Source organism: Slackia faecicanis, from assembly GCF_003725295.1.
Classification (GTDB): Bacteria; Actinomycetota; Coriobacteriia; order Coriobacteriales; family Eggerthellaceae; genus Slackia; species Slackia faecicanis.
In genome coordinates, this window is record NZ_QICB01000003.1 from 230,453 (window position 1) to 275,926 (window position 45,474).

Below are 45,474 nucleotides of genomic sequence, written 5' to 3' on the forward strand. Positions count from 1 at the left end.
GGGCCAGATTCTCGCGCATCGCATCGCGATGCGGGGAAAGCTTGGGAGCCTGCGCAGCCACCACGCTGTCCACGTCGACGATTTCGAAACCGAGCGAACGCACATGCTCGGCCACCTTCGACAGCAGCACGAGCGAATCGGCGCCCGCATAGGCGGGGTCGGTGTCGGGGAACAGCTTGCCGATGTCGCCCGCGCGCGCCGCGCCGAGCAGCGCGTCGGAGATGGCGTGCGCCAGCACATCGGCATCGGAGTGGCCCAGAAGCCCCTGATGATGAGGGATTTCCACGCCGCCCAGAATGAACTTGCGGTCGGGCGCGAACGCGTGGACGTCGAAGCCCAGGCCGATGCGCATAGGAGAAACGTTGGTCACGATGGTCCTCTCTTCGAAGAGCGGGCTATTTGTCGGCGGCGAGGCCGGCCGAATCGACCGCGGCCGAAAGCATCATGTAGTCTTCGGGAACGGTGAGCTTGATGTTGTCGCGCTTGCCCTCCACCACGAGGACCTTGCCGCCCAGGCGCTCGATCAGCGACGAGTCGTCGGTGCCCACGAAGCCGTCGCGCAGCGCGGAGGCATGGGCGCGGCGGTACACGCCGCTGCGGAACACCTGCGGCGTCTGCGCGTTCCAGAACACGCGGCGGTCGGGCGTGCCCACGATGCAGCCGCCTTCGACCACCTTCAGCGTGTCCACCGCCGGCGTGGCCACAATGGCGCCGTCGGCGTCGACCATGCCCTTGAGCGTGTTGATTGTATGCGCGATCAGATCGGGAGACACGAGCGGACGGGCGCCGTCGTGCAAGATCACGTACTCGTATTCTTCGGGCACGAACTCCAGGCCCGAAAACGCGCTTTCCTGGCGCGAGCCGCCGGAGGGCGCCAGCACGAGCGGCGTGACGAACGAGAACGGGTCGATCGCGCGCTCTTTATATTCTTCGGCGCGATCCGAAGGGCACACCACCACGATCAGCCCGATATCTTCCACGGCGTCGAACGCCGCGATCGACCAGGCCAGAATGGGACGGCCCGCGATTTCGACGAGCTGCTTGCCGCCTTCGTGGCCGAAGCGCTCGCCCGAACCGCCCGCCAAGATGATGGCGGCCGTCTTGGGGCTTTTGCCCACCGTGCCCTTATAGCGCGAGGCGGAGGCCTCGGACGCATCGCCGCCGAGCGTCATGGCCGACGCGATATCGACCAGAACGGAAGGCAGAAAGACCGGGTCTTCGGGATATGCCTTGCTATCGTTGAAATCGCCCATGATTCCCCTTCCGTGAAAACACGCGGGGCGTCCGGCAGACAGACGCCCCGCGCACGGGCCCGAAGCCCGTATTGCTATGGTTGACTAGTCGGCTGCTCCGCCGCTCGACACGCCGCCGGAACCGCCGGCGCCGGCATGTCCCAGATCGAACTGCGGAAGCAGCGATTCTGCTTCTCGTGCAATACTATCACGCTTTCGCGGCGCGGGAATCTCTCCCTCGCCGGGCGTGAACACGAGCTCGCCGTCCGCCAGGTCCACGTCGATGACCGAACCCGCGTGCCACTTGCCTTCCAGAATCTGCTCGGCGATCGGATCTTCGAGCAGGCGCTGGATCGCGCGGCGCAGCGGACGGGCGCCCATCGAGGTATCGGTGCCCTCGTCGGCCACGTGCTCGCGCGCGGCGGGCGTCAGGTTGATGGTCATGTCCATGGCGATCAAGCGGTCGCGCAGGTCGGCCACCATAAGCTCGACGATGCGGCCGATCTGCTCGCGCGTCAGGCTCTTGAACACGATGATTTCATCCAGGCGGTTCAAGAACTCGGGGCGGAAGAGCTTCTTCATCTCGCTCATCACGCGACTCTTGATTTCCTTGTCGGACAGGCCGGCCTGGGAATCGGGCGTGAATCCGAGCGGCGCGCTCTGGGCGATTTCACGGGCGCCCACGTTGGACGTCATGATGATCACCGTGTTGCGGAAGTCCACCGAGCGGCCCTGGGCGTCGGTCAAGCGGCCCTCTTCGAGAATCTGCAGCAAGATGTTGAACACATCGGGATGCGCCTTCTCGATTTCGTCGAACAGCACCACCGAATACGGACGCTGGCGAACCGCTTTGGTAAGCTGGCCGCCCTCGTCGAAGCCCACGTATCCCGGAGGCGAACCCACCAGGCGGCTGACGCTGTGCTTCTCCATGTATTCGGACATGTCGAAGGTGATGAGGGCCTCTTCGGAGCTGAACAGGAACTCGGCGAGCGCCTTGGAAAGCTCGGTCTTGCCCACGCCCGAGGGGCCGAGGAAGATGAACGAGCCCGCGGGACGTTTCGGGTCTTTCAGGCCGCTGCGGGAACGGCGAATCGCCTTCGACAGCGCCGTGACGGCTTCCTCCTGGCCGATGATGCGCTCGTGCAAAACGCCTTCCATGCGCAGAAGCTTGTCGGTCTCGGCCTCGGTGAGGTTGCTCACCGGCACGCCCGTGGACATGCTTACCACGTCGGCGATTTCGGCCTCGGTGACTTCGGAGAGCTTGCGGTCGGCCTGCTCGGCGAACTTCTTCTCGGCCTCTTCGCGGCGGGCGACGATGTCTTTCTCCTGGTCGCGCAGAGCGGCGGCGCGCTCGAAGTCCTGGCCGGAGATGGCCTCTTCCTTCTTGGTGCGCACGGAGCGCAGCTCGTCGTCGATATCGCGGATCTCGTCGGGCAGCACGCGGTTGCGGATGCGCATGCGGGCGCCGGCCTCGTCGAGCACGTCGATGGCCTTATCGGGCAGGAAACGGTCCTGGATATAGCGATTCGACAGCGTGACCGCGGCATGCAGCGCCTCGTCGGAGAAGCGCACGTGATGGTGCGCCTCGTAGCGGTCGCGCAGGCCGTCCAGGATGCGCATCGACTGCTCTTCGTTGGGCTCGTTCACCATGATGGTCTGGAAGCGTCGCGCAAGCGCGGAGTCTTTCTCGAGGTGCTTGCGGTACTCCTCCACCGTGGTGGCGCCGATCACCTGGATTTCGCCGCGCGACAGGGGCGGCTTCAGAATGGCGGCCGCGTCGATCGAGCCTTCGGCGGAACCCGCGCCGATGATGGTATGCATCTCGTCGATGAACAGGATGACGTCGCCTTCCTTGACGACCTCCTTGATCACCTTCTTCAGGCGCTCTTCGAATTCGCCGCGGTACTTCGAGCCCGCCACCAGGGCGGACACGTCGAGCGTCACCAGGCGCTTGCCGCGGATGATGTCGGGAACCTGGTCGGCCACGATCAGCTGCGCCAGGCCCTCGGCGACGGCGGTCTTACCGACGCCCGGCTCGCCGATCAGCAGCGGATTGTTCTTCTGGCGGCGCGAAAGCACCTGCATGACGCGCTCGATTTCGGCAGCGCGGCCGATCACGGGATCGAGCTTGCCGTCGCGCGCCTTGGCGGTGAGGTCGGTGCCGAATTCCTCGAGCATGCCGGTATCGGACTGCTGCTGCTCGCCGCCGAAGAACGGCAGGCCGGCGGCGACCGGCGTGGGCTGGCCCACGAGGTCGTTCAGGGCGCCGCGCACCTTGTCGGCGGACACGCCCATCTTCTTCAGCGCGTCGATCGCGCCGCCCTCCTCTTCGCGGATGATGCCGAGCAGCAGATGCTCGGTGGAAATATAGCTCTGCCCCATCTGCATGGCCTCGCGCAGCGAGGTTTCCAGGATGCGCTTGACTCGCGGGCTGAAGGACAGATGCGCCGCAGGCTGCTCCGTCTTCGTGGCCTCGCTCATCGCGCGCACGGCTTCATGCGCGCCTTCGTAGGTCACGCCGACATGCTCGAGCGCCTGGGCGGCCATGCCCTCGGGCTCTTTCGCAAGGCCGAGCAGCAGATGCTCGCTGCCCACGTGGGGCTGGCTCAATGCGCGCGCCTCCTCCTGGGCAAGCACGAGCACGTGGCGCGCCTTGTCGGTGAATTTTTCGAATGCCATAAAAGGTCCCGTTTCTCAAAGGTGACGACGCCCCGCGGCCCGAACGATCGGCCCCGCGCGGACGCGCCGGTCTTACAAACAGTACTCCAACGTATTTTGCGAACAATCCTAGCACTCATGAAAAACGAGTGCCAAGGTGCAAGGCCCCCGGTGCCGTTTCGTTACATCGCATCCACACGCTTCACGCACGGCGCCTATACGAAAAAGGCCCGACTCAAAGAGTCGGACCCTTCGAAAACAGCTCGATGCGCCGCCTGCCTCCACCCTGGTCGCCGCAGCGCAGGCAAGTGCGAATCCGACGGAGCGAATCGTCGCGAACGAGGAGCGCCGCGTACTTCGCTACGCAAGCGACGAGTGAACGGCGAGGCGCCCGTCCGATTCGTCCGCAGCCGGCCGACGCAACTTAATACAGCTTAGCGCCGGCGGGAATCGCGGAATCAAGCATGAGCAGATTCAGGCGCTCCTCGCCCGCTTCCTCATGGATGGCGGAAAGCAGCATGCCGCAAGAATCGATGCCCATCATCTTGCGCGGAGGCAGGTTGGTGATGGCCACGAGCGTCTTGCCCACCAGGTCTTCGGGCTCGTAGTACGGGTGGATGCCGGAGAGGATCGTGCGGTCTTCGCCGGTGCCGTCGTCGAGAGTGAACTGCAGCAGCTTCTTGCTCTTCGGAACGGCGATGCACTCCTTCACCTTCACCGCGCGGAAGTCGGACTTGCTGAACGTCTCGAAGTCGACCTCGTCGGCGAACAGGGGCTCCACGGCCACCTTGGAGAAGTCGATCGTCGGAACCTTGTTGGGCGCGTAGATGCCGGCAGCGGCCTGCTCGTCGGAAGCGGTCTGGCCGCCCTGCTGGGCGCCGAGCTTCTTCTTGCCTTCGGGGCGCATGTGCGGGAACAGCAGCACGTCGCGGATGCTGGCGGAGTTGGTCAGCAGCATGACCACGCGGTCGATGCCGATGCCGATGCCGCCCGCGGGAGGCATGCCGTACTCGAGGGCGCGCACGTAGTCCTCGTCGTATTCCATGGCCTCGTCGTCGCCTTCGGCCTTCTCCTCCATCTGGCGGGCGAAGCGCTCGGCCTGGTCGACCGGGTCGTTGAGCTCGGAGAACGCGTTGGCGTACTCATGGCCGGCGATGACCAGCTCGAAGCGGTGCGTCAGGCGCGGGTCTTCCTCGTTGCGCTTGGCCAGCGGGGAAACCTCCACCGGGTAATCGCAGACGAAGGTGGGGTTCACGATGGAATCCTCGCCGATTTCGTCGTAGATCTCGGCGATGATCTTGCCCGGGCCCCAGTCCTGCTTGACCTCGATGCCATGCTTGGCGGCATGGGCGGCAAGCTCTTCGACCGGCGTGTCCATGGTCACTTCGACACCCAAGACGTCGGAGACGATTTCGGTCATCGGACGGCTCGGCCATGCGCCGAACAGGTCGATTTCCTGGTCCTGGTACAGAATGGTTCCCTCCAGGCCCACGGCGCGCGCGGCGGCCTTGATGACGCCCTCGGCGAGCTCCTTCATGCCCTCGAGGTCGGAGTAGGCGCGATAGGCCTCCATGGTGGTGAACTCGGGGTTGTGCGTGAGGTCCATGCCCTCGTTGCGGAAGATGCGGCCGATTTCGAACACGCGCTCGAAGCCGCCGACCAACAGGCGCTTCAGGTGCAGCTCGGTGGCGATGCGCAGATAGCACTCCTGGTCGAGCGCGTTGAAGTGCGTGATGAACGGCTTCGCGGTGGCGCCGCCCTGAATGGTCTGCAGGATGGGCGTCTCGACCTCCATGTAGCCGTCGTCTTCCATGTAGCGGCGGAAGGCGGACAGGATGGCGGAACGCTTGCGGAAGGTGTCGCGGACGTCTTCGTTGACGATCAGGTCGACGTAGCGCTGGCGATAACGCGTCTCTTTGTCGGACAGGCCGTGGAACTTCTCGGGAAGCGGACGGACCGCCTTGGAGAGCAGCACGATCTCACGCGGAGCGATGGACAGCTGGCCGCGCTGGGTGCGCACCACGATGCCTTCGACGTTGACGATATCGCCCAGGTCGAGACGGCCGAGCAGGTCCCAATCGGACTCGGACATGTCGTTGATGCGGCAGAACAGCTGGATGTCGGCAGAGGGGTCGCGCAGCACCACGAAGACGATCTTGCCCTGGCCGCGCTTCGCGATGACGCGGCCGCCGATCTTCACGACGTCTTCGGTGTTCTCGCCGGCGGCCAGCTCGGCGTATTTCGCCTCGATGTCGGCCGCGTAATGGGTGATTTCGGAATGTTCCGGATACGGATTCGTGCCGGCATCGATGTACGCCACGCGCGTGGCGAGGCGACGGGCGCGCTCGTCGTTAAGCGTGCCGTCGTCCACAATGGCCTGCTCGTTTTCGGGAGTGGTTTCGCTCATCTGGCATCCTTCGTCGACTGGTATAGAAACGGTTCGTTCGAACATCAATGGGATTCTAACGTATAACGCCGCGCTTTCACGACGGGCGCCTCATTATCGCAAATACGGCAAGAGCCAGCCGCCCTTCCGCGCCTTCCCGGGAAGCGGGGGCGCGGAAAAAGCGGCTGGCTCGCTGAGATGCAAAAAGCAGATCGGCTGCTACTGCTCGATCCTGACGATGGTCATCTCGACCTCGCGACCGGTGGGACCGGTGGTGGTGATGACGTCGTCCTTCTTATGGCCGAGAAGCGCAGCGCCCACGGGGCTCTCGTTCGAGATCTTGCCGGAGGCGACGTCGGCCTCGGCGCCGCCCACGATGGTGAAGGTGCGCTCGCGACCGCCCATGTTCACGACCACGGTGCTGCCGACGTTCACGCGGGAAGAGCGCTTGGGAACGGCGACGACGGTGGCCTCGGACAAGATCTGGTTGATCTCGGCAATGCGGGCCTCGACCATGCCCTGCTCGTTTTTCGCGTCGTCGTACTCGGAGTTCTCGGAAATGTCGCCGAACTCGCGCGCGACCTTGATGCGCTCGCCCACCTCGGCGCGCTTTTCGTTCTCGAGATAGTGCAGTTCCTTCTCGAGCTTCTCTTTTCCTTCGGGAGTGAGGATGTACTCGTTCGCCATCGCGCAACACCTGACCTAGAACTCGCGCGCTCTGCGGCGCGCTTTGCTGACTAAATTAAAAAACGGTATGCCGACAACCGCAGGCATACCGTTCGAATGCAAGATTCTTCGAGACTATTCCTCGTCGGAATCGGCCGCGTTCGCGGTGGTCTTCTTGGCAGAAGAAGCAACCTTCTTTTTACGAACGGGCTTCTCTTCGACCTCTTCCTCGTCTTCGTCGTCGAGGTCTTCGATTTCCTTCTTCTTGCCGCCGCCCATGCCGTCACGCAGATTCTTCACCGTGCGGCCAAGCGCGCTACCGAGCTTGGGAAGGTTCTTCGGTCCGAAGATAAGAAGGGCAACAGCAAGGATGATAAGGAGTTCGGGCACGCCGAGTCCAAAAATTTTCATGTGTTCCTCCGTGATATCGCCCGTAGAAACGACCGGGCATTCGATTGCGTTCGCGAAAAAGATGGTCGGGACGACAGGATTTGAACCTGCGGCCTCTGCGTCCCGAACGCAGCGCTCTACCAAGCTGAGCCACGTCCCGACATATCGCAAACAGCGCGCTTTATTCTAGCACACTTCCGAAAAAAGCAAAGAGGTTTTTTCAATCTTCTTGAGGAAAGATCTTTCGTCCGCTTTTCGAGCCGAAAGGCGGACGAAAGCGGGCACGCCGAAGCATGCCCGCCCGAAAATCGATAGACGCTACCAGCGCAGCGCGCAGTAGAACTGGCGGTAGGACGAATAGCACACCACCTGACCCGGCTGCGGCGCGTGAATGTAGCTTCCGCCGCCGGCTGCGGCGCAAATGCCCACGTGGCCGCCCGTATACAGGACGTCGCCAGGCTGCGCCTGGCCGAGCGAAAGCACATAGCGCGCAGAGGCGTACTGGGCGCCCGTGGTGCGGCCGATGCTGTAGCCGGTCGCGCTGTAGCAATAGCTGGTCAGGCCGGAGCAGTCCAAACCGACGCCCGGCGTGGAGCCGCCCCAGACGTAAGGAACGCCGAGCTGGGTCTGAGCCACGCCCAGAGCCGCCGTGTTGGGAACGCCGCCGCCCGAGGACGAGCCGCCGCCGTTGGAGGAAGACCCGCCCGAGGACGAGCCGCCGGACGAAGAGCCTCCGTTGTCGGAAGACCCGCCGTTGCCGCCGTTGGACGACGAACCGCCCGTGCTGCCGCCGTTGGAGGCGGAGCCGCCGGCATTGCCGCTATTGGAGGAGCCTCCGTTGGAAGAAGAGCCGCCGGCATTGCCGCCCGAAGGCCGGGCCGCCTGCTGCTCGGCGCGCTGCTGCTCCTGGAACTTGGCTGCCTCTTCGGCGGCCTTGGCCTCGGCAGCAGCCTCCTGCTCCTGCTTGACCAGGGCTGCGACCTCGGCGTCGAGGGAATCAACCTCGGCCTGGTACTGCGCGACCAGTGCTTCGGCCTCGGTCTTGATGGCCGAAGCCTCGTCCATCTTCGCCTTGGCGGTATCGGCCTGGGAGGCGTATTCGACGCGCTGAGCCTCGTTGTCTTCGCGCAGCGTCTTGGTTTCGGAAACGAGCTTGGCATCGTTGTCGTTCAGCGTCTCGAGCGAATCCCAGTTCTTCAGGAAGTCGTCGAACGACGCCGATCCGAGCAGGATGTCGAGGAACGTGGTCTGGCCGTTGCGGTACATGCTACGTGCGCGGTCGCCGAGGCGACCCTGCAGCTCGCCGATACGAACGTTGTTCTCGTCGATCTTGGTCTGCGCCTCGTCCATCTTCGCCTTGGCGACATCATGCTCTTCGAGAGCGGTATAGTAATCGTCGGAAGCCTTGGAAAGCCTCGACTGCATATCGTCAAGCTTGACACGCACGGCGTCGGCCTCGGCCTGCTTGTCGGCAGACGTGGGCTCGGCGAATGCAATGCTCGGCACGGCCAGGGAAACGGCGCCGAAAGCGGCTGCGCCTCCCACGAACGCGCGCCTCGTCAGATGCATTTTCTGCTCAGCCATACAAGCTCCTTCTGTTGGATCGATCCTTTTCTAAAGGTCTCATAAAGCGTAACCATAGCAAAAAACCCTGCGCTCAATGCCGTGAAAGGCGCTCGTACACATACGGGCATCATAAGGCTTCCACATGAAGAAAGAAACGGCGCGGCCCCGAAACCTCCTACGAAAACGCCATGCAGAACGCGTCCAGCAGCAAGATCGCGTCGTGATGGGCCATGCGGTCGACCTCTTCGGCGACAGCATCGCTGCCGGCGACGCCCGACAGCTCCAGCGCGATGCGCAAAGGCTCGCCTTCGCCCGTCTTCGCGCGGGCCGCGTCCACGGCGGCGGAGATGCGCTTCGCGAGCGCCGAGGCGTCATCGCACAGGACGCGAGGCACCGAAGGATCGGTCTTGTCGTCAGGGCCCACGATATGCGCCAGCAGCATGTCCGCATCGGGCGGCACGAGCAGGGTTTCGGCGCTGACCATCTTGGAACGGGGGTTGGTGGCCATGGCGAGATTCGACATGTACGACGCCACCTTGCGCGTGAAGCCCTCGGTGCCGAACAGGCACACGGCGTGGTGCTCGAGCACGTCGGCCGCGCGCGCGAAGCCCATGTAGGCGCGCTCTTCCACCTGGGGCTTGTCCATCCAGGCATTGTGCAGGTTACGCAGGATGGCGTACGTGTTCACGCCGGCGATGCCGTCGGGAACCAGGCCCATGTTCAGCTGGAACTTGCGCAGCGCGCCTTCGGTGTAGGCGCCGAAGGTTCCGCTGACGCCGCCGCATGCGAACCCGAGGGCCCCCAGGGCCGTCTGCAAAGCCTCGACGTCTTTGCCCGCGAAATTGGGAGTGCGCAGGTACAGCAGGCGCTCGCCCAGCTCGAACTGGTCGCCTTCCTTATCCTGCCTGTGGATGGTCTCAGAAATCATCGTTCGATCACGCTTTCTACTTCAGGCGGTTCACGAAATAGTCCGCCATGGAAATCAGCAGGTCACGAGCGGGGCTGGCCTCGAGCATGTCCATCAGGCGAACCTTGGAGACGCTCGTCAGGCTTTCCGCGTAGCTGCGCGCGTATTCGACCGAGCCGCTTTCGCGCATGATGCCGACCGCCTCGGCCAGAAGGTCTTTGTCGGTCGTCTTGGCGGAAAGAATCTCGATCAGGCGTTCGCGCTTCGGGGAATTCTGCAGCGCATGCACCACCATGAGCGTGCGCTTGCCTTCGGTGATGTCGCTGCAGTAGTCCTTGCCCACCACGTCGGCGTCGCCTTCGATGTTGAGCAGGTCGTCTTGGATCTGGAACGCCAAGCCGGTATCGAGGCCGTAGTTGCGCAGGGCCTCGATTTCGGCCTCGGAGCCGCCGCCGATGATGGCGCCGATCGCCAGAGGCACCGCGCCGGAGTAATGGGCGGTCTTATGCGTGGCCATGACCAGATAGTCTTCGGGGGTGATGTCGTAGCGTTCGTCGCGCGCCCAGCCAAGATCGAGCGCCTGACCCTCCACCGTGCGGCGCGTCATCTCGATCAGCTCGCCCACCACGCGCACCTTCACGGAGTCGCTCAGGACGGGGTCTTTGATGACGCTGCCGTTGACCAGCGACAATGCAAGATCGCCCGCGTTGATGGCGATGCCCAGGCCCTGCGTCAGATGCAGGCAGGGCTCGCCGCGGCGCAGCGTGGCCTCGTCGGCGATGTCGTCGTGGATCAAAGCCGCGGTGTGGAAGTGCTCGATCGCGGATGCGGCGGAAACCGCCAGGCGGACGTCGCCGCCCACGGCGAGGCACGACGCGAAGCAGATCAGCGGACGATGGCGCTTGCCGCCATTCTGGCTATAAGAGAACAGAGGATCGTAGAGATACTTGTCCATGTCGGCATGCGTGCCGCGCGGAATGTAGGTGTTCACCAGCTCGCCGACCACGCCCGCATAGGAATCGAGATATTCCTCGAACGTCGTCGGAGGATTCTCGATCGCCTCGAAAAGCTGCTCCATGCTTGCATTTCTCAATTCGGCTGCCGTCATACCTCGCAACCCTTTCCATCGTCTGTCCTGCTTTCGGCCCGATCCGGCGAACGGGCCTTCGCGCGCCGCATGGCTGCGTTCCTCGCGGAAAGGGCGGACCCTTCCGCGAACAAGCAACGCCGCGGGCGTCGTATGGGCCTTCGCCGTGACGCGAAGGCGCTGGAACCGGTTCCTATACGGCCCGGTCGGCCGTTCTTGGTAGGAGCGGTGGGACTCCCGCGTCCGCTGCGCGAACGCTCTTCCCCTCGGGCTGAAGCCCTCGGGCGAATTCCTGAAAACCGTCCACAGGACGGTTTTCTTGACGGAATTCCACCTTATCGGTTCGAGCCCCTCGCGCCGATGCTCTCCGTCACTCAATTCCCATGCGGCCCGGTCGGCCGTTCTTGGTAGGAGCGGTGGGACTCGAACCCACAAGACCGAAGTCGGAAGATTTTAAGTCTCCTGCGTATGCCATTTCGCCACGCTCCCGCATATGCGGCTGTGCATCCGGACGCACAGCTTTCAATGATAGCAAAAGCGGTTTTAGCTCGCGCGAAGCCATGAAACGAACTTATTCGGCCGATTGGCGGGCGGCGTCGAGCACGATGCCCATCAGGATGTCGCTTTCGCTTGCCGTGAAGCCGTCGACGCCGGCCAGCTCCATGACGACGTCCAAGATGAGCGCGCCCGCGGGAAACACGCCGGCTCGTTTGGGCTGGATGCCCGGCACCTGCATGCGCTCGGCGAGCGGCATGCGGCCGAGACGCTCTTTGACGCCGTCGAACTGTTCCCTGCTCACGCGGGCCTTGTGCACCTTCGACGAATCGTAGGGCACGAGCGCATCGCGCACGGCCACCACCGACGTCGGCGTGCCCGCCACCGCCACCAGGCGGTCGACGTGCAGGTCGGCCTGGGCGAAGAAAGGCGCGAGCGTCTCTGCAGCCCACGCGCGCGCTTCGGCGTATTCGGCCTCGCTCGGCGGATCGCCGTGCAAGAAGCGCTCCGTCATGCGGCGGCATCCCACGTCGAACGAATGAAACGCGCGCATGGACACCTCGGGCACCAAGGCTCCCGCGGGCGCGTCGGCGCGGCCGATCGCGAGCTCGGTCGACCCTCCCCCGATATCGGCGAACAGCAGGTTTTCTCCGCGAAAATCGTTCGATGCGCCGAGAAACGACAGCTCGGCCTCGCGGCGCCCGGGAATGACCGAAAGGTCGATGCCCACGGCATGGAGGCGCTCGACGAATTCATCGGCGTTTTCGGCATCGCGGCTCGCGCTGGTGGCCAGGGCCGTCACGCGGTCGACCGGCGTCTGCGCGCCGCATTCGTCGATGATTTCTTTATAGGAAGCGATTACGTCCACGGTGCGCTCGATCGATTCGACGGCAAGGCGGCCCGTGGCGTCCACGCCCATGCCGAGATCGGTGATCGTGCTGCGCCTCACCGCCGTATGCACGCCCGAAGCGTCCACGTCGGCCACCAGAAGGCGGCTCGTTACCGTTCCGATATCGATAGCGGCGATACGCATGGTGGATTCCTCTCGTTAGGGCCCTACGACGTCTGCGCGCCGTCGGCGGGCTGCTGGCCTGCCGAAACGTCGCTCACATTGGACATGTCGGTGTTTTCGGGCATGACTTTGGCGGGGTCGACATAGCCGAACAGCACGTCGAGCATGGGCGAATACCACGTTTCGGGAGCAGGAACGCTGCCGCTTTTGACCTGGGCGATCAGCTCGTCCTGCGCGGTTCCCTTCTCGTTGCCCAGGCCGCGAACGACACCTGCCACCTGGCCGTCGTAGACCCAGCCGAGCTCTTTGTGCGCGGCGTCTTCGATGCCTTCGTCGGTCTTGAGATATTCGATTTGGCTTTCGATGGCCTCGTTGCGCGCCGAAAGGGCGTCGTATTCGGCCTGCAGGCGCGACTGCTCGCGGGTTTCCAGGTAATAGGTCTGGGCCGCGGGGTACAGCAAGACCAGCGCGAAGATAAAACATGCCGCCGCGCCGGCCAAAACGGCGAGCGGCGGAGCGGATGCGCGCGGAGCCTTGGCGCTGCGCGTGGACGAGCGACGCGGGTCGCCCGAAACGGCGCGGCCCGATTCCAGGTCGGAAAAAGCGCGCTTGTGCGCCCTGCCCATTTCGCCCTTGTACACCGCGGCGCGCGAAGCGTGCGGCGAAGGGGCCGGCTCGTCGGAGCCGAACTGCTTGAAGAACAGGCGGTCGGCCTTCTGCTTGGTCTTGGCACGGCGCTTGTCGTAAGAACGCTGGGCACGCGACGAGCTTTCCTTCGAGCGGTCGGCAGACGGCTCGTATGCCTCGAGCGCCGGGCGCGATTCGTACGAACGATCAGACGCATCGGCACGCACGCGCGACGACGCGAGAGACGCGACACGCTGCGAAGGCTGGGGGTCGCCCGCCAGGCGAAGCTCGCGAGACGGACGCGACAGCGTGGGCAACGATGCCGACGACGTGCGAGCGCCATAGGTGGAAGAAGCATAGCCGCCCATGCCCGCCGAAGAACGCGGGGCCGCGACGTCGAGCGAGGCATAGCGCCCCTGGCCGGGCGCGTAGGGATCGCCTGCCGCGCGGGCCATTTCGTTGACGGCCGGACGGGAATAACGAGACGACGCCATGCGTCGGGCGTCGTCGAACGGGATGATATTGGCGTTGCCGCTTCTTGCCATGAAGAACTGCGCTCCTTGGGGGCAGAGGTGGTGCATTTCGGTGGTGCGTGTGCGATGCGCTGTTAGAGCTGTTGGCATAGTATCACAACGGCCCCGGGCGCTTTCATGCGCAGGCGAACATCACGACGACACCACGCCCGCTCAGACGAACGGCCCCGGTGCGATACCGGGGCCGTTCGTGAAAAACCGCTCTCTTGCTTCGTCCGCGCGTCCCGCTTTCGCGATGCCGCCCGAAGCGGGCCTTCCCGAAAGCCTTGAAACCGCGAACCCTTCGATGCCGAAGCCTTAGATGACGCTGATCTGGCCGGTGAAGATCATGACGAGGCTCACCACGAAGAAGATCACGATGGCGGCCGCAAGCACCTTGTCGGCGACGTTGGGCAGGATGGCCTGGCCGCGCTCCTTCTGGCCGTACAGGTACAGCAGGATGCCGGGCGCAAACAGAATCGTGGTGATCATGAGGCCCGTCAGGCCGCCTGCGTAGATGAGGAACAGGCTGTAGAACAGGCCTACGAAACCGATGACGCGATAGAGCCACACGGTGGCCTTGCTCTCGCCCGCGAAGCCGTCCTTCTTCACGGCGCACACGAACAGGTAGCACGTGCTGAAGAAGTACGGAATCAAGATCATAGAAACCGAAACGCCGTAGAAGAACTGATAGGTCTGCTCCGAGAACAGAATGATGACCAGGAACGCCTGGACGATCAGGCAGGTGATGGTGCAGGTGACGACAGGTGCGCCGTTCTTGTTCTTCTTCGCGAAGATTTTCGGGAACACGCCCTGCTCGGCGGCCTCATGCGGGCACTCGGACGCGATGATCGTGTAGCCCAGCATGGCGCCCAGAAGCGACAGCGCGACGCCCAGGTTCACCAGCGCGGCGCCCCAGGGACCGACGACGGCCTCGAGCACTCCCGCCATGGACGGGTTGGGCAGCGCGGCCAGCTCGGCGCGCGGCATGACGCCCATGGAAAGGATGGACACGATCAGGTAGATGGCGAGGATGCCGCAGAACGCGATGATGGTCGCACGGCCGACGTCTTTGCTGCGCTTGGCGCGGCCGGAAATGGCCACGGCGCCTTCGATGCCCAGGAAGATCCAGATGCTCACGCCGACGGTGCCGACGATCTGGTCCCACAGGGCGGGGCCGTCGGGTTCGCCCCAGAAGTTCTCCATGAAGATGGCGGGATCGAAGTTCATCGAGAAGATGATCGCCACGATGGCCACGAACAGCGGGACCAGCTTGGCGATGGTGGTGATGATGTTGATGCTCGCAGCCTCTTTCACGCCGCGGCAGACCAACGCCCAGCACACCCAGACGATCAGCGAGGCGCCGATCACCGACACGAGGTTATTGCCCTCGCCGAACACGGGGAAGAAAAACGACAGGCTGGCGAACAGCAGCGTGGTGTAGGAGACCGTTGCCAGAAGAGCGCTGATCCAGTAGCCGTACGCCGAGGTGAAGCCCATGAACTCGCCGAATCCCGCGCGGGCGTAGCTGTAGATGCCGCCGGTAAGCTCGGGCTTGAACTTGTTCAGGGCGTAGAAGCACATCATCAGGCAGAACACGCCGATGCCGCACACGAGCCAACCGATGAGCACCGCGCCCGTGTTTGCCCCTGCCGCCGCCATATCGCCCGCCATCGTGAAGACGCCGCCGCCGATGACGGCCGTGATCACCGCTGCGATAAGGTGAGGAAGTGAGAGTCCGTTAGGGTCGTTGACCTGGTCGGTGCGGCCTGATGCGAGGTTCGACATGACAACCTGCTTTCTTCTGGGAACCCGTGATCGCGGAAGACAACCCGCGACGCTCACGAACAGGATACCCCCAAAACGTCTCCAAATGATCAACACAATGTCGGCGCCTGATTCATTTTCGTGCAAACGTGATGATAATTTTCAAAAAATTCCTGCTCAACGATGCCGAATGCGAACAAAAAATAATTTTTTACAAAACGGCACCGAAAGGAAAGGGAGACGCCGACGCACCTCCCTTTCCTTCTCTTACAGCGCGAAACGCGACCGCGACGTCGCCCGCGCGCCCTGCGCATCGTTTTTCCGACGATGCTCTTCCATGAGATACAGCACGCAATCGGCGCGGTTGCACGAGCGCAGAAGCTCGATCTGCTCGTCGAACGATTCGTCGTCGATGAAACCTGCCGCAAGCAATGCCGACACCTCGTCGCGTTCGCCGTCGCGGGCCACGCGCATCCGGGCCTCCGCCGCACGCTCGCGCAGACGCTCGACCAGCGCGTCGCGCACCTGGGCCGACGGAGCATGGGGATCGGCGATGCGGTGGATGATCGCGCCCAGGCGGTCGGGCAGGTTCTTGCCCGAAAGCAGCAGCTCGTCGTACGCGTCGTAATCGAACGGCACGCCGCCGTCTGCGGACGCGTCGATGAAGCAGCTCAGAAGCTGGTCGGCCGACACATGGACCGTGGATCCCGTGCGCTCGAGACGGCATGCCGCGTACTCGAAACACCCTTCGCCGATGCTCGTCACGCTGCGCGGCACGGACACGGGCGCGGAAAACAGGCGCGAGCAGAAGCAATGCGCTCCGATTCTGCGAAGCCCCTCGGAAAGCACGAGGCGCTCGGTGCCGCGGCAGGCGTTGTCGCGCTCGATCGCGCGCACCGTCGCAGGGATCGAAAGCGTGGCGGGCGCATACGGCAAGGCGCGCACCCCGATGCGCACGAGCGGGCGGCCCTCCACTTCGCTCGGAAGGGAGAGCGACCGGCGCACAGGCGGCGCCGGGGCCTTGATGGCCGCAGACGGCGCCAGGTCGGCCATGCCCGCATGGCGCACGGCGGCCGCCTCGGCGAAGCGCTTGGAGATGGACTTCGGAGCGGCAGGGCCCGCCACCAGAACGGCGCCTTCCTCGTCGAAATCGTAGAAGCATTCGTCGTGCTCGACCACGCGCTCGCTCGCCAGGCGCACGCCGCGGGCATGAAGCGGGGCGACCGCCGGGGCCTCGTCGGGAAAGATCCACACGGCATCGTCCCATTCGCGGGCGGCCACGCGCGCAAGCGAAGCGGGGGCATGTACCACGTCGGGCTGCGCGCAGCCCGCGCAAAACGCCGAGGGCCCTATCTCTTCGACGCCCTGCGGCACCGTCATGCGCTCGGCGTAAGGGGGCGCGGCGAACACGAGGCGCGCTCCCCCGTTGTCGAACAGGCTTCCTTCGCGCGCGCAATAGCGCTCGTTGCGCGGGTCCACGGAATAGGCGCGGCTTCCCAGACGCGGCGAAACGCCCGCCAGATCGCACGGCTGCTCGCCCATGTGCTCGAGACCTGCGCCCAGATGGATGCAGCCTGCCGACACCGCCGAGAACGCCGAGGCGTCGATGCGCTTCACCGTGTCGGGAATCGCCAGCAACCGCACGCCCACGCCCTGCACGAAACGGCGCGCGAAGGCCTCGGCGGTCACGCGCACGATCGGCACGCCTTCGACCGATGCCGGCAGCACCGCCGTCACGTGATCGGATCCGAGCGCCTTCGCCAGGCGTTTCAGGTCGAACCCGACCAGGGCGTAGCCGTCGTCTTCGCGACGGACGGCCACGATATCGCTCAGGTCGGACGCGTCGGCGCCGCCCGATACGTGCGGCGCCAGCACGGCGCTGCTTTCGGGGCGGGCCAGGTCGCTTCCCGCCATGGCGCGGTCGAGCACCGCATCGAGCTCGTCGCGTTCGATGCCCATGCTGCGGGCGCCCGAATAGATCAGTCCGATTTCTTGCGCGGGCAGCATCTCGTTGGCGGGAGCGCGGCCGTCCGCGCGGGCCGCCGACACCCATTCCTCATAAGGAAGAAGCTGAGGCGACCACACCTCGCCCTCGCGGGCGCGGGCCGCATCGCGCACGTCGGCCTCGCCCGCGCGCAGGTGGCGCGGATGGGCCGTGGCCGCGGCGATGAGGTCTTCGACAGGGGTATCCTCGTCTTCGAAAACCAGGAAATCGCACGTCATAGAAGCTCCTTCCCCGAGCGGAATACGGCTTGGCCGCATTGTCGGCGACGGTTGTTTACCGGCGTTTCGCCCCATGCTACACTGCGCCCTGGAGTTAGGGCAAGCATGCCTGACGGCCCGGCGTAGCGCGGGAGCAACAGGCGGCATCAAGCCCGCAAACGTCTCTCGATGGGAGCGACCATGGCAACCGAAACCGTCGACGCGCTTGCCGTCCAAGCGCTCGACCTCGCCAAAAACGCGCTGCTCGTGCGCCTGCGTTTCATGAACGCGGCCTTCGCCCGCCTGCGCCCGCTGCCGGTGCCCGGCGCGACGCTCGCCACCGACGGCGCATACATCCGCTTCGATTCCGCCTCGTTCGCGCGCAACTACGCCGCCGAACCCGCGTTCGCCGCGCATGCGTTTCTGCACATGACCCTGCACAACGTGTTCCTCCACCTTTACACCGACGCGCGCGTCGACACGCTACGCTGGGATACGGCCTGCGACATCGCCGTCGAACACGTCATGACGCAGCTGGACATTCCCGCCGCGCGCACGGAGGCGATGGCTCGCCAGCAGGCGACGCTCGCAGAGATAGAAGCTAACTTAAATATCATTACAGCTGAAACTATATATAGGTATCTTGTTGATACCGTTGCTGATGACGAGCGCATCCGCGCCATGCGCGAACCGTTTCTGGTAGACGATCACGCTCCCTGGCACGCCATGGCCGCCGAAGAGTCCGCGAAATCGAAGGACCCGGAAAGCACGCGCACCGAGGAAAGCGACACGCAGCGTACCGACGCCGCCACCCAGGCCGCACAAGACGGCACCGATGCCGAGCTTCCCGAAGACGCCGACAAGCGCGAGAAAAGCCATTCGTCGCGCCGCGGCCTGAAGCAGGAAGACATCGTGCAGAAAGAAGCGCCCGAAAACGCCGCCGAAGCGGTCGGCAAGCGCTTCGCGAACACGGTGAACCTCGACCGTTCGCGCGAGCAATGGAAAAACGCCGCCTACGAGATGGGCGTGCAGCTGGACACCTACGTGCAGCTCTGGGGCGTCGAGGGGTCTAACCTTTCGATGAACCTGCGCTCGGTCACGCGCGAGAAGCAGGACTATCGCGAGTTCCTGCGCAAGTTCGCGCGCATGGGCGAGCACATGCGCATCAACGACGACGAATTCGACTACGTGTACTACTGCTACGGCCTGTCGCGCTACGGCAACCTGCCCCTGATCGAGCCGCTCGAATACAGCGAAGAGAAGCGCGTCCGCGATTTCGTGGTGGCGATTGACACGTCGGCTTCGACCAAAGACGGACTCGTGCGCAAGTTCATCGAGAAGACCTATTCGATCCTCTCCGACGAAACAGGCTTTTTCGCCGACATGAACGTGCTGATCATTCAGTGCGACGCCGAGATAGCCGACGTCACGCGCATCGGCTCGCTGCCCGATCTGGAGCATTACCTCGACGATCTGGAAATCAAAGGCCTCGGCGGCACCGACTTCCGCCCCGTGTTCTCCTACGTCGACGCGGCGCTCGAGCGCGGAGAATTCACCGATCTGGCGGGACTCATCTATTTCACCGACGGCCAGGGAACCTACCCCGCGCGCAAGCCCGACTACGAAGCGGCGTTCGTCTTCGTGGACGACGACGCGGGCGTGACCGTGCCCGTCTGGGCCATGAAGGTGGTCCTGGAGGAAAAGGTGCTCCTCGACGACGACCTCTAAGAAACCTCGCGCGGCCGAGGCGCCTTCGGCCGCTTACCCGAAGCAATCCGAACCGCAGGGACGCGCGCCGCGGCGCCGTCCCGACCTCGCCAAGGAGGGCCCATGAACATCAGCCAAGCGAAAAAGCAGATCGAACGTTCCATGAGGGCGTATTTCGCCAAAGACGAATTCGGCGATTACCGCCTGCCCGTCAACCGCCAGCGCCCGGTGTTTCTGATCGGCGCGCCCGGCATCGGCAAAACCGCGATCATGGAACAGATCGCCCAGGAGCTCGAAGTGGGCTTCGTCTCGTATTCCATGACGCACCACACCCGCCAAAGCGCGCTGGGCCTGCCCTTCATCGCGCGCAAGACCTACGGCGGCGTGGAGTACGACGTGTCCGAATACACCATGAGCGAAATCATCGCGTCGGTCTACGACGCGATGGAGGCCACGGGCAAAAGCGAAGGCATCCTGTTCCTGGACGAAATCAACTGCGTGTCCGAGACGCTGACGCCTGCGATGCTGCAGTTCCTGCAGTACAAGGTGTTCGGCCGCCACCGCGTGCCCGACGGATGGATCGTGGTCACCGCAGGCAACCCGCCCGAGTACAACCGCACCGTGCACGATTTCGACATGGCCACCTGGGACCGCCTCAAGCGCATCGACGTGGAACCCGACTACCAAGCGTGGCGCGACTACGCCGTGCAGACCGGCGTGCATCCCGCGGTGCTCACCTACCTCGATATCGAGCGCGGCAACTTCTACCGCGTGGAAACCACCGTCGACGGCATGTCGTTCGTCACCGCGCGCGGCTGGGACGACCTGTCCTCGATCATCAAGCTCTACGAAGAAGAAGGCCTGCCCGTCGACGACCTGCTCATCGGCCAGTACGTGCAAAACCCCGAGGTGGCCAAGCACTTCTCGGTGTATTACGAGCTGTTCTCCAAATACCGCTCCGACTACCGCGTCGACGACATCGTGGACGGCAAGGCGGACGAATCCATCGTCGAGCGCGCTCGCGAAGCGGCCTTCGACGAGCGCGTATCGCTCATGGGCCTGATCGTGGACGCGCTGATCGCCCGCGTGCGCGAGGCGGCATGCGAAGAGCGCGCGGCGGGCTTCGTGCACGACCAGCTGGCGGCGCTGCGCGACGAGCTGGAAGCGGCGGGCGTCGCCGATGCCGCCGACATGGCGAGCGAGCGCGCCGCGGCCATCCGCGCCAAGCTTGCCGCCGAAAAGGAAGCGGGCCTGCTCACCGAAGAGAAGCGCCTGTCCTACGAGCGCACGGCCACGCTACTCGAAGACGCGGTGCGCGCCGCAGGCGGCGACGCGCTTTCGTTCGACGACGTCAAGGAGCGCTTCGGCTCGCTGCTCGACGCCCTCGACATCCTGATCGACGCCGCAGCCGCGGCGCTCGACGCCGTGTTCCGCTTCGTCGAAGACGCCTTCGGCGACGGCCAGGAAATGCTGCTGCTGATCACCGACCTTTCGGTCAACCGCCACAGCATGGCCTTCATCAACGACCACGGCTGCGAGCGCTACTTCGCGCACAACGAAAAGCTGCTGTTCCACGAGCGCGGCGACGATCTGGCCGAACGCATCGGCAAGCTGAACCTCGACGAAGAATAGGCGCGCGACGCTCTCCCGCAACGAGAAAGGCTCCCGAAGACGGGAGCCTTTCTCGTATCAGCGCACGAACGCGGCGCCGAAGCACGAAGATGCCCGCCGAATGCGACGGGCATCTTCGAAAATCGCGAAGCGTTATGCGCGCTTGATGTTGTAGAACGCGTCCATGCCCGCATAGCGGCCGGACTCGTGCAGCTCTTCCTCGATGCGGATGAGCTGGTTGTACTTGGCGATACGGTCGGAGCGGCAGGGAGCGCCGGTCTTGATCTGACCGGCGTTGCAGGCCACGGACAGGTCGGCGATCGTGGTGTCTTCGGACTCGCCGGAGCGGTGGCTCATGACGCAGGCGTAGCCGGCCTGTTTGGCCATCTGGATGGCCTCCATGGCCTCGGTCAGGCTGCCGATCTGGTTCACCTTCACCAGGATGGCGTTGGCGACGCCCAGCTCGATGCCCTTCTTCAGGCGCTCGGAGTTGGTGACGAACAGATCGTCGCCCACCAGCTGCACGCGGTCGCCGATGCGGTCGGTCAGAAGCTTCCAGCCGTCCCAGTCTTCCTCGGCCATGCCGTCTTCGATGGAGATGATCGGGTACTTGTCGACGAGCTTCTCCCAGTAGTCGACCATTTCCTCGCTCGTGTACTCGACGCCTTCGCCGGCGAGGACGTACACGCCGCGCTCGGCATCGTAGTACTCGGTGGAAGCCGGATCCATGGCGAACATGATGTCGACACCGGGCTTGTAGCCGGCCTTCTCGCACGCCTCGGTGATGTATTTCAGAGGCTCTTCGTTGGTCTTGAGGTTCGGGGCGAAGCCGCCTTCGTCGCCCACGCCGCCGCCGAGGCCCGCATCATGCAGGACCTTCTTGAGCGTATGATAGATTTCGGCGCACCAGCGCAGGCCCTCGGCGAAAGAAGGAGCGCCCACGGGCATGATCATGAACTCCTGGAAGTCGACGTTGTTGTCGGCATGCACGCCGCCGTTGAGGATGTTCATCATGGGCGTGGGAAGCAGGTTCGCGTTCACGCCGCCGACGTAGCGGTACAGCGGCATCTCGACGGATTCGGCTGCGGCGCGGGCCGTGGCCAGAGAAACGCCCAAGATGGCGTTAGCGCCCAGACGGCCCTTGTTCGGGGTGCCGTCGAGGTCGATCATCTCGGCGTCGAGGGCGCGCTGGTCGAGCGCGTTCATGCCGATCACGGCGTCGGCGATTTCCTCGTTGACGTTAGCGACCGCCTTCGTCACGCCTTTGCCGAGGTAGCGGCCGGCGTCGCCGTCGCGCAGCTCCACGGCCTCGAAAGCGCCCGTCGAGGCGCCCGAGGGCACGATAGCGCGGGCGAAGGACCCGTCGTCAAGCGTAACTTCCACTTCCACGGTCGGGTTGCCACGGGAATCCAGGACTTCGCGGCCGTACACGTCGAAGATGATGCTCATGAAGATTGCCTCCTCGGTCGGTTTCACGCGGCGCGATCGATCATGCGCCGCAACGAAGACGGCGCAAACGCGCCGTATAACAGGGAAATTGTACCAGGTTGCGCACACGACGGAGGCGAGCGGCTGGCAAGCGCGGCCAGAGCGGCTTCGACCGGCGCTCGTCGGCCGAGGATTCCTCCTACAAAAGCACCGCCACCGCCATGCAGACGCACGACGCCGCGGCGGCCGCGGCCACGTCCATAGCGTGCAAGCGCTCGTCGCCGTGCAGGCTGCTGCGCTTCGCTCCCCCGCCGTAGCAGCGGGCCTCCATGGCCTGCGCCAAAACGCCGGCGCGGTGGAACAGGCCCACCAAAATGGGAACCAAGACGCTTCCCCAGCATTTCACGCGCTCGACCACGTTTCCCTCGTCGAGCGCGGCGCCGCGGGCGCGCTGGGCGTTCGACACGCGTTGGAATTCGTCGAGGCTCACAGGAATGAACCTGATCGCAATCGAGAACATGGTGGCGATATCGTCCACCGGCACACGAACGGCGCGCAGCGGGCGGAGAAACGAGGCGAACGCGCGCACGAGCTGCGTATCATCATAAGAAAACGCCACGCACAGCGTTGCCATGGCAAGAAGCAGGATGCGCAGCGCGTAATAGAACCCTTCGCCGATTCCCTGCGGAATATGGGCGATCACGGTGAAGGCCAAAATGACGAGCAGCGGCACGATGCCTTTCAGCATGGATGCCACATTCATGCGCGCCAACGCCAAAACAGCCGCGAGGCCTGCGGCCAGAACGCCCATAGCGAGCCACGACTGCGCCACGAAAAGCGCAATCGAATAGAACAGCACCGCCACGATGGACACGCGCGCATCGATACGCGCGCGGCGGGCCGACGAACGAGAAGCTCGGGTATGTTTCGATTCAGACATGCGCTCCAGTATAAAAGAAAGGGGCGTGAAGCCCCTTTCTCGTCATGCGTTCTCTATGATGGCGCGCTATTCTTCGTCCGCCTCGTTTTCGGATTCCTTCTTGGAAATGCGCTCGACGGTGGCCTTGGCGGCTTCGGCCGCGCGATCGCCCATCTCCTTGGTCATCTCGACCGACTTATCGGCAATCTGCACCGTGGCGTCCATCATACGCTCGGCCACCTCTTTGCGGGCCTCCATGGCGCGGTCGGCGGCGGCCTTGGCCTCGTCGATCAGAACGGGAATGTTCTCGCGCGTGGCATTCGCCATGTCTTCGCGCTTGACACGGGCGCTTTCCATCACGGCCGGCGTCTGTTCCTGGATGACGTCGATGACCTTGTCGCCCGCTTCCTTCATTTCGCTCGCCAGTTCCTGAGCCTTATCGATGGCATCATTGATAAGCTTTCCGATTTCGGACATGACGCCCTCCTCTCCGCATCGAGGCGCACGCCCGAAGCGCATCGCCGCCTCCTTTTCCAAGGACGGCCCCATGGTATCACGATGCAAACACGCCCGGCAGACCTCCGGCACCATTGCAACCAAGCCGAAACCAGGTCGCCTGCCCCGAACAGCGCCCGAAACGAAGAAAGGACGCCGAAGCGTCCTTTCTTGAAACCATATGGGTGGGAAAAAGGCTACTCGGCCTTCTTCTCCTCGGCCTCGACGGTCTCCTCGGCCTGAGCCTCGGCGACAGCCTCGGTCTCTTCAGCCTTCTCGACCTTCTTCGGAGCAGCCTTGGGGGCCTTCTCCTCAGCCTTCTCCTCCTTCTTGGCCACGGGCTCGGTCACGAGCTCCATGATGACCATAGGAGCGTTGTCACCCTTGCGGGGGCCGAGCTTCAGGATGCGGGTGTAGCCGCCCTGACGATCGGCGAACATGCCCTGAGCGACCTTCTCGAAGATCTCGCGAACGAGCTCTTTGTCGTTGCCGAGAGCGGCGATGGCGAGACGACGGGAATGCAGGTCGCCCTTCTTCGCCCAGGTGATGATACGGTCGACATCGGGGCGGATTTCCTTCGCGCGAGACTCGATGGTCTTGATGCGGTCGTTCAGGAACAGCGCCTGCACCAGCGACCTCTTCATGGCCTTAGTGTGGGCGGCATCGGTGCCCAGCTTGCGGCCCTTCTTGTAATGCCTCATCGTGTATCTCCTATTATTGCTTCAAGTTGAGGTCCATCGAGATCAGCTTGTCCTTGACCTCTTCGATGGACTTCGCGCCAAAGTTACGGATGTTGAGCAGGTCGTTCTCGGAGAACTCGACCAGCTGACGCACGGAATGGATACCGGCGCGCTTCAAGCAGTTGTAGGAGCGGACGGACAGGTCCAGGTCCTCGATCTGCTTATCGAGCTCAGCATTGGCCTCCTGGCCTTCCGGAGCGAAGATGGACGGAATTTCGCCCTCGTCCTCGTCGGTGATATCGGCCAGGGTCAAAAACGCCCCCATGTACTGGTTGATGATGTTGGCCGCACGGCACACCGCCTCGTTCGGGACGATGGAGCCGTCGGTTTCGACCTCAAGAACCAGCTTGTCATAGTCGGTACGCTGACCCACGCGCGTGTCGCTGACCGCGAGGGTGCAACGACGCACGGGGGAGAACAGGCTATCCACGTGGATGATACCGATGGGATCCTCGGTACGCTTGTTGCGCTCGGCCGAGACGTAGCCGCGGCCGACACCGATGCGGATATTCATGTTCAACGTGCCGCCATCGGCCACAGTGGCGATGACATGCTCGGGGTTAACAAGCGTGAACTCGGCAGGAACTTTGATGTCGGCGCCGGTCACCGTGCAGGGGCCCTCGACGGAAATCGTCGCGACCGCTTCGGTGTAGTCCTCGGAGAGGGCCGAGAAAACAAGGCCCTTCACGTTGAGGACGATATCGGTGACATCTTCGATCACGCCTTCTGCGGTCGTGAACTCATGCTGCACGCCTTCGATCTGGATAGCGGTCGCTTTCGCGCCATCCAGGGAAGAGAGCAACACGCGACGCATGCAGTTGCCCAGCGTATATCCGAAACCACGCTCGAGCGGCTCTACGATGAAGCGAGCGACGGTATCGTTCACTTCTTCGGTAGTGACGGTTGGCCTCATGAACTCTGCCATAGTTTGTAAGCCTCCTAATCAGCCGCTGGTTATTACTTAGAGTAGAGCTCGACGATAAGCTGCTCGTTGATATCCAGGTCGATCTGATCGCGGTTCGGAAGGGAGAGCACGCTGCCCTGCAGTTTCTCGATGTCGACTTCGAGCCATGCGGGAACCTGCATACGCTCGTTGGACACGAGAGCGCTCTTGATGACGAGCATTTCCTTGGCCTTGGGAGCCACGGAAACCAGGTCGCCGGGGCGCACGCGGTAGGACGGGATGTCCACGCGGCGGCCGTTCACCAGAATGTGGCCGTGGGTCACGGTCTGGCGGGCTTCCTTACGGGTGCGGGCGAAGCCCAGGCGGAAGACGACATTGTCGAGACGGGACTCGAGAATGCGCATCAGGTTCTCGCCGGTGATGCCCTGCTGACGCTTAGCCTTCATGAAGTAGCCGCGGAACTGCTTCTCGAGAACGCCGTAGATGAACTTGGCCTTCTGCTTCTCGCGCAGCTGCATGCCGTATTCGCTTTCCTTGCGACGGCGCTTGGGCTGACGGATGGATTCTTTCTTGCTGCTGTAGCCCAGCACAACCGGATCAATACCGAGCTGGCGGCAGCGCTTAAGAACCGGAGTCCTATTGATTGCCATAATGATTCGATCCTTTCTGAACTACACGCGACGACGCTTGCACGGACGGCAGCCGTTGTGCGGGATGGGGGTGCAATCCTGGATGCTCGCCACTTCGAGGCCGGCGGCCTGCAGGGAGCGGATAGCGGTCTCGCGGCCGGAGCCGGGACCCTTCACGAAGACGCTGACCTTCTTGAGGCCGTGCTCCATGGCGGTCTTGGCGGCCTGCTCGGCAGCCATCTGCGCGGCGAACGGGGTGGACTTACGAGAGCCCTTGAAGCCCACGGTGCCGGCAGAGTTCCAGGAAATCACGTTACCCTGAGGATCGGTGATGGAAACGATGGTGTTGTTGAAGGTGCTCTTGATGTGAGCCTGACCGACCGCAATGTTCTTGCGCTCGGAGCGCTTGATGCGCGTGCGAACGTTCTTCTTAGCCATGTGTTATAAACCCCTACTTCTTCTTGCCGCCGATTTGACGCTTGGGACCCTTGCGGGTGCGAGCGTTGGTGTGGGTGCGCTGACCGCGAACGGGAAGACCCTTGCGGTGACGCAGGCCACGGTAGCAGCCGATTTCCATAAGGCGCTTAACGTTCTGAGAAACCTCGCGGTGCAGGTCGCCCTCGACCGTCAGGTTCTCGCTGATGTATTCACGGATCTTCTGAAGATCATCTTCAGAGATGTCCTTGACGCGGATGTCCGGGTTGACGCCGGTTTCCGCGACGATCTTCTTGGCGGTGGTGTTGCCGATGCCGTAGATGTAAGTCAAGCCGATCTCAATGCGCTTCTCGCGAGGGAGGTCGACACCGAAAAGACGTGCCATAGTTTAGCTAGCCTTCCTCTCTTTAACCCTGACGCTGCTTATGACGAGGATTCTCGCAGATCACGAGCACCTTGCCATGACGTCGAATGATTTTGCACTTGTCGCACATCTTCTTGACCGAAGGACGGACCTTCATGTTTGTCTCCTTTGAATGTGCGGCTTCCCTTTGGCCGACGGTTCAACCGTTGGGGAACCCTACTGTCTTTTACTCTATGCAACACGCCCAGCCGCAGGCGATGGTTGTCATGTCGTGCGTTGTTTCGGACACGCGGCCGCTGCTTTTAAGCGCAGAAATGCACCCTGTGTTTCGACGGGAGTCGGAGCAGAGCGGGTGCTTACTTGAAGCGATAGGTGATACGGCCGCGAGACAGGTCGTAGACCGACAGCTCGACGGTTACCTTGTCGCCCGGCAGGATTTTGATGTAGTGCATGCGCATTTTGCCGGAAATATGCGCCAGAATCTGATGGCCGTTCTCGAGTTCGACCTTGAACATCGCGTTCGGAAGGGCCTCGAGGACCGTGCCTTCAAGTTCGATGACGTCTTCTTTTGCCAAGAATCTTCCTTCTTCACTCATCGTTTGCTTAAGCAACAGCCGAAAAATTATACCAAAATTTTCTTTCGTGTGCACGAAATTCATTTTGGCATCACAAAAGACAGCGCCTGAGCAGCTGCCTCGTCACATTCTATCACGTTTGACGCGTTTTTTACCGATCGACCTGCGGTATTTTCATTTTTCCAACCATTTATCTTTAACGTCTGATTACTGAAAATCTGCTAGTTTCAAGAAGTAACTTTAGCTAATTTTGCAACGATAGGCCGCGAAAAAACGTCCGGAACAACGCGCATTCCGTTCCGTTCCGCCTTGCCTTGCCTCGGCGCGCTTTCCAAAGGCCGCTGGTCGAAAAACCTCTCTCGCACAAGCTTCGCGCGAACCTCGCGCGATCCTCGTTCAGACTTTCTGCGATCATCGCTCGGGCTGCGCGCACCCCTCCCCCGCGCGAGGGCCGCCGCATGCCCCGGCCCCCTACATGCCCCGAGCTTCCGCGCGCCACGTCTTTCCGCGCGCCGCCTTGCGCCGCGCATCGACGTCCTCCGGCGCCGCGCGGCCGCCGCTTTCCAGCCGCCGTATAATCGACGCCGACCAACAGCGATGCGACGGCCCCTTCGTCGCCGACCGAAAGGCATTCCATGCACAGCTTCCGCAACGACTACATGGAGGGCGCGCACCCGTGCGTCCTCGAGGCGTTGGTGCGCACCAACGCCGAACAGCACCCCGGCTACACCGAAGATTCGCGGTGCGCCGCCGCCCGCGAGCGCATCCGCCGCGCCATCGCGCAAAGCGACCGCGCAGGCGCGCTCGCACGCGCGGGTGTAAACCCCGAAACCCTGCAGGTCGAATTCGTCGCAGGCGGCACCATGGCGAATCTGGTCTCGATCGCCACGTGCCTAAGGCCCCATGAATGCGTCATCGCCGCGCCCGACGGGCACGTGAACGTGCACGAAACGGGCGCCATCGAAGCCTGCGGCCACAAGGTGCTGGTGACCGCCGACCCCGACGGCCTGCCGAGCATCGCAGGCATCGACGCCGTGATGAAGGAGCACGAATACGGCGGCAACTTCCACATGGTCAAGCCGCGCCTCGTTTATATGTCGCTCGCCACCGAAACGGGCCTGGTCTGCACCGCCGCGCATCTTGCCGAGCTGCGCGCATACGCCGACGAGCACGGCCTGCTGCTGTTCATCGACGGCGCGCGCCTCGCCTGCGGACTGGCCTCGCCGCGCTGCGACGCGACGCTGGCCGACGTATGCGCCGCTGCCGACATCTTCACGATCGGCGGCACCAAGAACGGCGCACTGTTCGGCGAAGCCATCGTGATCCGCAACGCCGACGCAGGCCGCGAATTCCGCTACGTCATGAAGCAGAAAGGCGCCGTATGCGCCAAAGGAAGGCTTCTGGGCGTGCAATTCGACGCGCTCTTCGGCGTCACGGGCGCACAGGCAGGCGTCGCCGAGGCTGAAGGCGACGAGCCGCTCTATCTTTCGCTCGGCCGCCATTCCGTGGCCGCGGCGCTGAAGCTGCGCGACGTGCTCGCATCGCACGGATTCGACGCCTTCGAAAGCGACTCTTCCACCAACCAGCAGTTCCTGAGGCTCGATAACGCCACGGCCGAAGCCTTCGCGCGCGCCTTCGACGCCGATATCATCGCGCGACCCGACGACTCCTCCACCGTGGTGCGCATGACGTGCTCGTGGGCCACGTCCGAAGACGACATCGCAGCCGTCGACGAGCAGCTTTCCCGCATGGGCGACAACGCCGGCCGCACGGCGTAACGAAAGGGCAACGCGCAGGACACGAAACGCCGGCGCAGACGCCTTAGAACGCTCGAGTGGTAGAATGAAAGCGTCCTTGAAAGCAGGGACGTTCTAAGGTCAGGAGCAGCCATGACGAAGAAATACACCCGCATTTTCGCCGCGCTCGACGGCGGCAAAACCCAGGACATGGTCGTCGACCGCGCCATCGAGCTCGCCGAAGGCGCCAACGCGTCGCTGATGTTCGGCCACGTGGTGGATTCGGTTCCCTACGAGGCCGCCGGCACCGATTTCGCCGCCCTTGCGGCCGACATGAAGGCGAAGCTAGAAGAATCCATCGCCGACAAGCTCGAAGCCGCGCGCAACAATCCTGCGATCCCCGAGGTGCAGGTGGTCGTGAAGGCGGGTCGCATCACCGAGACGCTGAGCGAGCAGATCATCGAGCCGTACGAGCCCGACCTGGTCATCTGCGGCGAACGCGGCCTGTCCAACATCAAGTACGTGTTCGTGGGCAGCGTGTCCACTTACCTGATCCGCAACCTGCGCTGCGACGTGCTGGTGGTCAAGGAAGACTAGCGCGCTGCCGCGAAAACGACGCGCATATGCAAGAAGGGTTCGACCTTGCGGGGTCGAACCCTTCTCTTTTAGAGGGGCCTTCTTTATATAAGGGCTCTTTTCTCAAGTCCCTTTGCGCGGCGAAACAAGATCGTTCAGGGCGTACGTTTTGCCCTCCGCACCCGAAACTCCCCCGCAGCGCGCCTTCCGACGCCTATGCTTCCAGCGAGGCGGCAAGCGCATGCGCTCGCGGACCCGTGGCCGTCACGTCGATCACGCGCGTGCCGTCGGCGCGAACGGAGAAATCGAGCAGCAGATGATCGTCGGGCGCGGCCTCGTCGAACTTGTCGCCCCACTCCACCAGCGAGACGCCGTCGCCTTCGGTGATGCCGTAATAGTCGATATCGTCCAGTTCGTCGGCGCTTTCCAGGCGATACAGGTCGAAGTGGTACAGCGGAAGACGGCCGCCGCGATATTCGCACACCAAATTGAACGTCGGGCTGGTCGGCACGTCGGCAAGCTCGAGGCCGCGCGCGAACCCTTGCGTGAAATGGGTCTTGCCCGCGCCCAGGTCGCCGACGAGCAGAATGACGTCGCCCTCTTCGGCGCAGCGGGCCATGCGTTCGGCGTAGCTCTGCGTCTGTTCCACCGACGTGCTGATAATCTGCATCGGTATCCTTTCTTAATATTAGTTACTTTAAGTAATCTAATATCTTATTCGATATAGATATACATTCGACTGCACTTCAGCTGCTTCGAGTGTCTCTCACTCGAAGCAGCAAACTTAAATAATGCAACATCGAAATATAAATCTAATTTCCTATGAAAATTAAACATCCTAAAGGGATTGACATTCTTTAGGATGCTTAAAGCGTAAATAGCAACTTAGTTTCTTAAAGTTACTTTATTTCCTAACTGCTCTACAGTACGAACCCATACGCCTCGAGCACATGCTTGGGAACCATGAAGCGGACCGTCTTCTCGGGATCGACCATCTGGCACACCTCCACGTTGCCGCACAGGCTGAACAGCATGACCAGCTCGGCGGGATCTTTGCCCGTGCGATCGGCCACCAAATCGACCATGCGGTGCACGGCGCCGTCTGCGGCGGCATCGAGCGTCTCGGCGGAATAGATCACGCCGAACTCCGTCTCGTTCTCGATCAGCGGCGTGTCGATGGCAAGCTCAGGCAGCGCGGTCAGGGTGACCGTGGCATGGCCCGCCGCCTCGGCGCCGGAAACGCTCACTTCACCATCGCCCATCACGGCATGCATGTCGCCGCAGCCGAACAGCGCGCCGTCGACGGCCACCGGGAAATACAGCGTGGCGCCAGGGGCGACCTTGGTGTTATCCATGTTGCCGCCGTGGGCGCCGGGCGTGCCGCAGTTCACGGGCTCGCCCGCGGGGGCCACGCCGATCACGCCGATCATCGGGGTCAGGGGCAGGCGCACCTGCTCGTCCCACACCAGCTCGTCGCCCTCGATGCGGCACAGGCGCGTGCTCCAGCATGAAAGCTTGTCGCCGTAGACGCCTTCGTCCTTGCCGGTGCAGCTGGCGGTCTGGCCGTCGAACTCGATCGCGTCGATGCTCACCTTCAAAGCGCCGCCCGCCACGGCCCCTTCCACATACACCGGGCCGGTGGCAGGATTGATCGCATCCCAATCGATCGAATCGAGCTCGTCTTCGGGGGTGCGAACCTGGTTGCCGAAACAGTCTTTCGTGCGAATGCGCACCGTGTCGCCCGATTTCACGGTGATCACGGGCTCGAGGTCTTTCGAAAACGCGTAGAGAACCTTGTCGTCGGAAAGCTCGATCATAGGGCCTGCCTCCATTCCGTCGTGAAAACACTTTCGCCCATCATACCCGCAAAGCGGCATGAAGCAACACGGCGCACCGCCGCACCGCCGCCGCACGCAAGGATGCCGCGCGACCGCTTTTCATCGACGCCCTCCGGAAACGCGCCCGCCGCACGACGCCTCATGCAACGAAGCTTTCGGCGACGTTCTTGGAAAACGCCCGGCACATGGCGTCCGGCGCACGACACGACGAACGGAAGCCATGCCGACGGCACGCCCCGAAGGCCGTCGCGCCGAACGCTGTGAGGCATCGCCGCGGCGATGAAGAGCGCGTCCGGCAACCTGCTTCGTCGCGACCGATGCTGCGAAACCCCGCGAACCGCTGTATGCTGGCAACGTATCCACCCCGCCCTGCGAAGGAGCGCCATGCAGTCCGACACAAAAACGCCCCGCGCGGCCGGCGCCGACGCGGCCCCGCGCCATTCGACGAGCCGAACCGGCGCGTCTTGGATAACGGATAACGCCGGGCTTTTGGCCACGCATCTCGCCGTGCTCCTTTTCGGCCTGGTGGGTCTGTTCGCCAAGGTGGTCGCGCTGCCCGCCATCATCTTGGTGCTGGGCCGCACGTTCTTCTCGTCGGCGTTTCTGGGAGCCTACCTGGCGTTCAAAAAGCAGCGCTTCGCCCTGAAAACCCGCGGCGACTACCTGCTGATCGCAGCCGCGGGCGTCATCCTTGCCGTGCACTGGACCAGCTTCATGCAATCGATCCAGGTGTCCACCGTGGCCGTGGGCACGCTGACGCTCGCCACCTTCCCGCTGTTCAGCGCCGTGCTCGAACCGATTCTGTTCCACGAGAAGATGCGCGTCTCCGACATCGCATGCGCGCTCGTCATGCTGGCAGGCGTCGGCTTCATCGTGGACGATTTCAGCCTTGACGGCACCATGGCCCAAGGCGTGCTCTGGGGCCTGCTCAGCGCATTCACCTATGCCCTGCTCTCGCTTGCGAACAGGCGTTTTTCAAGCGGATATCCGGCCTCGCTCGTGTCGTTCTACGAGCAGGCCATAGCTACTGCCGTGCTGCTTCCCGCCCTGTTCGTATTCAAGCCCGCGCTTTCCGCCTTCGACATCGGCATGCTCGCCGTCATGGGCGTCGTGTTCACGGCGATCGCCCACACGCTGTTCATCAGCGGCCTGCGCACGGTGAAAGTGCGCACGGCGGGCATCATCACCGGGCTCGAATCGGTGTACGGCGTGGTGGCGGCCATGCTGTTCCTCGGCGAAATTCCCGGCATCCGCGAAATCATCGGCGGCGCGATCATCTTGGCCGTGGCCTTGTATTCCACGCTGGCCTCCACGCGCAGCAGCTGACGCGCGGCGGAGGGACGGCCGTGCTTCGCCGCACGGCGGCATAACGGCCCGCTCTTTCGCCGTCATGACGGGCCGCCTTTTTCGCAGAGCCGCTCGGGCCCGCCGTCTCATAAGAACACGGCGGACGACCGCAATCGCGAGGCAAAAGGCCTGGCGGACAAAAGAGCGCGACCTGCCGCCCGAGACGAAAGAAGGGCCCCTTTCGGAGCCCTTCGAATCATGCGATGCGTTCTGCGTGTGCGCGATGCCTACAGCGCGAAATCCTCTTCGCCGTTGAACACCTTGAGCGCACGGTCGACATCGTAGTCGGCCAGCGTGATGGCGCTGATGGCCTTAGTCAAGCGCACCGCCTCATCCAGGCTGCGCTGGTGGATGTTGCGGCCCGTGGCGTTGCCGCATGCGCCGCCGATGTGGATCTGGTCATGCAGCTGCGTGAGGAAGGTCTGCGCATCCACGGTGGAACCGCCCGCGCACACCAGGCCCGTGCGGCCTGCGGCGGTAGCGGCGATCTTGAGGCTTTCGGCAGACGTGGCCTCGTCGGTGGCCTTCGGCGGGTTCACCTTGACGAAGTCGGCGCCCAGGCACAGCGCGACGCCCGCGGCGCCCGCGATCAGGGCAGGAGCCTTCTCGTCGGCGACGGCCTTGCCGCGCGGGTAGATCCACAGCACCACGACCAGGCCGGCCTCGTGGGCCTCGGCGATCAGCTGGCCCGCCTCGGCGAGCATGGTGGATTCGTATTCGCTGCCCAGATACAGGGTGTAGCCCAGACCCACCACGTTCACGCCTTCGTCGCGCATGGCCAGCACGGCCTGCAGGTCATGCAGCTGGGGGCTGTAGGGGTCGTCCTGGGCGGTCTTGACCAGGTTGGTCTTGGAGTTCATCTTCACCAGGTAGTTGACCTCGGGATAATCGGCCGCATAGCGGGCGATCAAACCGCGCTGGCCCGCCAGGACGCCGCAGACGCCCTCGGAGCCGATCTTGAAGAGATGCTCGGGATCGAGGTCGGCAGGATCGATGCCTTCGCCGTAGAAATCGCCGTTGAGATGCTCGACCTTCTGGTCGCATGCAAACAGCATCAAACGGCCCGTGCCGCGCGTCGCAGCCATGTAATTGTCGATGTAGGTCTCGCGTGCGTCGCGGGGCACATCGACAGGCACCTTCACCTGATCGCGATCGATCTTAGGCATGATGTTCCTCCTATATAAAGGTTGCTTCATGACGTCGCCTGCGTACAGGGCACGCGACAGATTCTCAGTGTAAATGAAAAGGAACCTCGGCCTTCCGTCGATCACGGCAACGGCAACGCGGCGGATGCGGACGGCGCGGCGAACGGCAGACGGCGCGGCAAGAACGGATGCAGGCCGCTTCCTGTATATGCAACGGAGTTTCCACGGTTCGACCGGCACGCCATGCCGACCCGGTAGAATCGCACCGAGAGACGAGGAGGAAGCCATGCCAGATTCCGCAACCGATAAAACCGCCGCGCCCGAAGCCGTCGAACAGGTCGACGAGCGCGAAAACGGCGCCGAGCAGGCGGAGGACCCGACATACGGCATCACGCGCGAAGAAGCCCACGAGCTGCGCATGCTCATAGCCACCGAACGCGAAGGCGGCGACATGGCCTATGCGGCGTTTCACAGCCTCTGCCCCACGGGCGAGGAATACGCCTTCGACGACAAAGCCTGCGCGATCTATCGCCTTTTGGACAAGCGCGGCCTGATCGAAGGCGCCGATACCGAAAACGGGTTCTTGTTCTTCAACCTGACGCAGCGCGGCCGCGACGCTTCGGCGGCCTACGACGCCGCGCACGCAGACGACGAAGCCGCCCCGAAAAAGCGCATGCCGTCCATTTCGCTGCCGAGTATTTCGATGCCGCACGTCGAATTCGACAAGACCGTCGTCATGACGAGCGCCGTCACGGCCGCCGTGGTGGGCCTGATCGCCGGCATTCTGGGCGCGTTTATCGGAAACGCCCTGCTTTAGGACTCGAACCGCCGCGCGCGATCGCGCATGCAACCGAATAGAAACGCAACGAAGGGGCGCCGACGGAATCGGCGCCCCTTCTAGCAAGGGAGGGTTGCTTCGGCAGGATCGAGAAAAGCCTAGGCGCTTTCGGACTGCAGAGCAGCAACCACGGCTTTGCCCGTGACCAGGCCCGAACCGGCGTTCGGGGAAAGGTCGGAGCCGCTGTCGGGAGTGGTCGAGCCGCAGCAGTACACGTTGGCGATCGGGTTGCCCTGGCTGTCCACCATCTGGCTGTCCGTGGCGATCTTCAGGCCGCCGTGAGTCTTGTAGCGGAAGGGGAAATGCTTCAAAGCGTAGTAGGGGGCTTCCAGCTTCTCGAGGAACAGCTTCTTGCCGAAGGCGGCGTCTTCGCCCGCGTCGACGAAGCCGTCGTACTCGGCGAAGGTGGCCTTGAGGTTGTCGGCAGGAACGTCCATGGCGGCAGCCAGGTCGTCGAGCGTGTCGCACGGGCCGACCAAGCGATCCTCATGCGCGTTCATGTTCATCTCGACGTTCCAGGCCTGAGAGCCCTCGATGAGCTGGTGGTCGAAGATGGTCCACCAGAAGCCGAGGCCCAGTTCGGCGGCGGCGTCCGGGGAGTCGTGAGACTGGTCTTCCTTGATGAAGCGACGGCCCATCGGGGTGACCTGGACGTTACGGCCGAAATAGCCCCAAACCGTAACCTGCGCGAGGTCGCTCATGCGGTTGGATTCCATGTCCATGTGAGCGTACACGCCGCCGATGGAGCGGCCGAGCTCGTGGCCCTCGCCCATGGAGTACACCGTCAGCGGGCACAGCTCGGCCTGCTGGGGCATGTACTCGGAAACCATGACCTGGTTGCAGGAGAAGCCGCCCGTTGCCAGAACGATCTTCTTCGCCTTCACGTCGATAATCTTGTCGGTCTTGGGGTCGACGAAGCGAACGCCCACCGGGTTGCCGTCGGCGTCGACGATGAAGTTCGTCGCCTTGCGGTTCAGCTCGACGGTAGCGCCCTTGTCCTTGAGGCCGTTGATGAGCGGGGTCAGGACGGAGGTCATGTCGCCGATGCCGTGCAGCGGAAGCAGCATGGACGTGGGAGCGCCCGTGTCCTTGTACTCGTCGAGCGGCTGGAACTGCGCGCCGTAGTCGGCCTCGACGCGGTTGGCCCACTCGGTCTGATACAGATACAGAGCCTTCTTGTACTCCATATCGTCGGTCTCGCCCTTCTTCTCGAGGATGGGAGCGTACTTCTCCCACTTCTCCTCGGGGTTGCCGTCGATGCCGGCGCGCTTCTGCACTTCGGCGCCGGAGACGTTCATGACGCCGCACGCCATGAAGCTCTCGCCGCCGTAGGTGTCGCGCTTGTCGGCGAGCATGACCTTGTAGCCGGCCTCGACCGGATCCATGGCCGCGGAAAGGCCCGCGATGCCCGTGCCGATAATCAGCACGTCGGTTTCTTCAGCGAACTCGACGGGGGCAGATCCGACGACGGTGTCGCCCTCTGCGCCGCCCTTGGATCCTCCCGGAGCGCAGCCCGCGAGCGCCGTTCCCGCAACGAGAACCGCGCCGGATGCGATGGCGCCCTTCAGGAAGTTACGTCGATCAAGAGTCGTTTCCATAATGTTCCCTCCTCATTCGATGCCGGCTTCCCCACCGGCCCCTCGATAATGGACCGAGAGCTTCGCAAACGCACCGTACAAAATGGACTATTTTTACATTTGTCCTGTTCAAAAGCGTCAAAATGATAGCTGCAACAGGAGGTGAAAACAGATTGCGCACGCCGGTTCCAACGTCCGCGCAAACGCGAATACGACCCGTACGCCATACGACGAGCGCGCACCCGTCGTATACAATGGTCACCGTAGGAGGAGGGTCATGAAAACAGAACACGCGCGCAACGCGGCCCGATCGTGGCTGCCGGCGCTCGCTATCATCGTCGGGTACGCCACGTTTCGGGCCGCGAACTCGTCCATATACCTTTCGCGGTTCGCGCAGTCGCCCGAATCGTTCATCTTCATGACCGAACCCGCGTTCAATATCACGTCGGCGTTGGCCACCGTGATATGCGCGATCGCAGTCGTGGCCCTGTGCGCCATGGGCCGTCTCAAGGAATTCTCGATGCCGGTGATTCCCGCCGTCGTCATTCTGTTCTGCGGCATGGGCGCCACCGCGCTCGAAGGCATGGCTCCCCTTCCCGCCGATATCATCCTGGCGTTTTCGGTGATTGCGTTCGCCGTGGGATCGATCATGCTGAAAATGGCATGGATCGAGCTGTTCGCGCACGAGGCGCCCCGCCAAGCCATCATCCAGATCGCGTGCGCGGGCATCGCGAGCGCCGTTCTGCAGTACGGCCTTTCTATCCTGGGCGCGTTGCGAACCATTGCGCTGACCGTCGTATTTCTGGCGCTGAGCGCCGCGCTGCTGATCGCGGTGCGCAATGGCATGAAGAAAAAAGAGCCGCGCATCCTGGAGCACTGGCACCCGCATAGAAATAACGCCCCGTGGAAAAACGCCGTGGGGGAAATCAGCGATGCGCTGCTGGCCCTATGCGTGCTCGAGGCTGTCATCGGCCTGATCAACAGCTTCATGCTGGCGGCATCCATGACGTTCGCGGGCGCCGCGGGCATCCCCAGCGCCGCCATGGCGATCGCAGCCGCGCTGTTCTGCTTCGCCGCGCTAATCAGCCGGCATCTGCCTGCCGCATCGGCCATGTTCCGCGTGGCGTTTCCCGTCGTGGCGGCCATGGTGGTGTTCGTCCCTTTCGCCAGCGAGGGCTACACGCGCCTGTTCAGCACGGTGCTTCTGGTGGGCTACGATTTCGTCGCGCTGCTGCTTCTGTACCAGGTGGCCTACGCTTCGCATAAGTTCAACGTGTCGAGCTACGCCCTTATGGCGCTGTTCTCGGGCTGCACGAAACTCTGCCTGCTCGCGGCGCTTGTGATCGGCGGCGTGTTCGGCGGCAGAGAAAGCGCGGCGGGGTCTTCCACCGTGAGTTTCCTCGTGCTGGCATGCGCGGTGATTTACATTCTGGCCATCGCGGCCGTCCTGCTGTCACGCGACCGCAGGAAGCGCACGGCGCTGAAAGACGCGGCCCGCGAAGATGCTTCCGCACCCGCCCGCGCGGCGGAAAGCGAAAATGCCGAAGCGAGCGGCACGCACGACGACGCCCGCTGCGATGCGGCCGCCGTAAGCCCTGGCGAAGACGGCGCGGCGAAGCAGCAGCCCGACGAGGGCGAGACGGTCGCGGCGAGCGAAGAGGAATCCCTCGAAACCACCTGTCGCCTGCTCGCCGAAAAGCACGGGCTCACCGGCAGGGAGACCGAGATTCTGGGATACCTGGCGCAGGGCCGCACCAACACGCGCATCGCCGAAGACCTGTTCATCTCGCCTTCCACCGTACGCGGCCACATCAGGCACATCTACACCAAGCTCGACGTGCACGACCGCCAGGAACTCATCGACCTGTTCCATTAGGCGGCGCGCGTCGCGAAAACATATCGCATAAGAAAAAGACGCCGAGCGAGCCGAATCCCTCAACGCAGAAGACCCCTATAGAAGAAGCAAAGCATCATCTGCCCACCTATAGGGGTCGCTGCATATTCGGGCCCGGTTCACGAGATGTCCTTCTCTCGCAACAGCCCGAAAGGCCGGCTAATATGCGATCGGCGCGAACGGCGGCTCCAGCGCGCGCTTGAACGCATAGGCGTCCACGCGACCGGTCACGCGCTCCACCTCGGCGGCATCGTAGCCCGCCGCGACAAGCTCCTCGCGGCTTCTGCCGTGTTCCGCGTAATCGATCAACAGGCGGTCGAGCTCGGCGTACGACCCCAGCGTGTCTTCGTCGCGCTGACCGGGAGCCAGCTCGGCGCTCGGCGGCTTGAGCAGCACATGCTCGGGAATCGGCGCTACGGCGCCTTCGGCCTGCGCCTTCTCGTTCAACCAGCGCGACATGGCGAACACATCGGTCTTGTACAGGCCGCCGATCGGCGCGAACGCGCCCGCGGTATCGCCGTAGAGCGTGGAATAGCCCATCATGGCCTCGCTCTTGTTGCCCGTATTCACCATCATCCAGCCGTGCGCGTTGGATAGCGCCATGAGCACCACCATGCGACATCGGGCCTGGGTGTTTTCGGCGGCAAGCCCGCGCGACATGATGCAGTGCGGGCCCAACGCGTCCACGAACGCCTCGAAGGGCTTGTCGATCGAAATCCGTTCGGCCCTGATTCCCAGATTAAGAGCAAGCTCCTGCGCATCGACCAGCGAATGCTCGCTCGAATACGGCCCGGGAAGCATGTAGCCGTGCACATGGTCGGCGCCGAAGGCATCGACGCACATGCAGGCCACAAGGCTCGAATCGATGCCGCCCGAAAGACCCAGCACAGCGTCGGTCATGCCGATGCCGCGCGCGAACGACGCCAGGCCGTCCACGCACGCGCGGTATTTCGCCTCCATATCCACAAGCATTCCTTTCCCGGGCGCTTCGACGCCCTGCGAATCGTGCGAACCTCGTCTGCGCCGCGTACGCCGGCGCAATGTCCTAAAGCCCTGCGGCCTCGATCGCCTCGACCGCGCGCTGCAGGCCCTCGGGCGGCAGGACCAGCGCCATGCGCACGTAGCCTTCGCCGGAGGGGCCGAAGCTCGCGCCCGGCGTCACGATGACGCCCGCGCGCTCCATCAGCTCTTCGCAAAACGCCATGGAATCGGTGCGACCGTTAGGCAGTTTCGCCCACACGAACATGGTGCCGTGCGCGTTGGGCCTGTCCCAGCCGATGCGCTCCAGGCCGTCGCACAGCGCGTCGCGGCGGGCCTGGTACTTCATGCGCTGCTCTTCCACGTGATCGAGCGGGCCGGTCAGCGCGGCGATCGCCGCCTTCTGGATGGGCAGGAACATGCCGAAATCGATCTGGCTGCGCAGCTTGGAGAATGCCGCTACCACATCGGCGCGGCCCACGATGAAGCCGATGCGCGCGCCCGTGACGTTGAACGATTTGGACAGCGAGAAGAATTCGACGCCCACCTCGAGCGCGCCCGGATAGTTGAAGAAGCTCATGCCCGCGGGGCCGTCGTAGACGATGTCGCTGTAGGCGTTATCGTGCACGATCAGCAGGTCGTGCTCGCGCGCGAAGGCGATCACCTGCTCGTACACCTCGGGCGTGCCCACGCTTCCCACCGGGTTCGAGGGCAGCGACACGATCATGTATTTAGCGCGATCGGCCACCTCGGGATCGATGTTCGCCACGTCGGGCAAGAAGTTGTTCTGCGCGTTGAGCGGGTAGTATTCGAGCTTGGCGCCCGCCAGAAGCGCGCCCGCGCGAAACACCGGATAGCACGGGTCGGGCACAAGAACGCTGTCGCCCGGATCCAGCATGGCCATGCCGAAGTGGCCCACGCCCTCCTGCGTGCCGCTGACCGACGCCACCATATCGGGCGTGATGCCCTCCACGCCGAAGCGGCGGGCGTAGTAGTCGCACACGGCCTGCTTGAGCTCGGGCAGATCGCCCAGCGCGTACTTCCAGTTCTGAGGGTCGCGAGCGGCGTCGGTAAGCGCCGTGACCACGTTATCGAACGGCTCGAAATCGGGCGTGCCGATCGAGAGGTTGTAGATGGTGCGGCCCTCCGCCTCCAGCTTGAGACGGCGGGCGTTCAGCGTCGAGAATACCTCGTCGCCGAACGAATCGAGACGCGAAGAAAACTGCATAAGACACCCCTGACTGACAAGAATCGCGCCGATGAGCGGCGCGTTCGCGTTGCGTGCCGGACGCCTTCCCTGCGCGACCGGCAATAAGTTCGCCTATTGTACACCCGTGCCGGGCCGCGGCACCCGCCGCATCAGGCTCTTCGCAACCCCTCCCCTTCCCGCGCGCGCAACGAAAGCTTGCCGGATTTTGCCGCCGCCACGAATCGTTGGTATGCTTGGGCGAACGAAAATCGCCCGAAAGGAACCCATGAAAGCCATCGACGTCATATCGCGAACCATCGACGCACGTCCCGACCGGGAATCGATCCGCTGGATCGATTCCACCCACATGAAGCAGTACCGCTTTTTGAGCATCGCAGGCCTGACGGGCTGCTTCGTCTGCCTGTTCGGCCCCATGGCGTCGCTGCCCGTGTGGCTGCAGCTGCTCGGCCTGGGCGTGGGCATAGCCTGCATCGTCTTTCGCACCACGGCGCGCAAGCGCTTCGAAGACGGCATCGCCTCGATGCTCGACATGAAATGCGACCCGGCCCTGTACTGCCGATGGACCCTGGCGTTTCTGGCGGCGGGACGGCCCACGGGCAGCTACGTGCGCGGCGTGTGGAATTACGCCTACGGCCTGATGTGGCAGGGGCGCTGGCACGACGCGATCAAGCTGGTGCGCACGATCGAGCCCGACATGAGCGATCCCGGCGTGGCGTTCGCCTACGACAGCTTCATGGCCGATTGCGCATTCGCCCTGCGCGACCCCGACAAGCTGACGTCGTATATCCAGGCCATGAAGCGCATTCCCAACCGCCGCGTGGCCAAAGAGGCCTACGAGCACGCCGCCGAGCTGGAGCCTTTGCGCGACCTGCTGCTGCTCGAGCGCGACGGGAAGTTCGACGAAGCGAGTGCGATCGTCGACCGCATCTTGGCCGACCAGGGACTTCTTCCGATCGAGCGCCTGCTGGCCACGCTGCACAAGGCCGAATGCTGCACCGACCCCGCCGAAAAGCGCTCACTGCTCGATTACGTGATCGCGAACGGCGGCACCACCTGGTGCGTCGCGCGAGCACGCGAGCTGCAGGCCCGGCTTGCCGCGCAGCAGGCATATGCGCCCGAAATCGAAAGCGTACGGTAAGCTATAAATCACGAAGACCCGCCTCCCATACTTCGCGCAGGGAGGCGGGTCTTTCTTTGCGTGGAACGTGCCGAACGTCTACGACAGGCTGGCGACCACGGAATCGGTGGTCACGACGCGGCTGTCGTAGCAGCGTGTGAAGTAATCGAGGCCCTGCTCCTGCGTGCCGATGAGGAACGTGCCGCACGCATCGGCCGGCACGACGGTCTTATAGCCGCGGAAATACGCGCCCGCAAGCGTCTGCAGCACACAGATGTTGGTGTCGCAGCCGAAGGCGATCAGCGTGTCGACGCCCAGCTCGCGCAGCGTCAGGTCCAGATCGGTCTGGAAAAAGCCGTCGTAACGGCGCTTCGGAACCAAGTAATCGGATTCCTGCACCTCGAATGCATCGAGGGGGCGGGCGGAATCGGTGCCAGCGATGCCATGTTCGCCCCACAGCTCGATTTCCTTATCGAGGCCGGCGATGTGCGCGTCGTTCGAAAACACGACGGGCACGCCGGCGGCGCGAGCGGCCTTCACGATGCGCACCGCGTTATCGGCCATCTCCTCGAGGCCCGGCACCACGCCGCCGCTGCCGCCCAGCACGTCGATCACGAGCACCGCCGTGCGGGACAGGTCGATTTCGCTCGACTGCTGCCAAGGGGTGGATTGCGCTTCGGGAAGATAGGCCATGATGCGTCCTTTCGTAAACGGAATCGGTCGAACCATTGTAACGTGCGAACGCACCTGGCATGACGGGAAGGCGTCGCAAGGACGAAGGAATCGGACGCTATGCGCTATCATGCGCGGCAGCAATCCCACGACACATCGCCCGACGGCAGAACGTTTTGACAAATGACGGCAAAACGCCCGATAAAACGCGTGTCAAACACTTTTAGCTGCACAATTCGACTTCGCTTCATACGATGCGGCATGTCGAAAGGAGCATCATGGACATCAGCAACCAGATCAAGAAGCGCCGCACCGACATGGGGCTTTCTCAGGAAGAACTGGCGGAGCGCATCTACGTATCGCGCCAGACCATTTCGAACTGGGAAACCGATAAAACCTACCCCGACATCCAGAGTTTGCTGATGCTCAGCGTCCTTTTCGACACGACGATCGACGTGCTCGTGAAAGGAGACTTGGAAGTGATGGAGAAAACCGTAGCATCGGCCGATGCAAAAAAGATGCGCATCCTTGAAATAGGCATGTTCGTCTTGCTGGCGCTCATGATTCCGTTCGCCCTGGCGGGCATAACGCTGTGGGGACCTCTCGGAGTTTTGCTGGGACTGGCTCCCTGGGCGGCGTCGATGGCAGTGGCCGTGGTCATCGAGCGCATGAAAATCGAAAACGACGTGCAGACGTATCGCGAGATATTGGCATTCGCGAAGGGCGAAGCCGTCGATCGCTCGGCCCGCACGGATCGCACGATGGCCCGTCAAAGAAAGCTGAAAGCGGCTTACGGCGAAAAGCCGCTTTGGAAGGCGCTCGTGCGCGGATTGGGAATCGGCATCGTCGCCGTCGCCCTCGGCGCAATCGCGGGCTATGCGAGCGCGATGCTGTTCGATGCGGCCTTGCCGTTCTAGCAGGCGCCGCCCCATCGCGAACTCGCGACCGACAAACGCGAACTCTTTACGCGACTTCCGATTTTTCAAGCAGTATAAAAAGAAGGAGCCGGGCATGCTAGCTCCTTCTTGGTTCATCGCCACACATCGCGCATTGCGCCTCGCGCGCTCGACGTAACAGGTCGCACGCTATGCGCCGCACGTCATGCGAAGTACACCGCCCGCCACAAGATCCCGCCTTGAGGCAACCCGCCCTGAAGGCATGCACCACGCGGCACAGGCCGATCGCAACAAGCTATGCGCGGAATGCCTCGATTTTCGCGCGCAGCCAGTCGGCCCATTCGTCCACGCCTGCGCCCTTGGTGGCGGAAATCGGGAAGATCGGAGCCGCGGGGTTGAGCTGCGTCACCGCGTCGCGGAACGCCTGCTCGTCGAAGTTGAACACCTCCATGGTGTCCACCTTGTTCAGGATGATGGCCTCGGACGCCTGGAATACGCCGGGGTACTTGAGCGGCTTGTCGTCGCCTTCGGGCACCGACAGAATCATCACCTTGGCGCCCTCGCCCAGGTCGAAGTCGGTCGGGCACACCAGATTGCCCACGTTCTCGACGATGATCAGGTCGAGGTTGTCCAGGTCGAGCGCATCCACGGCGCGACGGATCATATCGCTTTCCAGGTGGCACGCGCCGCCCGTGTTGATCTGCACGGCCGCGATGCCCTGCGCGCTGATGCGAGCGGCATCCACGTTGCTGGCGATATCGCCCTCGATGACGGCGATGTTGTATTCGTCGCGCAGGGCCTCGATCGTGGCCAGGATGGTGGACGTCTTGCCCGAACCAGGGCTTGCCAGAAGGTCCAGGACGAACACGCCCTTCTCTTTGAACAGCGCGCGATTGTCGGCCGCAAGACGGTCGTTCTTATCAAGAATAGGCTGCTTCATATCTATTTTCATGACATTCCTTTCGTCATTGCGAACAAAATCGGGCGGCAGACAGAAACCTTTGCGTAAACGCTGCGCATGGCCGGCAGCAAGCAAACGGCAGACGTCAATCGAACATCGTGCCCCGCGCTCGATGCAAGGCACGCATCACGCACCCACGCGAAAACGAACGCGCAACTTCAGGCGTGCGCTACGCAGACGCGACATCGCCCTGGGCGGCATCGGAGCCCTCGTCGGAACCGCCAGAACCATCAGGGCCGCCGACACCCCCGCCGGAGCCATCAGGGCCGTCAGCGCCCTCGCCGTCATCGGGGTCGTCGCCATCCGGCAGATCGACCTCGATGCTGTCGATGCGAAGCTCTTTGCCCGATATCAGCTCGCCGAACCCGCCGCATTCAGGGCACGACACATGGAAGCGATCGTGCTCGTACACGGTTCCGCATTCGGTGCAGCGGCTGCGCGGCTCGACCATGGTTATCTCGAGCTGAGCGCCTTCATAGAGCGGGTCGCGGTCGGTCAGCGCCTCGAATGCGAACTGCAGCGCATCCTCGATCGCCTCGGTCATGCGACCCACCGAAAGCGACACCTTGAGCACCTTCAGCGCGCCGTTGGCCTGGGCGGCCTGCGTCACGCTGTCCACGACACCCGTCATGATTCCCAGTTCGTGCATACTATTCCTTTCGAATCGGACCGGGCGAAAGCCCCGTGCCGCACATGAGCAACGCCACCATACTGGAAAGTCGCACGCCGCAAGACGCGCGCTCGGCAAGCGCGACCCTAACGTCGCATGCTCCGCCGGCAGCATGTGCGCGGCGAATCCGCAGCGCGAAAATCCATGCCGAATACGACAGTGTTGAAAACATCGCGGCCGAGCGGTCGGCCTCATGAAGCGACCTACGGCGCACGCCCCATCCTATCGCAGGAATGCGAGCGAAGCCGTGCCGTTTCCCCATTCGGGCCGAATCTCCCCGAAATAGGGAAAGCGTCTGACGCGAAACGCGGAAGCCGGCATCGAAGGCGAAGCCATCCGCCCGCAAGCGCAAAAGAGCCGCCCCAGAGGGCGGCTCTTGGTGCCGGATTGCGCAGAACGCTATACGTACAGGCCGTTGATGAAGCGCATCACCACGGCGGCCGTCTCGGCGCGGGTGGCGCCGCCCTTCGGGTCCAGGCGGCCGGTGCCGTCGGCGTGGCCGCGCAGCAGGCCCTCGGACACCGCCCACGACAGGGCCTCGGAGGCCCAGTCGGACGCCTGGCCGCCGTCGGGGAACGCGGACAGGTCGGCGCGGCCGGAGACGTCCAGGCCCAGGTGCTTCGCGTAGCGCATGGCGAACACGGCCATCTGCTCGCGGGTCACCGGGTCGTCGCCGCCGAACTCGGAGCCGTCGCCGTAGCCGTT

The 45,474-nt window shown here is 63.4% G+C and carries 41 protein-coding genes, 2 tRNA genes and 1 pseudogene (1 of these 44 running past the window's edge); 9 read left to right on the forward strand and 35 right to left on the reverse strand.

The features are described from left to right. From ispF to DMP07_RS06015, 15 genes are all read right to left on the reverse strand, one after another. Positions 1-352 carry the 5' portion of a 2-C-methyl-D-erythritol 2,4-cyclodiphosphate synthase gene (ispF, locus tag DMP07_RS05945; protein ID WP_123198279.1) on the reverse strand. 122 nt of this gene lie to the left of the window's left edge, so only the first 352 of its 474 coding nucleotides appear in the window; it begins with the start codon at positions 350-352; its stop codon lies off the left edge, out of view. A gap of 43 nt (positions 353-395) precedes the next feature. Continuing rightward, on the reverse strand, positions 396-1,253 hold the full coding sequence (gene ispD / locus DMP07_RS05950) for a 2-C-methyl-D-erythritol 4-phosphate cytidylyltransferase (protein ID WP_123198220.1): 858 nt from the start codon (positions 1,251-1,253) through the stop codon (positions 396-398). Positions 1,254-1,337: 84 nt separating this feature from the next. Further along, positions 1,338-3,911: an ATP-dependent Clp protease ATP-binding subunit gene (locus DMP07_RS05955; protein ID WP_123198221.1), complete on the reverse strand. Its 2,574-nt coding sequence runs from the start codon at positions 3,909-3,911 to the stop codon at positions 1,338-1,340. Positions 3,912-4,314: 403 nt separating this feature from the next. Continuing rightward, positions 4,315-6,297 carry a lysine--tRNA ligase gene (gene lysS / locus DMP07_RS05960; RefSeq protein ID WP_123198222.1) on the reverse strand — a complete coding sequence of 661 codons (1,983 nt, stop codon included), beginning with the start codon at positions 6,295-6,297 and terminating at the stop codon, positions 4,315-4,317. Between the two features lie 198 nt (positions 6,298-6,495). Continuing rightward, a complete protein-coding gene (gene greA / locus DMP07_RS05965) occupies positions 6,496-6,963 on the reverse strand; it encodes a transcription elongation factor GreA (protein WP_123198223.1) in 468 nt (155 codons plus the stop codon). 114 nt (positions 6,964-7,077) lie between these two features. Continuing rightward, on the reverse strand, positions 7,078-7,353 hold the full coding sequence (tatA, locus tag DMP07_RS05970; RefSeq protein WP_123198224.1) for a twin-arginine translocase TatA/TatE family subunit: 276 nt from the start codon (positions 7,351-7,353) through the stop codon (positions 7,078-7,080). A 62-nt stretch (positions 7,354-7,415) separates the two neighbouring features. Continuing rightward, a tRNA-Pro gene (locus DMP07_RS05975) sits at positions 7,416-7,492 on the reverse strand. A gap of 158 nt (positions 7,493-7,650) precedes the next feature. Continuing rightward, complete coding sequence (locus tag DMP07_RS05980) at positions 7,651-8,916, reverse strand: coiled-coil domain-containing protein (protein WP_123198225.1); 1,266 nt, start codon at positions 8,914-8,916, stop codon at positions 7,651-7,653. A 157-nt stretch (positions 8,917-9,073) separates the two neighbouring features. Further along, positions 9,074-9,826 carry a peptidoglycan-binding domain-containing protein gene (locus tag DMP07_RS05985; protein ID WP_123198226.1) on the reverse strand — a complete coding sequence of 251 codons (753 nt, stop codon included), beginning with the start codon at positions 9,824-9,826 and terminating at the stop codon, positions 9,074-9,076. 16 nt (positions 9,827-9,842) lie between these two features. Then, complete coding sequence (locus DMP07_RS05990; RefSeq protein WP_244594892.1) at positions 9,843-10,883, reverse strand: polyprenyl synthetase family protein; 1,041 nt, start codon at positions 10,881-10,883, stop codon at positions 9,843-9,845. Positions 10,884-11,297: 414 nt separating this feature from the next. After that, positions 11,298-11,381: transfer RNA gene (locus DMP07_RS05995), tRNA-Leu, on the reverse strand. A gap of 82 nt (positions 11,382-11,463) precedes the next feature. Next, positions 11,464-12,420: a Ppx/GppA phosphatase family protein gene (locus DMP07_RS06000; protein ID WP_123198228.1), complete on the reverse strand. Its 957-nt coding sequence runs from the start codon at positions 12,418-12,420 to the stop codon at positions 11,464-11,466. 23 nt (positions 12,421-12,443) lie between these two features. After that, positions 12,444-13,571, reverse strand: coding sequence for an FtsB family cell division protein (locus DMP07_RS06005; RefSeq protein ID WP_161957043.1), 1,128 nt, complete (start codon positions 13,569-13,571; stop codon positions 12,444-12,446). Between the two features lie 285 nt (positions 13,572-13,856). Continuing rightward, positions 13,857-15,326, reverse strand: a complete 1,470-nt coding sequence (locus DMP07_RS06010) for a basic amino acid/polyamine antiporter (RefSeq protein WP_123198230.1) — start codon at positions 15,324-15,326, stop codon at positions 13,857-13,859. A 246-nt stretch (positions 15,327-15,572) separates the two neighbouring features. Then, entirely contained in the window at positions 15,573-17,528 is a 1,956-nt protein-coding gene (locus DMP07_RS06015; protein WP_123198231.1) for a leucine-rich repeat protein, read from the reverse strand. Positions 17,529-17,708: 180 nt separating this feature from the next. On the opposite strand from DMP07_RS06015, the gene DMP07_RS06020 reads away from it, so the two are divergent. Next, positions 17,709-19,235, forward strand: coding sequence for a vWA domain-containing protein (locus tag DMP07_RS06020; protein ID WP_123198280.1), 1,527 nt, complete (start codon positions 17,709-17,711; stop codon positions 19,233-19,235). A 102-nt stretch (positions 19,236-19,337) separates the two neighbouring features. Further along, positions 19,338-20,846, forward strand: a complete 1,509-nt coding sequence (locus tag DMP07_RS06025; RefSeq protein WP_123198232.1) for an ATP-binding protein — start codon at positions 19,338-19,340, stop codon at positions 20,844-20,846. Positions 20,847-20,978: 132 nt separating this feature from the next. Here the strand turns inward: DMP07_RS06025 and eno are convergent, their stop codons facing one another. The 10 genes from eno to infA all read right to left on the reverse strand — a co-directional run bounded on the left by eno (position 20,979) and on the right by infA (position 27,314). Next, positions 20,979-22,274, reverse strand: coding sequence for a phosphopyruvate hydratase (gene eno / locus DMP07_RS06030; RefSeq protein WP_123198233.1), 1,296 nt, complete (start codon positions 22,272-22,274; stop codon positions 20,979-20,981). Positions 22,275-22,452: 178 nt separating this feature from the next. Continuing rightward, positions 22,453-23,193, reverse strand: a complete 741-nt coding sequence (locus DMP07_RS06035) for an energy-coupling factor transporter transmembrane component T family protein (RefSeq protein WP_123198234.1) — start codon at positions 23,191-23,193, stop codon at positions 22,453-22,455. Positions 23,194-23,259: 66 nt separating this feature from the next. Continuing rightward, a complete protein-coding gene (locus DMP07_RS06040; RefSeq protein ID WP_123198281.1) occupies positions 23,260-23,649 on the reverse strand; it encodes a hypothetical protein in 390 nt (129 codons plus the stop codon). A gap of 215 nt (positions 23,650-23,864) precedes the next feature. Next, positions 23,865-24,368, reverse strand: a complete 504-nt coding sequence (gene rplQ / locus DMP07_RS06045) for a 50S ribosomal protein L17 (RefSeq protein WP_123198235.1) — start codon at positions 24,366-24,368, stop codon at positions 23,865-23,867. A gap of 13 nt (positions 24,369-24,381) precedes the next feature. Beyond that, positions 24,382-25,332: a DNA-directed RNA polymerase subunit alpha gene (locus DMP07_RS06050; protein WP_123198236.1), complete on the reverse strand. Its 951-nt coding sequence runs from the start codon at positions 25,330-25,332 to the stop codon at positions 24,382-24,384. A 32-nt stretch (positions 25,333-25,364) separates the two neighbouring features. Continuing rightward, positions 25,365-25,961 carry a 30S ribosomal protein S4 gene (gene rpsD / locus DMP07_RS06055; RefSeq protein WP_123198237.1) on the reverse strand — a complete coding sequence of 199 codons (597 nt, stop codon included), beginning with the start codon at positions 25,959-25,961 and terminating at the stop codon, positions 25,365-25,367. Between the two features lie 21 nt (positions 25,962-25,982). Beyond that, the gene (gene rpsK / locus DMP07_RS06060; RefSeq protein WP_123198238.1) at positions 25,983-26,378 is read right to left on the reverse strand and encodes a 30S ribosomal protein S11; all 396 of its coding nucleotides are present in this window, start codon (positions 26,376-26,378) and stop codon (positions 25,983-25,985) included. A 13-nt stretch (positions 26,379-26,391) separates the two neighbouring features. Continuing rightward, positions 26,392-26,760 (reverse strand): 30S ribosomal protein S13, encoded by a 369-nt coding sequence (gene rpsM / locus DMP07_RS06065; RefSeq protein WP_123198239.1) that lies wholly within the window; start codon positions 26,758-26,760, stop codon positions 26,392-26,394. Positions 26,761-26,782: 22 nt separating this feature from the next. Next, on the reverse strand, positions 26,783-26,896 hold the full coding sequence (gene rpmJ / locus DMP07_RS06070; protein ID WP_006363204.1) for a 50S ribosomal protein L36: 114 nt from the start codon (positions 26,894-26,896) through the stop codon (positions 26,783-26,785). Positions 26,897-27,095: 199 nt separating this feature from the next. Further along, positions 27,096-27,314: a translation initiation factor IF-1 gene (gene infA / locus DMP07_RS06075; RefSeq protein ID WP_123198240.1), complete on the reverse strand. Its 219-nt coding sequence runs from the start codon at positions 27,312-27,314 to the stop codon at positions 27,096-27,098. 635 nt (positions 27,315-27,949) lie between these two features. Between infA and DMP07_RS06080 the strand changes: the two genes are divergently transcribed. Continuing rightward, positions 27,950-29,092, forward strand: a complete 1,143-nt coding sequence (locus DMP07_RS06080) for a threonine aldolase family protein (protein WP_123198241.1) — start codon at positions 27,950-27,952, stop codon at positions 29,090-29,092. Positions 29,093-29,203: 111 nt separating this feature from the next. Next, a complete protein-coding gene (locus DMP07_RS06085) occupies positions 29,204-29,647 on the forward strand; it encodes a universal stress protein (RefSeq protein WP_123198242.1) in 444 nt (147 codons plus the stop codon). Between the two features lie 193 nt (positions 29,648-29,840). Here the strand turns inward: DMP07_RS06085 and tsaE are convergent, their stop codons facing one another. Both tsaE and DMP07_RS06095 read right to left on the reverse strand, forming a co-directional pair. Continuing rightward, positions 29,841-30,296 carry a tRNA (adenosine(37)-N6)-threonylcarbamoyltransferase complex ATPase subunit type 1 TsaE gene (tsaE, locus tag DMP07_RS06090; protein WP_123198243.1) on the reverse strand — a complete coding sequence of 152 codons (456 nt, stop codon included), beginning with the start codon at positions 30,294-30,296 and terminating at the stop codon, positions 29,841-29,843. A 250-nt stretch (positions 30,297-30,546) separates the two neighbouring features. After that, entirely contained in the window at positions 30,547-31,443 is an 897-nt protein-coding gene (locus DMP07_RS06095; protein WP_123198244.1) for an acetamidase/formamidase family protein, read from the reverse strand. 405 nt (positions 31,444-31,848) lie between these two features. On the opposite strand from DMP07_RS06095, the gene DMP07_RS06105 reads away from it, so the two are divergent. Continuing rightward, positions 31,849-32,790: a DMT family transporter gene (locus tag DMP07_RS06105; protein ID WP_123198246.1), complete on the forward strand. Its 942-nt coding sequence runs from the start codon at positions 31,849-31,851 to the stop codon at positions 32,788-32,790. A 248-nt stretch (positions 32,791-33,038) separates the two neighbouring features. Here the strand turns inward: DMP07_RS06105 and DMP07_RS06110 are convergent, their stop codons facing one another. Continuing rightward, the gene (locus DMP07_RS06110; RefSeq protein WP_123198247.1) at positions 33,039-33,977 is read right to left on the reverse strand and encodes a beta/alpha barrel domain-containing protein; all 939 of its coding nucleotides are present in this window, start codon (positions 33,975-33,977) and stop codon (positions 33,039-33,041) included. Positions 33,978-34,242: 265 nt separating this feature from the next. Here DMP07_RS06110 and DMP07_RS06115 point away from each other — a divergent pair, with 265 nt between their 5' ends. Further along, positions 34,243-34,773, forward strand: a complete 531-nt coding sequence (locus tag DMP07_RS06115; protein ID WP_123198248.1) for a hypothetical protein — start codon at positions 34,243-34,245, stop codon at positions 34,771-34,773. 119 nt (positions 34,774-34,892) lie between these two features. On the opposite strand, the gene DMP07_RS06120 is transcribed toward DMP07_RS06115, so the two are convergent. Beyond that, complete coding sequence (locus tag DMP07_RS06120; RefSeq protein ID WP_123198249.1) at positions 34,893-36,392, reverse strand: FAD-dependent oxidoreductase; 1,500 nt, start codon at positions 36,390-36,392, stop codon at positions 34,893-34,895. Positions 36,393-36,648: 256 nt separating this feature from the next. On the opposite strand from DMP07_RS06120, the gene DMP07_RS06125 reads away from it, so the two are divergent. Further along, entirely contained in the window at positions 36,649-38,247 is a 1,599-nt protein-coding gene (locus tag DMP07_RS06125) for a helix-turn-helix transcriptional regulator (RefSeq protein ID WP_123198250.1), read from the forward strand. A 177-nt stretch (positions 38,248-38,424) separates the two neighbouring features. Here DMP07_RS06125 and nadE read toward each other — a convergent pair whose 3' ends face one another. Beyond that, positions 38,425-39,231 (reverse strand): NAD(+) synthase, encoded by an 807-nt coding sequence (gene nadE, locus DMP07_RS06130; protein WP_123198251.1) that lies wholly within the window; start codon positions 39,229-39,231, stop codon positions 38,425-38,427. Between the two features lie 79 nt (positions 39,232-39,310). Beyond that, complete coding sequence (locus tag DMP07_RS06135; protein WP_123198252.1) at positions 39,311-40,471, reverse strand: pyridoxal phosphate-dependent aminotransferase; 1,161 nt, start codon at positions 40,469-40,471, stop codon at positions 39,311-39,313. Between the two features lie 247 nt (positions 40,472-40,718). Here DMP07_RS06135 and DMP07_RS06140 point away from each other — a divergent pair, with 247 nt between their 5' ends. After that, positions 40,719-41,591 (forward strand): hypothetical protein, encoded by an 873-nt coding sequence (locus DMP07_RS06140; protein ID WP_123198253.1) that lies wholly within the window; start codon positions 40,719-40,721, stop codon positions 41,589-41,591. 78 nt (positions 41,592-41,669) lie between these two features. On the opposite strand, the gene DMP07_RS06145 is transcribed toward DMP07_RS06140, so the two are convergent. After that, positions 41,670-42,263 (reverse strand): cysteine hydrolase family protein, encoded by a 594-nt coding sequence (locus DMP07_RS06145; protein ID WP_123198254.1) that lies wholly within the window; start codon positions 42,261-42,263, stop codon positions 41,670-41,672. 257 nt (positions 42,264-42,520) lie between these two features. On the opposite strand from DMP07_RS06145, the gene DMP07_RS06150 reads away from it, so the two are divergent. Further along, entirely contained in the window at positions 42,521-43,159 is a 639-nt protein-coding gene (locus DMP07_RS06150) for a helix-turn-helix transcriptional regulator (RefSeq protein ID WP_123198255.1), read from the forward strand. A 274-nt stretch (positions 43,160-43,433) separates the two neighbouring features. On the opposite strand, the gene hypB is transcribed toward DMP07_RS06150, so the two are convergent. The 3 genes and pseudogenes from hypB to DMP07_RS06165 form a co-directional block, all read right to left on the reverse strand. Beyond that, complete coding sequence (gene hypB / locus DMP07_RS06155; protein ID WP_123198256.1) at positions 43,434-44,090, reverse strand: hydrogenase nickel incorporation protein HypB; 657 nt, start codon at positions 44,088-44,090, stop codon at positions 43,434-43,436. Positions 44,091-44,382: 292 nt separating this feature from the next. After that, a pseudogene (locus DMP07_RS06160) lies at positions 44,383-44,748 on the reverse strand (hydrogenase maturation nickel metallochaperone HypA/HybF); the annotation flags it as partial. 420 nt (positions 44,749-45,168) lie between these two features. Further along, on the reverse strand, positions 45,169-45,474 hold a 306-nt coding region (locus DMP07_RS06165), incomplete at its 5' end, for an S-layer homology domain-containing protein (RefSeq protein WP_148039647.1).

What these genes read in the sequence shown, in the direction of transcription:
- ispD (WP_123198220.1), bottom strand. Translation starts at nt 1,253, where the DNA reads ATGGGCGATTTCAACGATAGCAAGGCATATCCCGAAGACCCGGTCTTT.
- DMP07_RS05955 (WP_123198221.1), bottom strand. Translation starts at nt 3,911, where the DNA reads ATGGCATTCGAAAAATTCACCGACAAGGCGCGCCACGTGCTCGTGCTT.
- lysS (WP_123198222.1), bottom strand. Translation starts at nt 6,297, where the DNA reads ATGAGCGAAACCACTCCCGAAAACGAGCAGGCCATTGTGGACGACGGC.
- greA (WP_123198223.1), bottom strand. Translation starts at nt 6,963, where the DNA reads ATGGCGAACGAGTACATCCTCACTCCCGAAGGAAAAGAGAAGCTCGAG.
- tatA (WP_123198224.1), bottom strand. Translation starts at nt 7,353, where the DNA reads ATGAAAATTTTTGGACTCGGCGTGCCCGAACTCCTTATCATCCTTGCT.
- DMP07_RS05980 (WP_123198225.1), bottom strand. Translation starts at nt 8,916, where the DNA reads ATGGCTGAGCAGAAAATGCATCTGACGAGGCGCGCGTTCGTGGGAGGC.
- DMP07_RS05985 (WP_123198226.1), bottom strand. Translation starts at nt 9,826, where the DNA reads ATGATTTCTGAGACCATCCACAGGCAGGATAAGGAAGGCGACCAGTTC.
- DMP07_RS05990 (WP_244594892.1), bottom strand. Translation starts at nt 10,883, where the DNA reads ATGGAGCAGCTTTTCGAGGCGATCGAGAATCCTCCGACGACGTTCGAG.
- DMP07_RS06000 (WP_123198228.1), bottom strand. Translation starts at nt 12,420, where the DNA reads ATGCGTATCGCCGCTATCGATATCGGAACGGTAACGAGCCGCCTTCTG.
- DMP07_RS06005 (WP_161957043.1), bottom strand. Translation starts at nt 13,571, where the DNA reads ATGGCAAGAAGCGGCAACGCCAATATCATCCCGTTCGACGACGCCCGA.
- DMP07_RS06010 (WP_123198230.1), bottom strand. Translation starts at nt 15,326, where the DNA reads ATGTCGAACCTCGCATCAGGCCGCACCGACCAGGTCAACGACCCTAAC.
- DMP07_RS06015 (WP_123198231.1), bottom strand. Translation starts at nt 17,528, where the DNA reads ATGACGTGCGATTTCCTGGTTTTCGAAGACGAGGATACCCCTGTCGAA.
- DMP07_RS06020 (WP_123198280.1), top strand. Translation starts at nt 17,709, where the DNA reads ATGGCAACCGAAACCGTCGACGCGCTTGCCGTCCAAGCGCTCGACCTC.
- DMP07_RS06025 (WP_123198232.1), top strand. Translation starts at nt 19,338, where the DNA reads ATGAACATCAGCCAAGCGAAAAAGCAGATCGAACGTTCCATGAGGGCG.
- eno (WP_123198233.1), bottom strand. Translation starts at nt 22,274, where the DNA reads ATGAGCATCATCTTCGACGTGTACGGCCGCGAAGTCCTGGATTCCCGT.
- DMP07_RS06035 (WP_123198234.1), bottom strand. Translation starts at nt 23,193, where the DNA reads ATGTCTGAATCGAAACATACCCGAGCTTCTCGTTCGTCGGCCCGCCGC.
- DMP07_RS06040 (WP_123198281.1), bottom strand. Translation starts at nt 23,649, where the DNA reads ATGTCCGAAATCGGAAAGCTTATCAATGATGCCATCGATAAGGCTCAG.
- rplQ (WP_123198235.1), bottom strand. Translation starts at nt 24,368, where the DNA reads ATGAGGCATTACAAGAAGGGCCGCAAGCTGGGCACCGATGCCGCCCAC.
- DMP07_RS06050 (WP_123198236.1), bottom strand. Translation starts at nt 25,332, where the DNA reads ATGGCAGAGTTCATGAGGCCAACCGTCACTACCGAAGAAGTGAACGAT.
- rpsD (WP_123198237.1), bottom strand. Translation starts at nt 25,961, where the DNA reads ATGGCAATCAATAGGACTCCGGTTCTTAAGCGCTGCCGCCAGCTCGGT.
- rpsK (WP_123198238.1), bottom strand. Translation starts at nt 26,378, where the DNA reads ATGGCTAAGAAGAACGTTCGCACGCGCATCAAGCGCTCCGAGCGCAAG.
- rpsM (WP_123198239.1), bottom strand. Translation starts at nt 26,760, where the DNA reads ATGGCACGTCTTTTCGGTGTCGACCTCCCTCGCGAGAAGCGCATTGAG.
- rpmJ (WP_006363204.1), bottom strand. Translation starts at nt 26,896, where the DNA reads ATGAAGGTCCGTCCTTCGGTCAAGAAGATGTGCGACAAGTGCAAAATC.
- DMP07_RS06080 (WP_123198241.1), top strand. Translation starts at nt 27,950, where the DNA reads ATGCACAGCTTCCGCAACGACTACATGGAGGGCGCGCACCCGTGCGTC.
- DMP07_RS06085 (WP_123198242.1), top strand. Translation starts at nt 29,204, where the DNA reads ATGACGAAGAAATACACCCGCATTTTCGCCGCGCTCGACGGCGGCAAA.
- tsaE (WP_123198243.1), bottom strand. Translation starts at nt 30,296, where the DNA reads ATGCAGATTATCAGCACGTCGGTGGAACAGACGCAGAGCTACGCCGAA.
- DMP07_RS06095 (WP_123198244.1), bottom strand. Translation starts at nt 31,443, where the DNA reads ATGATCGAGCTTTCCGACGACAAGGTTCTCTACGCGTTTTCGAAAGAC.
- DMP07_RS06105 (WP_123198246.1), top strand. Translation starts at nt 31,849, where the DNA reads ATGCAGTCCGACACAAAAACGCCCCGCGCGGCCGGCGCCGACGCGGCC.
- DMP07_RS06110 (WP_123198247.1), bottom strand. Translation starts at nt 33,977, where the DNA reads ATGCCTAAGATCGATCGCGATCAGGTGAAGGTGCCTGTCGATGTGCCC.
- DMP07_RS06115 (WP_123198248.1), top strand. Translation starts at nt 34,243, where the DNA reads ATGCCAGATTCCGCAACCGATAAAACCGCCGCGCCCGAAGCCGTCGAA.
- DMP07_RS06120 (WP_123198249.1), bottom strand. Translation starts at nt 36,392, where the DNA reads ATGGAAACGACTCTTGATCGACGTAACTTCCTGAAGGGCGCCATCGCA.
- DMP07_RS06125 (WP_123198250.1), top strand. Translation starts at nt 36,649, where the DNA reads ATGAAAACAGAACACGCGCGCAACGCGGCCCGATCGTGGCTGCCGGCG.
- DMP07_RS06135 (WP_123198252.1), bottom strand. Translation starts at nt 40,471, where the DNA reads ATGCAGTTTTCTTCGCGTCTCGATTCGTTCGGCGACGAGGTATTCTCG.
- DMP07_RS06140 (WP_123198253.1), top strand. Translation starts at nt 40,719, where the DNA reads ATGAAAGCCATCGACGTCATATCGCGAACCATCGACGCACGTCCCGAC.
- DMP07_RS06145 (WP_123198254.1), bottom strand. Translation starts at nt 42,263, where the DNA reads ATGGCCTATCTTCCCGAAGCGCAATCCACCCCTTGGCAGCAGTCGAGC.
- DMP07_RS06150 (WP_123198255.1), top strand. Translation starts at nt 42,521, where the DNA reads ATGGACATCAGCAACCAGATCAAGAAGCGCCGCACCGACATGGGGCTT.
- hypB (WP_123198256.1), bottom strand. Translation starts at nt 44,090, where the DNA reads ATGAAAATAGATATGAAGCAGCCTATTCTTGATAAGAACGACCGTCTT.